Source organism: Streptomyces sp. NPDC033165 (assembly GCF_055577965.1).
The window spans coordinates 511234-568904 of sequence record NZ_JBVIPK010000003.1; the positions used below are offsets into that span (position 1 = coordinate 511234).

Genomic DNA, 57671 nt, shown 5'->3' on the forward strand with positions numbered 1-57671 from the left:
GCCCGTGCCCGTGCCCGTGAGGGCGACGGTGACCGTGCCGGTGACGTGGCGGCCGATGCCGTTGTCGCCGGTGACCGCGACAGTGGCTTCGGTTGACCGTACGGGGCACTCGGCATCCCCGGAAGCCCCGGAACCCTCGGCGTCCAGAGCGGTGATCCGGCCGGTCAACCGCAGGACGTCTCCCGGGTAGTTCGGTGCGCCGAGGCGGATCGCGACCTTGCGGAGGACGGCGGTGGGGCCGAAGTGGTCGGTGATGTAACGGCCGACGAGCCCGTTGGTGGTGAGGATGTTCATGAAGATGTCGGGCGAGCCCTTCTCCCGGGCCCGTTCGGCGTCGTGGTGGACGTCCTGGTAGTCGCGGGAGGCGATGGCCCCGGCGACGATCAGGGTCCGGGTCACCGGGATCTCCAGGGGCGGCAGCTGGTCACCGACGCAGTGGGCCGCACGGTCGCTTGTCACTTCGCCACTCCCTCGCCCTCGGTGGCCGCGAGCAACAGGCCCAGCTCATCCAGGACTTCGCCGCCGCAGCCGAGGTACGCGGCGAGCTGGCGGCCCCAGAGGAAGTGCCGGTGGACCGGGTGGTCGAGGTCGGCCCCGGTGCCGCCGTGCAGGTGCTGGCCCGCGTGCACGACGCGCCGGCCCGCCTCCGAGGCCCACCAGGCGGCGGTCAACGCCTGGGCTTCGTAGTCCAGTCGCTCGTCGTGCCGCCAGGCCGCCTCGTACGCCGTGACCCTGATCGCCTCGGTGTCCATGTGGGCGTCGGCGGCGCGGAGCAGGACGCCCTGATTGGTGGAGAGGGGCCGCCCGAACTGCTCGCGGGCAGTGGTGTGTTGCACGGCACGCGCGAGAGATCCCGCGCTGACGCCCGCCTGGAGCCCGGCGAAGGCGGTACGGGCGGTGGCGAGGACGGCCGCGTACGCCCCCGGCCCGCCCCCCAGGCGCTCCCCGCGTGCACCGTCGAGAACGAGCCGCCCCGCCGACCAGGGCGCGGTCGTCTCCACGGGTTCGGCGGTGACGCCCGGCACGCCCGCCTCGACGATCCACAGGGCCCGGTCCGCGTCCGCCACCAGCACGTGGGTGGCGTCGCGCAGCCAGGGGACCCAGGGGACGGCCCCGTACAGAGCACCGTCCGAGGTGTGTACGCCGCCCCGCGCCGGGAAGGCGCCCGCAGCCACCGCCGTACCGTCGCGGAGGCCCGGCAACAGGCGCTCGCGCTGCTCCGCCGTGCCGTGTCCGGCGACCGCGAGCAGCCCGTACACGCAGCTGGCGGCGAACGGCACCTGGGCGGTGGTCCGGCCCTGTTCCTCCAGGAGCAGGACGAGGCCGAGGAGCCCGATGTCCTCGACGGCGGCGGACAGTCCGGCCGCACACAACTCCTTCCACAGGGCCGCGTCCGTGCCCGTACCGGCCGCCGCCAGCCGCTCGTGCGTGGCCAGGTCGCCGAAGATCCGCGCGGCCAGAGCCCGCGCTGCGGACTGCTCCTCGCTCGGGGTGAAGTCCATGTCAACGGCCGCCTTCCCCCGGCCGGAAGACCGGCAGTTCCAGATCGGGGTCCGTACGGAGGAACTCAAGCTGCACGGGCATGCCGACGCGGACCTTGTCGTACGGCACACCGATCACGTTGCTGACCATCCGGACTCCTTCGGCCAGTTCGATCAGCGCGACGGCGTACGGACCGCCCTCGCCCGACGGATCGAACGCGGGGAAGGGCGGGTGGTGCATCACGACATGGCTGAAGACCGTGCCCGCACCGGACGCCTCGACGGTGTCCCACTCCGGGCCGCCGCAGGCGTTGCAGCCGGGCAGCCACGGGAGGCGCAGCGTCCCGCAGTCGGTGCAGCGCTGGATGAGGAGCCGGTGCTGGGCAACGCCGTCCCAGAACCCGGCGTTGTCGCGGTTGACGACAGGGCGGGGGCGGAGAGGCGGCTCCTTCCTCCGTTGCGCGGGGTGGTACTTCAGGATGCGGAAGCGGTGGGTCCCGGCCGGTTCGCCGTTGGCGCGGACGTCCATGCGGGTCGTGACGAAGTACCCGGTGCCGAGCTTGGTCGTCTTGCGGCGGGAGACGGACGCGATGACGGCGTCGAAGGCGATCCGGTCGCCGGGCCGCAGGGGTCGCAGATACTCCTGCTCGCAGTCGGTCGCGACGACAGAGGTGTACCCGGCGCCGTCGAGCAGCCCGAGCAGTTCGTCGTACGCCGCGGAGCGGGCGGAGCTGTTTCCCCGGGCGCCACCGTGCCCGGCCGGCCCGCCCAGGGTCCAGGCCTGGAGCATGGTCGGCGGGGCGACGGCACCGGGCCCCCGGTAGGCGGCGGAGGTGTCGCCCATCGCCTCGCACCAGTGCCGGATCATGGGTTCGTTGACGGGGTCCTTGCCGGTGCCGCCGGTCGCGGCGGGGCGGCCCACGTAGGCGGTGAGCCGGTCGTACAGGGGGTCCGGAGCATCGGCCGGTACCGTTCGGGCGTCCGGGCTCACCGCCTGCCCCGCGTCATCCCGAGCCGCATCGTCGCGACGATCTCGCGCTGGACCTCGCTGACGCCGCCCCCGAAGGTGTTGATCTGCGCGGCGCGGTTCATCCGCTCCAGTTCGCCCTCACCACCGCCCGCCCCGAAGCAGCCAGGCGCCCCCGCCCGCAGCAGAGCGGCGTCCCCCACCACCTCCTGGCACATCCGGTAGACCTCCACGGCGCTCTCGGTCCCCGCGAACTTCACGCCGCTCGCCTCCCCTGGGGCCAGCTCCCCCGCCCCGACCGCGCCGACCAGCCGCCAGTTCAGCAGCCGGGTCGCCGCGAGCCGGGCGTACGCCTCCGCGAGCCGGGCGCGTGCCCACGGCTCGTCGATCCGGCGGCGCCCCGTAGTGGGGTCGGGGGTACGGGCGTGGGCGAGGGCCTCCTCGTAGAAGTCCTCGGCCTGCATGCCGATGGCGGCCAGGGCGACGCGTTCGTGGTTGAGCTGGCTGGTGATGAGCCGCCAGCCGTCGTTCTCGGCGCCGACGAGGTTCGAGGCGGGAACGCGTACGCCGTCGTAGTACGTGGCGGTGGTCGTCAGCCCGCCCACGGTCTCGATGGGGGTCCAGGAGAAGCCGGGATGGTCGGTCGGCACGAGGATGACCGAGATGCCGCGGTGCTTGGGGGCCTCGGGGTCCGTACGGCAGGCGAGCCAGATCCAGTCGGCCTGCTGGGCGTTGCTGGTGAAGACCTTCTGACCGTCGACCACCCAGTCGTCGCCGTCCCGCACCGCACGGGTGCGCAGCGCCGCCAGGTCCGTACCGGCCTCCGGCTCGCTGTAACCGATCGCGAAGACGAGGTCGCCGCTGAGGATGCGGGGCAGGAAGTACGCCTTCTGCTCCTGGGTCCCGTACGCCATCAGGGTCGGGCCTACCGTGTTGAGCGTGACCATGGAGACGGGGGCACCGGCCCGGTAGGCCTCGTCGAAGAAGACGAACTGTTCGTCGGGCCCCCGGCCCTGCCCGCCGTACTCCTGGGGCCAGCCGAGCCCGAGGAGGCCGTCGGCGCCGATCCGCCGGAGCAGCCGCCGCTGTTCGCCGGGGTCGCCACGCCCGGCCGTAGCGCGGAAGACCGCGAAGTACGCGCGCAGTTCGGTACGCAGCTGCTGCTGGCGCTCCGACGGGGCGAGGTGCACTACAGGACCTCCGGGGGCGGATCAGAACGGCAGGGACCGGTTTCTGACTGTCCGTCAGATCGGCTTCGGCTGTCAAGAGCATCAGCAGACAACGGCAAGTGACAGCGAGCGGCGACAACGGCAACAGCCCGCGCGTGGCACCGAAGTGCCGCCGCACGGGCTGCTGTCCGGACGACCGGGACCCACCCCCCGGGAGGTCCCGGCGACCGCGTCACCGAAAGGCGATCAGCCGGGGTCGATCATCAGAACTCGATCACCCGGGGTCGATCACCCGGGGTCGATCACCAGAAGAAGGGCGTGAAGTTCACGGCGACACTGTGGTCCGACTGGTCGATGGCCGTGAAGGCCGAGCCGCTCACCTGGGCGGACGTGTTCTGGTTCGACGCGCCGGCGCCGACAGCCTGCTGCTGGGTCGTGGACGAGTTGCCGGAGTTGTTGCCGCCGACACCGCTGCCGCCGATCGTCGCCACGGCCGCGTTCGATCCGTCGTTCGCGAAAGAGCCGTTGTCCGCCAGGGCAACCCCGCCACAGAGTGCGACGGTCAGGGGCAGGGCGGCGACTGCGGCGAGGGCACGAGCGGTACGGATGCTTGCCATGTCATTTCCTCCAGGAAACGGAAGTACGGCTTCATATCCAGCCTGTGCGGCTGATACATCTGACGCGTCTGATACAGCCGATATGTCTGATACAGCTGATGCGCCTATTACGGCTGGTCCCGGGCCAGTTGGCCGACCGCCCCGGTGCTGGTCACGACGTCGCGAGACCAGAGTTGCCCAGCGCATCCCCGACGAACCCCCTCCGCCCGCCCGATTCCCTCTCACGTATGACGAAGAGCGGATAAACCTTCTTTGTGCCACGGAGGCCCAGGCCGGCGAGGCGCACCCGACGTCCCTTGCCCCCCGTGGAAGAAGCCGCCCTCCCCTCCTGGCCGCACCCCCTCCCCTCCCCACCCCCCTTCCCATACTCGAACGCATGTACGAAAATGGCCGCATGGCCACCATCGACCGGCAGACCCCCGCCCTGGCCCTGGCCCACGCTCTCTCCGCCGCCGAGCGCGGGCTCCCCGTCTTTCCCCTGTCCGCCACCAAACTCCCCGCCCTGCGCTCCCCGCACCACGGCGAACAGCCGCCGGTGCACTGCCGGGGGGAGTGCGGGCTGCCCGGCCACGGTGTGCACGACGCCACGACGGACCCCGCCGCCGTCCGCGCGCTCTTCGCCGCCGCGCCCCGGGCCACCGGGTACGGCATCGCCTGCGGACGCGCCCCGCACCGGCTCATCGGTATCGACCTGGACGTCGACACGACGTACGGCAACGACTCGGCCGGGGCCCTCCGGCAGCTCGCGCTCCAGCACCTGTTCACCATCCCGCCGACGGTCACCGTGCTCACCCCGAGCGGCGGCCGCCACCTCTGGCTGACCGGCCCCGCCGATGTGACGGTCGCCAACTCCGCGAGCCGCCTGGCCCCGGGCATCGACATCCGGGGCAGCGGCGGCTACCTGGTCGGCCCCGGCTCGGTCACCGCCCACGGCCGGTACCGCCTCGCCCCCGGCACCGCCCACCTCACCCCGGCCCCCTGCCCCCGCGCCCTCCTGCGCCTCCTCACCCCGCCCCCGCACACTCCCCGCACCCACGGCACGGGCGGCGGCCGGGGCCGCCGGGGCGAGGGCCTGATCCAGTTCGTACTGGCCGCACACGAGGGCCAGCGCAACACCCGCCTGTTCTGGGCGGCCTGCCGCGCCTACGAACACGGCTTCGGCGACGCCCTGGCCGACGCGCTCACCGCGGCCGCGGTACGCACCGGGCTCCCCGAACACGAGGCACGCGCCGCGATCGCGTCGGCGGCGCGGCTGACGTCGGGCAGGGGAAGCGAGCCCCTGTAGGAGCGGGCCCCGCGCAACCGGTCGTCGCGTAACGGCTGACCGCGCAAGGACTGAGGGCGTACCCGTTGATGGCATACGCCCGATGACATCCCCGCCTGAGACCATTCCCGCCCATTGCCGGTTCCCGGCAGCAAGCAGCACGACGGAATGCAGACATCGCCCCTGCCGCTGCCGCCCTGACCGCTACAGAATGCGGGGGTGACTCCGACACAGAGCAGTGAGCCCAGCCCGAGGCGCAGGCCGACGACGCGTTCCGCCCTGGCCGTGGGCACGTTGCTGGCACTGGTGTCGACCTGGCTGCTCCTGGTCACCACTCCCGGCGCCCGCGACAAGGAGCACGCTTTCACCACGGCGGTGGCCTGCCCCGCAACCGGCGACGCCCACAAGGGCGATTGCCTGCGCACGGTCAAGGCGGTGATCGACCGCACCGAGAAGGAGACGGGCCGCAAGACGTCTTCGTACTGGCTGTACGTCACCGAGCCCGACGGGTCGTCCACCCGCACCCGGATCGACGGCAGCCCGAGGCAGGAACCGGGCGCGCGACCGGGAGCGAGCGTCGAGGTCACGTACTGGCGGGACCAGATCCGGTACGTGGACTTCCCCACCGCCCGCCGCTACACGAACGCGGACCCGCGCGGCGACTACCGGATCCCCCTCACCTTCGGCCTGGGCCTGGGCCTCTACGGGGCGACGTTCCTGGCGGGCGCGGCCGCGATGGCCTGGGGCACGCGGCGCTCGCCCAAGGCGTACCCCTGGCAGGTGGGCCTCGCGTTCACCGGCGGCCTGCTCCTCACCGCGGTCGGCGCCGTGGCCCCCTGGCCGACCGACAGCATCGGTGCAGCCCTGCGACTCACCGCCCTGGGCGGCCTGGTGATCCTGCCGGGCTGTGCCCTGGCCGTACCGTTCCTGCGGCGTCGCGGCCGCCGCGACGACACCATCGCCCTGAAGCCGTACGTACTGACCGGGCAGGAGTGCGTGCCCGGCGTCATCATGGGCGAGGTCCCGTACGCGGGCACCGCCGGATTCCTGGCGGCCGCCCCCGGCTCCCTGGCCACCACTCCCGACCCGACGGGCGCCTTCCACCGCAAGGAAACCCCCCGCACCCTGACCCCACTCCGCCTCCGCCCTCCGTACAGCGCCGACCCCCCGGGCCGCCCCGACTTCGACGGCCGGGCGGTCGTCCTGGAGTGCGAGGACGGGGGCGTACCGGTGCTGATCGTGACGCGGAAGAAGGACATGCCGAAGGTACTGGCGGCGCTCCCACCGCTTCCGCCCCCGCCGGCAACCGATCCAACGCGGTGACGGGTCGAATCCCCGGGACCGCAAGACACGGTCGGCGGCGTCGGTGCGCCCCGCCCGGGAGATCCTCACGGCCTGGCACGAGCACCGCAAAGGCTTCTGAACCGCGTTCGCTTCCTGCTACGAGCCGCGCGCAACGAGAACGACCCCCGACCGATGCACCTGGTCAGGGGCCGTTCATCCGCGGTGGGTGTGGGATTTGAACCCACGGTGACATCGCTGCCACGACGGTTTTCGAGAGGGTGCTGCGGGAAGCCTGCTGTACGTGCCTGACCTACTCCTTCGGCCCCGTCACTACGCCCTGTGGTGCCAGGCGGTCCACACCGGGTCCACTGCGGCCGCTGCGGGCCCGATCGCACCGTCTCCAGCAGTCCTACAGATGAAGTGCAGAGATCCTACTGAGCAGGAGGTTGGTCTGCTGCTCCATGAGGCCGGCACGCTCGCGGCTTAGCTCATCGAACTGGCCATGAGCCGCTGCATTACGGAGTCCGCCTACTTGCTCAAGATCTTTTGCTTCCTGCTTCGTGATCAGCTCCTCCCTGCGCAGAAGCTGCGAGTACGTGCTGAGCGAAGGACGCTCGGGCAGCTCTAGCCCACGGGCCTCGATCAGCGACCGCAGTGCACTCTCCAAAGCGGCGCCACACAACACAATGGCCGCAGCAGGATGGGTCTGCTTGTCGCCCAGCAACCGCCGCACCTGGCCCATCATGTCCGTGCTGATCAAGCCCACTTCAGACCACGCACGGGCACCAACGATTTCACTGACACCCGCTTCGACCTGTCGAACCCAGGTAAGCAGGACGTCGCCGACGGCGCGAGCTCCCGACTCAGTCGACTGGTTGTCGCCCTTGCTCTGGTACACCTCAGCAGCTCGGGAAGTCCAGAAGCTGTCCTCTCCGGCGTACTGGCGAAGGAACTCCATGCCAGCGAACGCGTTCGCCATCAGGGCAGGAAGCTGCTGGTGGTCCGATATCTGCCACCAGCCCCGGCCGTCCCCGTTCCTACCGGGCTTCCACACCAGACTCCTTGCAGTGTCTGGGCCAGTGAGCGAGCGTACGAGAGAACCTGTTCCTGACTAGGCATATCAACACTCCGACTGCGCGATGGAACTCTCGATCATCGCTTCCGAAGGTTCTGTACGAACACAGTTTGGAGAGTTACAGGAGACTGTCGGTATGGCCAAGGAGTACCGAGTCGGGATCGTATGCACCGATAGGGGCCAGCACGCGCGAGTCCGTCTGACGATGGCCCGGCGCGAAGCTGATGGCAGCCATGGGATGACCCATGCCCTCAGATACTTCGCGTCACCCATGCGGGACGCCGAGCCTGGATCCATGATGGGTCGTAGTTCATACGTCTTCAGGTGCCCAGCATGCCCGCGCATCCCCCAAGTTGAAGCAGCAAGGTGGTGGCAGCTCGTAGATGAGATGAGAGCTGCAGGCTTCACCGAGCTGGACATCTCGTTGCTGCCATGAAGCTGCTGCCGTACAGCTAGGGCAGCCCCTGGGCGAGGACGGGGTCACTTTCCAGTCACGTACGTGACGTTCGCCGCAAGCCCGCTCATCCGGTGGGTAGCTTCAAGCTGCCCATGGAGAGCACATGCAGGGCTTTCTCATCGACATTCTCGCCAATCTGGCGGCAAGCACTGCCACAACTATCGGTGTACTTGCGGGCCGGAGCACACTCGCGCGGTGGCGTCGACGCCGTGGTCAGGAAGGCAACAACAGCTAGCCCTGGCTTCACAACTGGCTGACAACAGGTTGGCCCCCGCTCGCGGCCTTGAGCGAGGGCCAATCACTACCGTCCTCATCTCCTCAGGCCGACTACCTATTCGTCACTATGACGTGAATTTGATCGAACCTGGGAGCCGGTGGCTGTAGCTCTGCGATGCTGGAGGCCGATCGAGAGGGGCCGCAGCGATGCAGTGGAAGATCTACGGGGAACGTCCGATCTACGAGAACAACTGGGTGAACCTGTGGCTCACCGACGTCGAGACGCCCGACGGGAACCGCTGGGAGCACCACGTCGTCAAGCTCCGCCACCTGGCCGTGGCCGCCGTCGTCAACGAGCGGCGCGAGGTCCTGATGATGTGGCGGCACCGCTTCATCACGAACGCCTGGGCATGGGAGCTGCCCATGGGGTTGGTCGAGGAGGGCGAGAGCCCGGCGGAAGCAGCAGCCCGTGAGGTGCTGGAGGAGACCGGCTGGCGGCCCGGCCCGATCAAGTCGCTGATCTACGCCGAGCCGGCCAACGGCATCACCGACTCCCAACACCACATCTTCCGGGCCGACGGAGCAACGTACGAAGGCCCGCCGACCGAGAAGAACGAGTCGGACCGGATCGAATGGATCCCGCTGGCCGATGTGCGGGGCATGATCGACCGGCGCGAGATCGTCAGCAGCGGATCCCTCGTCGGGCTGCTCTACGTACTTATGGACGACGCGATCCGCTGATCTGCCGGGGCAGCGCTTCCCGGAGCCTGGACTCGAACGCCACCGCGGCCGGTTCCCGGCGGAAGGGCTCCAACTGCTCGTAGAACTCCCGGAGGTGGCCGGCGACTCGTTGCGAGCTGACGGCCGCTGCCGGGGCCAGGGCGTCCATGGCCGCGTGGCACGCCTCGCCGAGTTTGCCGCGTTGGAGCTGAGTGCGGGCGAGCCAGAAAGCGTGGAAGGCGCGGCCTCGGTGATTCGTCTGGTGTTCTCGGCGCAGAGCGTCCGCAACCAGGGGTTCGGCGAGGGCGGCTTCGCCCAGGCGGCCGTGCGCGATACCGGTGTCCACGATCAGCTTCGGCTCGTCGAAATAGGCGACCCAGGCCGGGTCGGGATCACCGGTGCTAATCCGTCCGAAGTGGGTGTGCGCTTCCGAGATCGCGGTGTGAGTCGCGCCGTGGTTGCCGAGGGTGGCGTGGGCGAAGGCTTCGCGCATCGCGAGCATGGCCAGCACACGCGGTGTCGTCCCCGCAGCCGTTCGGGCCTGGTCCTGAGCAGCCGTGACGAGCGCGAGGGCGTCGCCGGGCTTGTCCTGGTAGGTGGCCTGGAGGCTCATGCAGGCGAGGACGTTGGCCATGAACTGGCGGTCGTCAATGGCCTTGGCCAGGCCGAGGGATTCGGTGAAGTAGGCGCGTGCCTGGTTGTACTGGCGGGCGTCGAAGTAGGTCCACCCGGTGAGCCGGGCCAGCTCGGCCGCGATGCTGTGCAGGCCGTCCCGTAGGGGAGCCGGACGCTGCTCCTTGAGGAGATCGATGACGTAGCGGAGCTGACCGACGACCGCCGGCCGTAAGGTCTCGCCGCCGTGCTCGTCGTCCCGGCGCCAGTAGTCCGCGATCGACGAGTGCAACGCGTCCAGCGTCGAGGCACTGAGATCCCGCTCGGTCGCCAGGGCGAGGATGCTGTCGACGCCTGCCCCCGGTAGTCCGGCGGCCAGTGGTTCGACGGCTGAGGCCGGCACCTCGGCCGGTTCGCGCGGCGTGACCGTCAGGCTGGGCGGCGTCTCCCAGGAGCGTCGGGCAAGTCCGAGCATGTGTCCGGGGATGCGCAGTCCGTCCGAGATCCGTTCGATCACGTCCATGTGCAGCAGCTGCCGCCGTCCGGCGATCACCTCGCCCACGCGGCTCGGGGTCAGGTCGCAGCGGCGCGCGATCATCGACGGATAGATGCCTGCTCGTGCCTTGACCAGCTGAAAGATGCGGCCGAAGTCTCTGGCCTGGCATGCCTCGATCATCACTTGGTCCGTGAGCAGGCTGACCGGGAGTTCCTTCGAGCGAGATGACTCGGGCATCGGGCACGCTCCGGCATGAGGACTACAGATCGCTGCACTTGTTCAACCAAGGGTGATGTTACCCAAGTTGGGTAATCCGCTTGGCCTTTCTGGCCGGGCCCGTGAATCGCGATGCTCCTGGCCATGGCGAACGGACAGGACGACGTACGGATGACGTTGCGGGTCTCCCGCGACTCCGGCCAGACGTGGGGGCCTCTCACGGAGGTACGCCTGGGCGAGGACCCGGTGGTCCCGGAGAACCCGGGCCGCTACCCGCCCTGCGTCTGTCCCCGGTGCTCGCAACAGGCTCGGAACGCCGTTGCATCCTGCCGGATGGTGTCGTGATGCGGTGCGCGCACTGGTGCCGGGTGCCCCTCGACCTGGCACGGGAAGCACGGCAGAAGTCGGCCGCCAAGTACATCGACAGGGCGGTGCAGTGCCAGCTGTCCGCGCACGACGAGGGTGAGCACTTCGGTCTCCTCACCGACGCCTGCGCGTACGGGACCGCGCTGTGGCTCCGCTGGCACGGGACGGACGAGGCGGAACTCATCGTGCTGCCGGACTGCCCGGTGGCCGCCCCGGGGCCCGACGGCGAGGCCTGCTGCCTGTTCGCCGACCACACCGAGCAGCACACCTGGGAAGACGCCCTGGAGGAGATCTCGTGCACCAGCTGATCGCAAGCCCGTACAACGGAACGTTCCTGATCGCCCGCCCTGGCTCCAAGGGCGGCATGCGCATTCCCCGGACGCTCTACGAAGAGCTGGCCTCGACGGCCGAGAGCAGTAGCCCTGCGCCGGTCTGGCTCCTCGACCACGCCCGCACAGCCTGGGGCCTGGACCTGGCAGGCGCAGTGACGCGGGACGTCGTTCTCGTACGCTCCGAGACCGGCCTCGTTTACGGCCGGGCCACATACGAGATCAACAAGGGTTGCAACTTCAACTGCGAGCACTGCTACCTCGCGGAACGGAAGCTCGAGGGGCTGCCCTGGCCGGACAAGGTCCGGCTCCTGCACCTGCTGCGGGACGCCGGGGTGCTATGGCTCCAGTTCACAGGCGGCGAGCCGCTGATCGACCGGGACTTCGTGGACGCGTACGCGCTCGCCCACCGGTCCGGGATGCTGATCGAGATCCTGACCAACGGCTCCCGGCTCCACCGCCCCGAGATCATCGAGCTCCTGCGCGACCTTCCACCGCACAAGGTGACCGTCTCCCTCTACGGAGCGACCCCCGACAGCTTCGACGCGCTCACCCGCAAGCCGGGAGCGTTCAAGCTGGTCGAGAAGGGGCTAGTCGCGGCACACGGGGCCGGCATTGCCCTGGAACTGGCGCTGATCATCACCCGCCACAACGCCCATGAGCTGGACGCCATGCGCGCCCTTGCCGAGCGGTACGGGGCGAGCCGCCAGGAGTACGGAACGATCTCCCCCACGTACACCGGCACACCCGAACCCCTCGCCGCGCAGGCCCCTGGCTTCCTGGACAAGACGAGCGTCTTCAAGGGCTGCCCCGCCGGCCACACCTTCTTCCACATCGACCCGCACGGGCTGGCAACCATGTGCAAGGTCGGCCGCGAGAACCCCATCGACCTCATGTCCGAGGGCCTGGACGGACTCCTCCGTCTGCCCGGCATCGCCGATGCCCAGATGCTTCGCACCGGCGGCTGCGGCAGCTGCCAGCTCTCCGGCACCTGCCGGGTCTGCCGACCGCTCGCCAAGGCCTACCAGGAGGCGAAGGCACCACTGAACACCTACTGCCAACACGAAAGCGAGGAAGCGTCATGACCGCTGTCATGGTGGAGATCAGCCCCCGGCCGCCGGCCCCGCAGGAGCGCGAGGGAGTCATCCTCCTGGACGACCTGGAGGTGCTGACCGAGGGCGCCGTCCCGGGCTGCAACGACGACAACCCGTACCGGTAGACAACCCGGTCGCACAGAACCGCGGGGGCTTCCGGACGTTCTTCCGTCCGAAGTCCCCGCACCACTGCACGCCCACACCCGCACCCGCTTCCGTGGAAGAGTGAAGCCCCATGGCGACCATCCGCATCGGCCTCGACCGCCTGCCGCCCGCCGCCCGCGCCGCCGTCGAAGAGCACACCGGCCCCCTCCTCACGGTCGAGGAGACAGCCGAGGGCTTCAACAGCGAGATCGCCGCCCGCGTCGCCTCCGCCACAGGCACCTGGCACATCAAAGGGCTGCGCACCGACCACCCCCGCGCCTGGACCCAGCGCCGGGAGGCCACCGTCGCCCCCTTCCTCACCGGCCTGGCCCCCGCCCTCCGCTGGCGCGTCGAGACCGCCGGATGGGACCTCCTCGGCTTCCAAGCCCTCACCGGCCACCACGCCGACTACACCCCCGGCTCCCCCGACCTCCCCGAAGCCGCCGCCCTCCTGCGCCGACTCGGCGAGACCCCCTGTCCCGGCATCGACTTGCGCCATGCCGAACAGCGCCTGGAGCGCTACGCCGCCCACCCCGACGACCGCCGGTTCTTCGGCGGGACCCACCTGCTCCACACCGACCTGAACAACGCCAACGTCCTCGTCGACGACCGCGCCCCCGGGGGCGACCGGGCCCGTCTGGTCGACTGGGCCTGGGCGACCCGCGGGGCGGCCTGGCTCGACGCGGGCTACTGGGTCATCTGGCTCATCGCCGCCGGTCACACTCCCGCATCGGCCGAAGAGTGGGCAGCCGAGATCCCCTCCTGGCACACCGCCCCCACCGAGGGCATCACCGCCTTCGCCGCCGCCAACCACACCCTCTGGAACGAGATCAGCACCGCCGATCCCACCCCGTGGACCCAGCGACTCGCGATCGCCGCCACGGCCTGGCACGAGCACCGCAAAGGCTTCTGAACCGCGTTCGCTTCCTGCTACGAGCCGCGCGCAACGAGAACGACCCCCGACCGATGCACCTGGTCAGGGGCCGTTCATCCGCGGTGGGTGTGGGATTTGAACCCACGGTGACTCGCGCCACGACGGTTTTCAAGACCGTTCCCTTAGGCCGCTCGGGCAACCCACCCCGCGTCGGCGGTCCAGGGCTGTGCAAGCCGATGGGCCGTCAGGCCCGGGTGGGGCCGGTTCGACGCTTGGGACAGCCTAGCCGGTCAGCTGTCGCCCTCGCGCTGGCCCAGGGTGACTTCGGCCGTGGCCGTCTTGCCGTCGCGCTCGTAGGTCAGGGTCACCTTCTCGCCCGGCTCGCGGGTCCAGATCTCGCCGATCAGGGTCGGGCCGCTGTCGATCACGGTGTCGTTGAACTTGGTGATCACATCGCCCGCCTTGAGGCCCGCCTTGGCCGCCGGGCCGTTCGGGGTGACGGCGGGGGTGCCGCCCACGCCCTGGGAGGAGATGGCCGCGCCGCCGGTCTTCTCCTCCATCGTGACCGTCGCGCCGATCACCGGGTAGACCGGCTTTCCGGTCTTGATCAGCTGCTCGGCGACGTTCTTGGCCTGGTTGATCGGGATCGCGAAGCCGAGGCCGATGGAGCCCGCCTGGGACGGGCCGAGGCCGCCGCCGGTCGACTGGATCGCGGAGTTGATGCCGATGACCGCGCCCGTCGCGTCCAGCAGCGGGCCGCCGGAGTTGCCCGGGTTGATCGAGGCGTCGGTCTGCAGGGCGCTCATGTACGAGTTCTTGCCGCTGGAGCCGTCCCCGGACGCCACCGGGCGGTTCTTCGCGCTGATGATGCCCGTGGTCACCGTGTTCGAGAGGCCGAAGGGCGCCCCGATCGCGATCGTCGAGTCGCCCACCGCGACGCTCGCGGAGTTGCCGAGGGGCAGGGGGGCCAGGCCCGGCGGCGGGCTCTTCAGCTTCAGCACGGCCACGTCGTAACCCTGTGCCCGGCCGACCACCTCGGCCGCGTACTTCTTGCCGTTGGAGAACGTCGCCGACAGTTCACCGGCCTCCGCCGCGGAGGCCACTACGTGGTTGTTCGTGAGGATGTGGCCCTCTTTGTCGTACACGAAGCCGGTGCCCGTGCCGCCCTCGCCGCTGTTCCCCTGCGCGTCGATCGTGACCACGCTGGGCAGCGCCTTCGCCGCGACCCCGGCCACCGTGCCCGCGGGGCGCTTCAGGTCCCTCGGGGTGTCCGACGCCGAGATCGTGGTCGAGCCGCCCGAGGTCCGGTTGTCGGTGCGGTCGGCCGCCCAGTAGCCGAGAGCGCCGCCGATACCGCCCGCGACGAGCGCCGCCACCGCGACGGCCGCCACCAGCCCGCCGCCCCGGCGCTTGCCGCGCGCCGGTTCGGAGCCGGGCGGGACCGGAGCGCCCCAGACCGGGCCGTGGCCGCTCCCGTTGCCGATGCCGCCTGACGCGTGACCGGCGTCCCCGCCGGCGTACGACGGGACGGTCGGCGGGGGCGGCGGCCAGGCGGCCGCGCCCGCGGGGGGCTCGGGCGCCGCGCCGTACGGGGAGTGCTGCGGCGGGTGAGGTGCCTGGGGGGCGTGGGGCGTTGTGGGGTGGGAGGGCGGGGCGCCCTGGCTCGGGGCTCCTTGGTGCGAGGCTCCCTGGCTCGGGGCGCCCTGGTGCGTGGGGTCGTGGCGAGGTGCTTCCGCGTGCGCGGGGGTGGCCGGTGCGGTGGCGTCGCCCGGCGTGCCCTGGGTGGTGTGTGCGGTGTCCTGGGGCGGAGCCGGCGGTGACGAGGGCGACGACGGGGGTGTCGCTCCGTCAGGGGCCGGCACGGGAGTGGCGGCCGGCACGGGAGGTGCGGACGGCGCGGCCGGTACCGCGTTGTCCTCGTTGCCCTCGTTCTCGGTGCTCACAGCTCTTTGCTCCTCGGTTCCACTCGGCATCCAGTCGGTCTTCGGCAGGAAATCCGCTGTGCACGTGTCTGCGGTCAGCTTTTCCCACAGCGCGTCGGGTCACTGTAAGCAGGACCTGTGCATCCGCACACCAATCTTTACATCAGACAAAACAGACCTCCAGGGTGACATGTGCTCACCCACCCCCGTGGCGGTGACACCATGGCGCGGGTGACCCAAGCACGACAGCGCAGCACGCACACCTCGATCCAGGTCGTCGCCCATCGCGGCGCCTCCGACGACGCCCCCGAACACACCCTGGCCGCCTACCGCAAGGCGATCGAGGACGGCGCCGACGCCCTGGAGTGCGACGTCCGGCTGACCGCCGACGGGCATCTCGTCTGCGTCCACGACCGGCGGGTGAACCGTACGTCGAACGGGCGCGGCGCCGTCTCGGCGCTGGAGCTGGCCGACCTCGCCGCCCTCGACTTCGGCTCCTGGAAGGACCGCGAGGAGTCGCCCGACTGGGATCCGGTGCCGGGCGAGCTCACCTCCGTGCTCACCCTGGAACGGCTCCTGGAGCTGTTCACCGAGGTACGGGCGACCGGGCGGCCGCTCCAGCTGGCCATCGAGACGAAGCACCCCACCCGGTGGGCCGGACAGGTGGAGGAGCGGCTCCTCCACCTGCTCAAGCGCTTCGGGCTCGCCGATCCGCCCGCCGTCGCCGACGAGCCCTCGCCCATCCGCATCATGAGCTTCTCCGCCCGCTCCCTGCACCGTGTCCAGGCGGCGGCGCCCACGCTGCCCACGGTCTATCTGATGCAGTTCGTCTCGCCCCGGCTGCGGGACGGGCGGCTGCCCGCCGGGGCCCGGATCGCAGGACCCGGCATGCGGATCGTGCGCAGCCACCCCGGCTACATCGAACGGCTCCACCGCGCCGGGCAGCGGGTGCACGTGTGGACCGTGAACGAGCCGGCCGACGTCGAGCTCTGCGCCGAACTCGGCGTCGAGGCGATCATCACCAACCGCCCCAAGCAGGTTCTGTCCCAACTGGGCCGCATTTAACACATAAGCGCCACCCGACACCTCTCGTCACGGGGAGTACACCGGCGCACTCGCTGCGCATTCGGTCGTGACGAGTGCGTCACCAGCAGCGCTTTGGCCGGTTTCCGGTCCAGCCCAGTGGGGCATCCAACCCGTGGCATGGGGCGAAGGAGGTCTCGGGGGTGGCGTTGGTGGTGGCACAAGAGGTGCCCGCGTCGTCGAGCATGGCCGTTCCTCATGGCCCTGCCGGCGTGCGGCAGGCACGACACCGGATGCGTGAGCAGTTGCGCGGCAACGGGGTGTCGGACGCGGTCGTCGACGACGCCGTTCTGATCCTTTCCGAACTTCTCAGCAACGCCTGCCGGCACGGCAGGCCCCTCGGGCGGCACGCCGACGTCGGCGACGGCGACATCCGCGCCGCCTGGCGGGTGGACACGCACGGCGGCCTGACCGTGGAGGTCACGGACGGCGGCGGCCCGACCCGTCCCGTTCCGGCGACGCCATCGGTGACGGCCCGCGGCGGCCGGGGGCTCAACATCATCAGCGCCCTGGCCCAGGAGTGGGGCGTACGCGACGACGCCTCCGGCGAGGTCACCGTCTGGGCCCTGGTCTCCTCGAAGAAGCCGCCCGGCGCCGGTGGACCGCCCGGAATCGGTGGCCCTCCCGCAACCGGAGTCGGTGGCTCTCCCGGCATCGGCGGGCCGGTCGGCATCGGCGGGCTGCCCGGCGTCAGCGGGCCTGCCGGGTTTCCCGGGCTGGACCTCTCCGAGGCCTTCGACGACGTCGGCTGATCCGGACGCCACGGGCCGCCCCGGGTGCCCGCCCGCGACCGACACGTGCCGCCCCGTAGACGCTCGCCCCGGCCGACACGGGCCGCCCCGGACACTCCGCCGCCGACCGGCGCGGGCCGAACCCGAGACACCCGCCACCGACCGACACAACCCGCCCCGGAGAACCCGCCACCAACCGGCACGACCCACCCCGGAACCACCCCAGACACCCGCCCCGGTCTCAGGCCGCCCCAGGAGCGCCCGCCCCGAGCGACCGCCCGTCAGCGCGCCCCGTACGCCGCGCGGTGCCGCCGCATCCTCCCGGGCCGCTAGGCTCGCGCCGATACCGCTCTGTAGCACCGTCGTACCGTCGCACTCGGGAGAACGCCCAGCATGGCCAAGAAGCGCCCTCAGTCCAAGGCCGGGAAGCAGCAGCTCAAGGACGGTGAGATCCCGGTCGTCGGAGCCCGTGAGCCCTGCCCGTGCGGTTCGGGCCGTCGCTACAAGGCGTGTCACGGACGCGCCGCCGCCCAGGCCGTGACCGAGCTCGTGCACCGCCCGTTCGAGGGGCTCGCGGGCGAGTGCGACTGGGTCGCGCTGCGGGAGCTGGTGCCTGCCGCCACGGTCGAACTGACCCTGAAGGACGGGCTGCCCGAGGGCGTTCCGTCGGTGACGCTCGCGACGGTCCTGCCGATGGCGTGGCCCGCCCTGCGCCGCGACGACGGTTCCGTCCTGCTCGCCCTGCAGAACGACACCTCGTCCGGCGACCTCAGCCGCGACCTCGCGGACACCCTCCAGCGGGCCCTGGAGGCCGAGCCCGGCTCGCCCGTGACCGCCCGCCGGGTCCCGGCCGACGGCCCCCGCCTCCAGGATCTCCTCGCCCCCGACGCCGCGTTCGAGCCGGACGTGCACACGGGGTTCGAGTTCTGGGTGCCCGACGCGGAGAACGCGACACCCGAGGTGTCCGCCTCCCTGGAGCGCGCCAACGCCGCCGCGATCCCGACGACGCTGCTGTCCGGCGTCGATGCCGCGTACTGGTGCGAGACCCCGGAGAAGAACCACCTGCGCTGGGTCATGCCGCACCCCGAGGAGCAGCTCCTCGACGCGCTCGCCCGGCTGCATGCCGCAGGCACCTCCTCGCTCGGCGAAGGCACCCGGCTCGTCGGGTCGTTCCGGGCGCACGGGCTGGTCGTCCCCGTCTGGGACCTGCCGAGCTCGATGGGCGCCGAGGCCTGTGAGAAGCCCGCCGTCGCGTTCGCCGAGCGGCTGGCCTCCGCGCTCGCCTCCGACGCCCCGCTCACCGCCGAGGAGCGGCGCGCCCGGGGCGGGCTCACCAACCGCCAGGTGACGCTCAGCTGACACGGGCAAGGAGCCGCCGCAGACGGTGATCCGCGTCACAACTCACCGTACTCGTAAGTAAATCCCTGTCCCTACAGGCGAGATCGAATTTGCGAACGGCAGATCTCTTGTTACGGTTCTAGAAGCCCGGTCGCTGGTGCATCCCCCGTCGCCAGCGACCGGGCGTCCTCGTCTCCGGCCGCGGCCCCCTGCGCCCGGCCTCGGTACGCCACCGCCGACGGCGCTCAGCCCGTCGCGGCGCCCGGGTCGGCGGACGCCCGGTCCGACCCGGCGCGGAGCAGCAGCGGCGCCTCCTCCACCGGCCCAGCGCCCACGAACTCCGCGACCGCCCAGTACGCCGAAGGCTTCCCGGCCGACACCCCGTGCGGCGTCTCGCAGCTGCCCGGCTCGTCGTGCGCCGTCGGCGCGCAGTGGAGCTCCACGGTCCGGCCGCCCGGGCCCATCAGCGTGAGCACGGACCGGAGTTCCTCACCGGTCGTGTTGCGGTAGTACGTACGCGCCCAGGTCTCGCCGTCCCGGGCCATGACGCAGGTCTGCGCCTCGACGCCCTCCGGCGCGACCACCTCGGGGCCGCACCGGGCGACGTCAGGGCCACCACCGGGGACCGCCGGGCGATCAAATTCAGACAGGGGTCCGGCTTCTGCGTCCATTTTCGATGGCGATTTCCGCAACACCGAAGAGGAAGGGGTGCCCACATCTCCGGATAGTTCATCAGAAAGCTTTCCCTGATAACTTTCTGGCGAAGTGCCAGAAGATTTCGCATCGCCCGCACGGCCCTCCACGACAACCGGAGTACCCACGGGATCCGCGGATGCAATCAGGGGAACCAGACACGCGGATACGACGACAGCCGTGAGGCCGATCATGCGGAGATTCATGGTGGCCCCACCTGGCGACTGCGCGAATTGTGACGACGGGGCGACGATATCGGCGGAATGCGCGCCGCCGGGCCGCCCCGCACCCGCACACCGCGGATCCGGCCCCGACTCACACCCGTACGAGTGAGCCGAGGGACCGTGTCAGTACGCCGGTCAGTTCGCGCGCGATCAGTACGCCCGTCGGCGCAGGCGGTCGGTGGGGGGGGGGGGGGGGGGGGGGGGGGGGGGGGGGGGGGGGGAGGTGAGGGGGGGGGGGGGGGGGGAGGGGGGGGGGGGGGGGGGGGGGGGGGGGACCCCCCCCCCCCCCCCCCCCCGGCACACTCGGTCAGTACACCCGCCTGCGCACGCCGTCAGTACGCCAGTCTGCTTCCGCCGCCCGGGGCGCCCGTGCTGGCCTCGACCAGGGCGTCCAGGACCGCCTCGACATCCGGGAGCCAGGGAGCCGCGGCCGCGGGGGCCCCGCCCCTGGCCCGCCGCCGGGCCGACCCCGGGGCGGAGGAATCGGAGGCGGAGGCTCCGATCGGCGCGGGTGGCCGCTCCCAGCGGACCTGGCCCGTGCTGATCGCGGACGGCGGCAGCACGAGATAGCCGCCCTCGCCGTGGAACCGGAGCGAACTGGGTACCCAGTCCTTCGCGTACAGCAGTTCGCCGAGCCGCTCCAGGGTGTACGGGGCCACCAGCAGCGACCACCGGGTGGGCGTCGCCACGACGGGGCCGAGCCGCATGCCGAGGGCGTCCAGGGCGCTCAGCGCGCGGGCTCCGGCCACGGCGGGCAGGCTCACCGCGCAGGGCGCACGGCCGCCCGTCGCCAGCAGCACCGGGGCCGTGGGGCGGTTGGCCCACCACCAGCGCACCATGCGTTCGTCCGTGGTGGCCGCCAGCAGCCCGGGATCGAAGGGGTGTGCGCCCGGTACGGCGCAGTCGGGTTCGGGGCAGGCGCAGCCGCGCTCGCCGTGCGGGGCGGCCGGCGCCGTCCCGGCTCCGGGGAGCACAGGCCACCGCCAAACGGTGGCGCAGGTCAGGGCCGCGTCGAGCCGGGCGGCCCCCTCCTTGCGCCGGAGCCGGAGCCTGCGTCGCCTTCCGAGGATCTCGCGCATGAGCGCTCGTTCCTTTCCGTTGAACGCCGAGTCCACATGACACCACGCGGGTGTGACACCACGTGCGTATCTCTTCGCTGTGCGTACGTACTCATCAGTTCTGCGGTACGGGGCGCTACGGGCGTGCCGCCAGTACCGAGCGTGAGCCGAGCCGAGCCGAGTGGAACCGATCCGAATAGAACCGATCTGGGGTGGAGCAGAGCCGAATCGAGCAGAGTCGAGCGGGGTCGAACCGGGCGGGTCGAGCCGGGCCGGCCACCGAGGGACGAGGGTGCGTGCGCCTCGCCTGCCGTCCCCGCCGCTCGGGGCGGAGGCGTCACCGTCACGGGTTAGGACGCCCGAACCCGCCGCCGGGTTCCTGGGCGATGGCCCGGGCGATCACAACTGCCCCCGCGCATCAACGATTACGTACCCAGCATGCCCGGAATGACGCTCCCCCGGCGACCTGACGCGGGATGTGCCCCTGTTGAGCAGCCCCAGTCGATCGCAAATAGCGTCCATGGGGTGCAATTTTTGGCCAAGTTAACCGACACTGGGAGGGCAGGAATCCCCCGAACCCCGCGGGGACAATGCTGGACATCGGGTTACTTGTGCGTGTACATGTGGATGCATTGATAGTGGCGCAGAATCACATGGGGGTTTGCGATGCTATTCGACGAATCGCACCGGTCGGAAAGCTGGCTGCCATGAGCGCCCCACACCTGCCGAAAGTGGCTGGAATCGATCCAGAGGTTCCGGTTTCAACGCAGACTCCCGCTCCCCTGACGGAGGTCCCGGCAGCGCCCGGAGCCTTCATCCAGGACCGGCTGGCAGGCTGGGTCTCCGACCTCACGACCCTGCACGAACTCACCGAGCGGCTGGCCGCGACGAGCACCCTCGACGACGCCCTGCACGAGCTGCTGCGCGCGGGAGCCGCCCTCGTCGGCGCCCGCCGCGGCCTGCTCGTTCTGGAACCGGCGAACGGTGAAGGCCCCTCCGCCACCATCGGCCTCGGGCTCGCCCACGCCGACCTCGGGTTCATCGAGACCGTGCCGCGCGGCTCCACCGCCCTGGGCCGCATCCTCGACGGCGCCCCCGGCACCGCGGACGGGGTCACCAGCCCGGACCTGCCCGGCGACCGGAGCCTGGACCCCCGCCACCGCGAGGTCGCCGGACGCCTCGGCTACGCCGCGAGCTACGCCCTCCCCCTCTCCTCCGAGGCTGCCGGACGCCTCGGCGCGGCCGCCTGGCTCTACGACGAGCCCGCCGAGCCCACACAGAAGCAGCGCCACCTCGTCGGCCTCTACGCCCGCTACGCCACCGAGCACCTGGCCCGCCTGACCGAGCTGGAGCGCGCCCGCGCGGACGTCGCCGCCGTCGCCGAGGAACTGCTGCCCAGCCGGCTCCCCCGGATCCCCGGCGTCCAGCTGGCCGCCCGGCGCCGGACCGGGCCCCGGGGCGGCGGCGACTGGTACGACGCGCTGCCGCTGCCGGACCACACGCTCGGCCTCGCCGTGGGCTCCGTGGGCGGGTCCGGGCCGAGCGCGATGGCCGCGATGGGCCGGCTGCGCGCCAGCCTGCGGGCGTACGCCGTGATGGAGGGCGAGGACCCCGTCGCCGTACTCTCCGATCTGGAACTGCTGCTGCGGCTCACCGAGCCCGCGCGGACCGCGACCGCCCTGTTCGCCTACTGCGAGCCCGCCGCCCGCAAGGTCGTGCTGGCCGGGGCCGGGCACACCCCGCCGCTGGTCCTCGGCGACCGGCGCTGCGAGTACGTCGAGACCACGCTCTCCGCCCCGCTCGGGATGCTCGCCTGCTGGGAGGCGCCGAGCGTGGAGTTCAGCCCCGCCCCCGGAGAAACGGTGCTCCTCTATACCGACGGGCTGCTGCGCCGCACCGGCGACCCGATGGACCGCGCCTTCGCCCGGCTGCACTCCGCCGCCGCCTCCGTACCGAAGGCCGAACGGCACGATCCGGCGGCCGTCGCCGACCACGTCCTGCGCACGGTGCTCCCCGACGGCCTGGACAGGAGCGACTCCACCGAGGACGTCGTGGTCCTCGCCGCGCACTTCGAGTGAGCCTCCCGCGGGCTTCGCGGTAACAGGTCCTTGGGCCCTGGGCCCCCTTCCGTACGCCCGTACGATGGGTGATGGTCCAGCGTCGTATCAAGGAGAGTCACATCGTGTCTGAGGAGCTCATCCCGGAAACCCCGGAGCAGGAGACCGAAGAGAACGAGGCAGCAGAGCCGATCAAGCAGCGGAAGAACGGCCTGTACCCGGGCGTCTCCGACGAGCTTGCCGAGAACATGAAGTCGGGCTGGGCCGACACGGAGCTGCACGACCTCCAGCCGATCGCCCAGGCCGAGCACACCGCCGCCCGGCGCGCCGCGCTCTCCGCCCGGTTCCCCGGCGAGCGCCTGGTCATCCCCGCGGGCAACCTGAAGACCCGCTCCAACGACACCGAGTACGCCTTCCGCGCCTCCACCGAGTACGCCTACCTCACCGGCGACCAGACCCAGGACGGCGTCCTCGTCCTGGAGCCGACCGGCGAGAGCGGCCACGAGGCCACCATCTACCTGCTGCCCCGCTCCAACCGGGAGAACGGCGAGTTCTGGCTCGACGGCCAGGGCGAGCTGTGGGTCGGCCGCCGTCACTCCCTCGCCGAGGCCGAGCAGCTGCTGGGCATCCCCGCGAAGGACGTCCGCGAGGTGGCGGCCGCGCTGGCCGGGGCCACCGGCCCGGTCCGCAACGTGCGCGGCCACGACGCGGGCATCGAGGCGGCCCTCACCGACAAGGTGACCGCCGAGCGCGACGAGGAGCTGCGCGTCTACCTCTCCGAGGCCCGCCTGGTGAAGGACGCCTTCGAGATCTCCGAGCTGCAGAAGGCCTGCGACGCCACCGCGCGCGGTTTCGAGGACGTCGTCAGGAGCCTGGACAAGGCCGAGGCGACCAGCGAGCGCTTCATCGAGGGCACGTTCTTCCTGCGCGCCCGCATCGAGGGCAACGACATCGGCTACGGCTCGATCTGCGCCGCGGGCCCGCACGCGACCACCCTGCACTGGGTCCGCAACGACGGCGCCGTCCGCGCGGGCGAGCTGCTGCTCCTGGACGCCGGGGTCGAGACCAACGACCTCTACACCGCCGACGTGACGCGCACCCTGCCGATCAACGGCACGTTCTCGCCGCTCCAGCGCAAGATCTACGACGCGGTCTACGAGGCCCAGGAGGCGGGCATCGCCGCCGTGAAGCCCGGCGCGGCCTTCCGTGACTTCCACGACGCCTCGCAGCGCGTGCTCGCCGAGAAGCTCGTCGAGTGGGGCCTGCTCGGCGACCTGACCGTGGACAAGGTCCTGGAGCTGGGCCTCCAGCGCCGCTGGACCCTGCACGGCACCGGTCACATGCTGGGCATGGACGTCCACGACTGCGCCGTCGCGCGCACCGAGGCGTACGTCGACGGCATCCTGGAGCCGGGCGTCTGCCTGACCGTGGAGCCGGGGCTCTACTTCCAGGCCGACGACCTGACCGTGCCCGAGGAGTACCGGGGCATCGGCGTCCGGATCGAGGACGACATCCTCGTCACCGAGGACGGCAACCGGAACCTCTCCGACACGCTGCCCCGCCGGGCCGACGAGGTCGAGGCCTGGATGGCGCGGCTGAAGGGCTGACCCACCGCCGTACCTCTCGGGAGGGCGCGCCGCTCACTACACCGTGAGCAGCGCGCCCTCCTGCCATTTCAGGACCTTGTCGAAGCTCACCACCGCGCCGCGTCCCGGCCGGTTGGCGAACTGGACGTGGTCGGAGAGCTCCTCGATCAGGTCGAGGCCACGCCCGCTCTCGGCGGCGCAGGAGCTGTGCGTGGCGGGGCGAAGCGCCCGCCGGGCGGGGAAGCCCGGCCCCGAATCGCTGACCTCGATACGGCACTTCTCGCCGTCCAGATAGGCCGTGACCCGGTACTGCCCGGAGTCCGGCGGGGTCCTTCCGCACCCGGAATCCCCCGGCTCCCCGAGGGCCGTACGCTCGCCGCCGTGCTCGACGGCGTTCGCACAGGCCTCGCTGAGCGCCAGCGACAGGTCGAAGGAGACGTCCGGATCGACCCCCGCGGTTTCCATGGTGCCGAGCAGAAAACGACGGGCGAGCGGAACGCTCGCAGCTTCGCGCCGCAGATGGAGAGACCACCAGATGCTCATGTTCCAGCCTCCTGGCTGCGGCTCGACGTACCGATACGTGTATCCGCCCTCGGCGCTTCGTAAGCACGGATCGGGCCGGAGAGCGCTCGTTCGGCGGATGCGGATATTCGGACGGCCGGTGTATGGACCGCCCGGGCCGGTGGTCGGGCGGTCCCGTACCCGTTCCCGTAGGCGTCCTTGGTACGTACATCCCCCACGAACAGGCGCAACAAGCACGCTTGGGGACGGAGGCTGATCTTCCGGACCTGCCGTGCCGCTCCCGGGGGCGCAGTGCGATGATGTCCCGGCCATGTCCACGCCTCTCGCACGCGCCGGAGCCGGTCTGCGGCTCATGAGGGCCGCGGTGTTCACCGCGGTCTGCGTCGTGCTGTCCGCGGCCGGGCATGTCCTCGCCGCCGGCTCGGCCGTCCCCGTGTGGACGCTGCTCGCCGGATTCCTCGGCGTCCTCGCCGTCGCCGTGGCCCTCGCCGGACGGGAGCGTTCCCTTCCGTCGATCACGGGTGCGCTGGCCAGCGGCCAGATCGCCCTGCACGCCGTCTTCGCGTACGGCAGCCACGGCAGCGCTCCGGCCGCCTCGGCCCCAGGCGGCGACCACTCGCTGATCCGGTTCGCCGCAGGGCTCGTGTGCGGGGCCGGGGCCGGGCAGCTGGACTCCGCCGATGCCCGTCGCATCGTCTCCACGGCGGGCATCGACCCCGCCACGCTCACGCAGGGCCACGGCCACCTCGCGTCCGCCGGAGGAGCCGAAGCGGCCGGGGACGGCGCTTCCGGCATCGCGGCGGTGTGCGCCACGGTGTCCGCGCTGCTGCCGAGCCTGCCGATGTTCCTGGCCCACCTTCTCGTCGCGCTCGCCACCGGCTGGCTGCTGCGGCGCGGCGAGATCGCGCTCTTCCGGCTGGCCCGGCTCTCCGCTCACAGCGCCCAGGCCCTGGCGGCCGGGGCCCGGCTGCGGTCGCTGCGGAATGCGCTCGCCCTCGTCCGCGCACTGCGGGCCGGCTCGCGCGAGCAGCTCACGGCCGGGCCGCGTGCCGTACGTACGGCCGACGAGGCCGCCCCGCCCGCGGCCGGGAATCCTCTCCAGCACCTGGTGGTCAGGCGCGGGCCTCCGGCCCCGTACGCCCTCGCAGCCTGACGCGACACCCCTCCCGTATCTCCCGTAACCGGACGGCGGTCCTGTTCCGTGCGTGGCCGGACGACGATGCGGTACGTGATCCGGACGACGGTTCGGCACGGAACCGGAGGGCGAGGTGTCGTGATGCCGCCGCGCACCCGCGCGCCGGACCACCATGTTCCGCTTCTCTGTCTCCCTGTGGAGTGATTCCTGCCATGAAGCTTTCCCGTATCGCCCTCGCCGGCGGCGTCGCCGCGTCCACCGCCCTGCTGATCGCCGGCCCGGCCGCCGCCCACGTCAGCGTCCAGCCGCAGGGCGAGGCCGCCAAGGGCGGTTACGCGACGCTCAACTTCAAGGTCCCCAACGAGCGCGACCAGGCCTCGACGGTGAAGCTGGAGATCAACTTCCCGGCCGACCACCCGCTCTCCTCCGTGACCCCCGAGGCCGTCCCCGGCTGGGACATCAAGATCGACAAGAGCAAGCTCGACAAGCCGCTGGAAGTGCACGGCAAGAAGATCACCGAGGCCGTCTCCAAGGTGACCTGGACCGCGGACGGCAGTGAGATCGAGCCCGGCTACTTCCAGCAGTTCCCGGTCTCCGTCGGACAGCTCCCCGAGGACGCCGACCAGCTCGTCTTCAAGGCGATCCAGACGTACGACAACAAGGAAGTCGTCCGCTGGATCGAGGAGCCCAAGGCAGGCGGCGAAGAGCCCGACAGCCCGGCCCCCGTCCTGAAGCTCTCCGCCGCCTCCGACGACCACCACGGCGGTGGCGCGGCGCATGACGCCGGGGACGAGGCCAAGGACGGCGACGACCACAAGGCCGCCGGCACCGACGCCTCGGCGAAGGACAGCGGCGACAAGAGCCACGCCGCGTCCTCCGCCAGCGACACCACGGCCCGCACCCTGGGCATCATCGGCATCGTCATCGGCATCGCGGGCGTCGCGTTCGGCGTGCTCGCCGGTCGCCGCCGTACAGCCTGACCTGCCGGTTCCACCACCCGCACCACACTCAGGACACCCCTTTCATGCGTAGCAGCAAAAAAGCAGTGACGGCCGTGGCGTTCGCCGCCGCGGCCGCACTGGCCCTCTCCGCCTGCGGCTCCGGTGACGACGGGACGGACTCCTCGTCCATCGCCGACGTCAGCGCCGCACCGAAGACCAAGGCCGCCACCGTCCTCGACCAGCCCTTCACCAAGCCGAACCTCGTCCTCACGGACACGAACGGCAAGGAGTACGACCTCCGCGAGGCGACGAAGGGCAAGCCGACGCTCATCTACTTCGGCTACACCCACTGCCCCGACGTCTGCCCGCTCACCATGAGCAACATCTCCCTCGCCAAGCGGGAGCTGCCCAAGGCCGACCAGGACAAGCTCCGGGTCGTCTTCGTCACCACCGACCCCGAGCGCGACACCCCCGCCTCGCTCGGAAAGTGGCTCAGGGCCCAGGACCCCACCTTCACCGGCCTCACCGGCGACTTCCCGACCATCCAGGCCGGGGCGCGGCAGATCGGCATCGGCATCGACGCGCCGAAGAAGGAGAAGGACGGGACCGTCGTCTCGATGCACGGCGCCCAGGTCATCGCCTTCTCCCCGAAGACGGACAAGGGGTACGCCCTCTACGGCGAGGACACCACCGCCGAGGAGTACGCGAAGGACCTCCCCAAGCTGGTCAAGGGGGAGACCCCGTGAACCGCCGCCGCACGGCCCTCGCCGGCGCCCTCGCCCTCACCGCAGGGCTGGCACTGGCGGGGTGCTCCTCGGAGAGCGAGCCCGAGCTGAAGGTCGTCGGCGCGTATCTGCCGCAGCCCGTCAGCGACATGGCCGCCGGTTTCCTGGTCGTACAGAACAGCGGGGACACCGACGACCGGCTCACCTCGGTGACCAGCCCGCTCTCCGACGACGTCTCGATCCACGAGACGAAGGACCAGAAGATGCGGGAGGTCTCGTCCTTCGAGATCCCCGCGAACGGCGAGCTCGTTCTCGAACGCGGTGGCAGCCACATCATGTTCATGAATCTCAAGCAGAAGCCCGAGCAGGGCGAGAAGGTCTCCGTCGAGCTGCACTTCGAGAAGGCCGACTCCATCACGGTCGACCTGCCGGTGAAGGAAACCACCCACAACCCGAAGAAGCAGTGAGGGACTGAACCCGTGCTGACTGCCACCGCCCCACGCCTCGGACGGCCCCCGATACGACGGCCCGTCGCCGCCGCCGCTCTCCTCGCCGCCCTGGCAAGCCTGGTGTTCGGGCTGCTGCTGGCCGGCGCGGGCCCGGCATCCGCGCACGCCGCCCTCACCGGGAGCGACCCGCAGGACGGGGCGGTGGTGGCCACCGCGCCCAAGGAGGTCACCCTCACCTTCTCCGAGGCGATCGCCGTCGGCGACGGGTCGATCCGGGTCCTGGACCCCCGCAGCAAGCGCGCCGACACCGGCGCCGAGCCGAAGGACCTGTCCGACGGCTCCACCGTCCGCTACGGCGTCGAGCTGCACCCCGGGCTGCCGGACGGCACCTACACGGTGGCCTGGCAGGCGATCTCCGCCGACAGCCACCCGATCTCCGGCGCGTTCACGTTCTCCATCGGCGCCCCCTCCGACACCACGGTGGCCCTGCCCTCCCAGGAGGTCGGCGGCGGACCGGTCGGTGTCGTCTACGGCGTCGCACGGTACGCCGCGTACGCGGGGTTCGTCCTGCTCGTGGGCGGCGGCGCCTTCGTCCTCGGCTGCTGGCAGGGCGGTGCGTCCGCCCTGCCGATGCAGCGGCTCGTGGTGCGTGGCTGGGTCACGCTGACCGCGGCGACCCTGGTCATGCTGCTGCTGCGGAACCCGTACACCGGCAGCGGCAGGTTCGCCGACGCCTTCGACCTCGACGGGCTCCAGTCCGTCCTGGACACCAAGCCCGGCGCCGCCCTGGTCTCCCGGCTGCTGCTGCTGGGAGCGGCCGCCCTGTTCATCGCCGTGCTGTTCGGTACGTACGCCCGGCGCGAGGACGAGCGCGAGAAGAAGGACCTCACCTTCGGTCTGGCCGTCGGCGGCGGGGTGGTCGCCTCGGGCATCGCCGCCACCTGGGCCATGTCCGAGCACGCCTCGACCGGCATCCAGCCGGGCATCGCCATGCCGGTCGACGTGGCGCACCTGTTGGCCGTCGCCGCCTGGCTCGGCGGACTGGCCTCGCTCCTGGTGGCGCTGTACCGGACGCCGGAGATCGGGAGCGCGGCGGTACGGCGGTTCTCCACGGTCGCGTTCGGCAGCGTCGTGGTCCTGGCGGCGACCGGCATCTACCAGTCCTGGCGGCAGGTCGGCTCCTGGTCGGCCCTGACCGGGACCCGGTACGGACAGCTGCTCATCCTCAAGATCGTGCTGATCGCGGTCCTGCTCGCCGTCGCCTGGTTCTCCCGGAGGTGGACGGGGCGGCTGACGGATACGGCGGTGCCTTCCTCCGAGGTCCCGGAAGCCGAGGTCCCGGACGACGACACGGACGATCCTTCGGACAGCTCCTCGGGCGAGGCGGCCGAGCCCGAGGACGCCCGGGCCGACGTCGATCCCGAGCGCGCGGCCCAACTGGCCCGGCAGCGGGCCGCCCTGACCGCCACCAAGAAGAAGCGGATACGGGACGCCGACGCGGAGCGCTCCGGGCTGCGCCGCTCGGTCCTGGCCGAGACCGCCGTCGCCGTGGTCCTGCTGGCCGTCACCACCCTGCTGACGTCCACCGAACCGGGCCGTACGGAGGAGGCCGCGGGCGGCACTGCCGCGGCGGCCGCTCCCGCCGCCGGAACCCCCGTCAACCTGAGCATGCCGTTCGACACCGGCGGACAGAACGGCAAGGGGACCGTCCGCATCGACATCGACCCCGGCCGCACGGGCTCCAACGAGCTCCATGTGTGGATCGACGGCAGCGACGGCAAGCCGATGGACGTCCCCGAGCTGAAGGTGGCCCTCACCCTGGAGGCCCAGGAGATCGGCCCGCTGCCGGTCGCCCCCGACCGGCTGGCCGAGGGGCACTGGTCGGCGAGCGGCGTACAGATCCCGATGGCGGGGGACTGGAAGATCGAGGTGACGGTACGGACGTCGGACATCGACCAGGTCACCATCGACAAGAACGCGAAGATCGGCTGAGCACGTGAGCAAGACCAGTAAGCAGGCCCGGGGCCGCGTCGGTACGAACGCCTCCCCGGGGGCCGGCGGCACCTCCGGCCCGGGCCCCGGCACCACGGACTCAAGCCCCGGGGTCTCACGACGGCGGCTGCTGGGCACCGCGGGCGCGGCGGGCGCGACCGGGCTGGTGCTGGGCGCCGGGGGCGGCGCCGCAGGGTACGCCGCGACCCGCCCCGACGCACCGGCCGCGCTGACGTCCATCGGCGCGACCGAGGCGATGTTTCACGGGAAACATCAACCGGGGATCACCGCTCCGCTTCAGGCCCGGGGCCATCTCGTCGCGTTCGACCTGGTGGCGGGCGCGGGCCGCAAGGAGGCGGCGGCGCTGATGCGGCGCTGGTCGGCGACGGCGAAGGAGCTGATGGCGGGCCGCCCGGCGGCGGGCGGGTCCGACGGCCCCGGGCACGATACCGGGATCGCCCTGGACGCGGGCCCCTCGTCCCTCACCGTCACCTTCGGCTTCGGCCGTACGTTCTTCGCTCGCACCGGGCTGACCGCCGCACTGCCCGCCGCGCTCGACCCGCTGCCCGCCTTCTCCTCCGACCACCTGGACGCCAAGCGCTCCGAGGGCGACCTGTGGGTGCAGATCGGCGCGGACGACGCGCTGGTCGCCTTCCACGCGCTGCGGGCGATCCAGAAGGGCGCCGCGGGCACGGCACGCGTGCGGTGGCAGATGAACGGCTTCAACCGCACCCCGGGAACCACCGCCCGGCCGATGACCGCCCGCAACCTGATGGGCCAGATCGACGGGACCGGCAACCCGAAGCCCGCCGACGAGGACTTCGACCGGCGCGTCTTCGTGCCCGACTCCCCCGGCACCCCGCAGGAATGGCTGGCTGGCGGCTCGTACGCGGTCGTCCGCCGGATCAGGATGCTCCTGGACGACTGGGAGAAGCTTCCGGTGGACCACCAGGAGCGGGTCATCGGCCGGCGCAAGGCGGACGGGGCGCCGCTCAGCGGGGGGACCGAGACCACGGAGATGGACTTCGACAAGGCGGGCCCGGACGGCAGGCTCGTGATCCCTGACAACGCCCACGCCCGGATCTCCTCCCCCGAGGAGAACGGCGGGGCCGCGATGCTGCGGCGCCCGTTCTCGTACCACGACGGCATCGCGGAGGACGGCACTCCGGACGCCGGGCTGCTGTTCGTCTGCTGGCAGGCGGACCCGTTCCGGGGCTTCGTGCCGGTGCAGCGCAAGCTCGACCGGGGCGATGCGCTGTCGCGCTTCATCCGCCACGAGTCGAGCGGAGTGTTCGCGGTACCGGGCGGAGCGGCGGAGGGGGAGTACGTGGGGCAGCGGCTGCTGGAGTCGTAGGGGCACGGCGGCCGCCGGAGCCGTGGGCCAGGGGCCGCGCTGCTGGAGTCAGAGGAAGGGGCGCACCGCTGGAGTCGCGGAGAAGGGCCCCCGGACCGCGCCCCCGACCGCATCCTGAGACAGCGCGGCGGCCGCCGCAGGGCGCATTAGGGTGACCGTATGTCAGCCACGCGCTACGCCTATCTCGGCCCCGAAGGCACCTTCACCGAGGTCGCCCTCCGTACGCTCCCGGAAGCCGCCACCCGGGAGCTCGCCCCGATGGTCTCCGTACCGGCCGCCCTGGACGCCGTACGCAACGGGGAGGCCGCGGCAGCGCTCGTACCGATCGAGAACTCCGTCGAGGGCGGCATCACCGCGACGCTCGACGAGCTGACCAGCGGGGAACCGCTGATGATCTACCGCGAGGTGCTGCTCTCCATCACCTTCGCGCTGCTGGTGCGGCCCGGGACCAAGCTGTCGGACGTCAAGACGGTCACCGCGCACCCGGCCGCCCAGCCACAGGTGCGCAACTGGATGGCGGCCCACCTCCCGGGGGCCGTGTGGGAGTCGGCGGCGTCCAACGCGGACGGTGCCCGGCTGGTCCAGGAGGGGCGCTACGACGCCGCGTTCGCCGGGGAGTTCGCCGCCGCCACCTACGGCCTCGAACCACTGGTGACGGAGATCCACGACGCGGAGAACGCCCAGACCCGCTTCGTCCTGGTGGGCCGGCCCGCCCGGCCCTCCGCCCCGACCGGCGCCGACAAGACCTCCGTCGCGATCTGGCTCGGCGACGACCACCCCGGCGCCCTGCTGGAGCTGCTCCAGGAGTTCGCGGTGCGCGGGGTCAACCTGATGCTGATCCAGTCCCGCCCGACCGGCGAGGGCATCGGCAACTACTGCTTCGCCGTGGACGCGGAGGGGCACATCGCGGACCGGCGGGTCGGGGAGGCCCTGATGGGGCTGAAGCGGATCTGCCCGAAGGTGCGGTTCCTCGGCTCGTACCCGCGGGCCGGTGTGTCCGCGGACGAGGTCAGGCCGCTGCGGGCGGGCACCTCGGACACGGCGTTCACGGAAGCCGCGGACTGGTTGGCGCGCAGCCAGGACGGCCGGATCTGACGCAGGACCTCTCCGCAGCAGTGCGATCTACGGATAGTCACGCACTCCGCAGAGTTATCCACAGGGCGGCGTCTCGACCTGGGGATAAGTCGACACCCACATGCGACATCATCGACAAATCAACCCACCACCCCCGGAGCCGTCCACAGAAGTGCGAGGCGGCACGAGTCTTCGCGTGTCACATCAATTCCCTTGATCAACTCTCCAGGGCGAGGAATTCCCACCCGAATGAGCGTCCGAGGAGGGTTTGGGCGGGGAATCCCTGGAACTTCACCCACCCCCCGGAACAATCCCTTCCGGTATCCACAGAACTTCTTCACAGCCTGTGGATAACCATTCCGGCGTCGAGCCCCTGTGGACAACGGCCACCGACCCACCCCTCAACTGCCGCTCTCTTCAAGGCTGGTGCGTCAAGGCGGAGTGCACCTTCTGCCCTGTTCAGGGGAGTTAACGGCCGTTATTGACGCCCACCGGGCAGCGATCACCCGCCATCACCCACGAGCATCCGCGATGCATCCACGAGCGTCCGCGATTGCCCGCGATTTGCCCCCAGAAATATCAATTCCGGCAATTCGGTCATAGTGACACGCGTGGCGATATCGGTTCGAGTGCGAGAACCGCGCACCGGTAGCCTGGAGGGGTGATTGACCTTCGCCTGCTCCGTGAGGACCCCGACCGTGTTCGCGCCTCCCAGCGCGCCCGTGGAGAGGACGTCGACCTCGTCGACGCCCTGCTCTCCGCCGACGAGCTGCGCAGGTCGTCCGGCGTCCGCTTCGACGAACTCCGCGCCGAGCAGAAGTCGCTCGGCAAGCTGATCCCCAAGGCCACCCCCGAGGAGCGCGCCGAGCTCCTCAAGCGGGCCGAACAGCTCAAGGCCGATGTCAAGGCGGCAGACGCCGCCCAGGACGAGGCCGACGCGGACGCCAAGCGCCTGCTGCTCCAGCTCGGCAACATCGTCCACGAGGACGTCCCGGTCGGCGGCGAGGAGGACTTCGTCGTCCTGGAGACGCACGGCACCATCCGGGACTTCGGCGCCGAGGGCTTCGATCCCAAGGACCACCTGGAGCTCGGCGAGGCGCTCGGCGCGATCGACATGGAGCGCGGGGCCAAGGTCTCCGGTTCGCGCTTCTACTACCTGACGGGCGTCGGCGCCCTCCTGGAGCTCGCCCTCGTCAACGCGGCGATCGCCCAGGCCACCGAGGCCGGCTTCGTCCCGATGCTGACCCCGGCGCTGGTCCGCCCGCGCGCCATGGAGGGCACCGGCTTCCTCGGCCAGGCCTCGGAGAACGTGTACCACCTGGAGAAGGACGACTACTACCTGGTCGGCACCTCCGAGGTCCCTCTCGCCGCGTACCACATGGACGAGATCATCGAGGCCGACAAGCTTCCCCTGCGGTACGCCGGTTTCTCCCCCTGCTTCCGCCGCGAGGCCGGCACGTACGGCAAGGACACCCGCGGCATCTTCCGCGTCCACCAGTTCGACAAGGTCGAGATGTTCTCGTACGTCGACCCGGCGGACGCCGAGGCCGAGCACCGCAGGCTCCTGGAGTGGGAGAAGCAGTGGCTCACCGGCCTGGAGCTGCCCTTCCAGGTCATCGACGTCGCCACCGGCGACCTCGGCGCTTCGGCCTCGCGGAAGTTCGACTGCGAGGCGTGGATCCCCACCCAGGGCAAGTACCGCGAGCTGACCTCCGCGTCGAACTGCGACGGCTTCCAGGCCCGCCGCCTGTCCGTCCGGATGCGCGAGGGCAAGAAGGTCCAGCCGCTGGCCACGCTGAACGGCACGCTCTGCGCCGTACCGCGCACGATCGTGGCGATCCTGGAGAACCACCAGCTCGCCGACGGTTCGGTCCGGGTCCCCGAGGTGCTCCGCCCCTACCTGGGCGGGCGCGAGGTCCTGGAACCGGTCGTCAAGTGACCTTCCCCTACAAGCTCGTCGCGACCGACCTCGACGGCACGCTACTGCGTGACGACGGCACGGTCTCCGAGCGCACCCGCGAGGCTCTGGCCACGGCCACCGCGGCCGGTGCCGCGCACATCATCGTCACCGGACGCGCGGTCCCCTGGACCCGGCACATCCTGGACGACCTCGGTTACGAGGGCCTCGCCGTCTGCGGTCAGGGCGCGCAGGTCTACCACGCGGGCGAGCACCGGCTGCTGACCTCGCTGACCCTGGACCGGCAGCTCGCCGGTCTCGCACTGTCCAAGATCGAGGCGGAGGTCGGCCCGCTGCACCTGGCGGCCAGCCGCGACGGGCTGGACGGCGAGGTGCTGGTCGGCCCCGGCTACCAGGTGCAGGAGGGGCCGCTGCCGTACGTCTTCGTGAACGACTCCGCCGAGCTGTGGACCGCCCCGCTGAACAAGGTCTACATACAGCACCCGGAACTGAGCGACGACGCGCTGGCCTTCGCCGCGCGGGCGGCCGTCGGCAGCCTGGTCGACGTGGTCATGGCCGGTGCCGGTGTGGTCGAGATCCTGCCGCTGGGCCTGAGCAAGGCGACCGGCCTCTCGCTGGCCGCCCGCCGGCTCGGCGTGAGGGCCGCGGACACCGTCGCGTTCGGCGACATGCCGAACGACATCCCGATGTTCGGCTGGGCACACCACGGCGTGGCCATGGCCAACGCCCACGACGACCTCAAGGCCGTCGCCCACGAGATCACGGCGTCCAACGAGGACGACGGCATCGCGGTGGTCCTGGAGGAGCTCCTCCGGTCGGCACCGGTGCGGTAGACGCCCCGCCACCGGACATCCCGACGACGGCCCGGCACCCGTTTCCCCGCGGTGCCGGGCCGCCGCTCTCTCAGCGCCGCCCGCTACGGCGGCGCAGATCCTTCAGCTGCCGCCCGAAGCAGTCCAGCCGCGCGTCCAGGCGCACGACGTCCTGCTGCACATCCGTCAGCCGCAGGCTCATCGCCCCGATCACCTGATGGGTCACCTCCACCTTCCGCTCCAGGCTCTCCAGCCGCTCGGACATCCGGCCCAGCACCGGCCCGAGCTCCTGGAGCGCGCTGCCGACCCCGCTGAGACAGCTCTCGATGCGCGTGACGCGCTGGTCGAGGGAGGCGTACTGGCTGCGCAGCGGTCCCTCGGTGTCGAGGAGGTAAGTCCGCACGCATCGGGCAATGTCGCTGTCGCGAAGAAGCATGGCGACGTTGAGGACGGTTCGGCGGGTGTAGATCCGCAGCTGCGTGGCCGCCTGTGGATAACTTTCCACCCCGTCGCCGGTCCATAGCGACATCATGTCGCTATGGAAGGACTGCAGGTCAGGGCCGCGCAGCACGCGCATGCCATTCTCGGCGAGCTCCTCCTGATGCCGGTCGGTCAGCCTCCTGACGGCACCTGTGGATACTTCGAAGTAACGAGCCACATCCTCCGTGCGAACGTGAATTCCGTCCGGGAGCATGACAAGGCTCTTCACCTTGTCGAGGACATCGACGCGCCCCAGTTGCTCGACGCGCAGCGTGCGCGATTCGAGCAGGGCGACTTCCGTGGGCATGGGCATGCCTTTCGTACGAGGGAATGACGAGGACGGCCCATACCCCGGGCTTCAGGGGTGGAGGACGCTCACGGTTGCCACTCACTCGATGACCGGTCCGGTGGGCTGAGCCTCACCCGGTGCCGGCATTCCCCTATTTCACGATCGCTACGACGCCACGGATTCCAGTTGCCCCCACGCGTCCTGCCCAACGACCCGATAAACGTACGGTTACGCGCACGCCTGTCCGTCAATCCGCCTGTCCGGTCATACGGCGACCTCCGCCCTTCGGGAAGGACGGAGGTCGCCGAGGCGTACGGCGGCTCAGGCCGGGATCACTCCTCCCCGGCCAGCTTCAGCGCCCGCAGCTTCTGGCCCGCGTACCAGGTGGCGGCGACCGTGACGGCGGCCAGCAGGACCGTGGCGAGCGGCAGGCCGACGTCCGAGGTGATCGCCCCGTCCCCCGCGACCTTCTGAGCGACCGCCAGGGACCACTGCTGGACGCTGAGCGTCCGCGCACCGGGCACCAGGCTGCCGAAGAGGGCCTCCCAGACCAGGGCGTACACCAGGCCGAGGACCACCGCGTGCCGGCTGACCGTGCCGAGCAGCAGGAACAAGGCGCTGTAGGCGATCGAGGCGACCAGCGCCGCGATGGTGAAGGCGACGGCGATCTGCTGGCCGTTGCCGTTGAGGATCAGTCCCGCGATGAGCGTCGGCAGGGCGGAGAACACCATGGTCACCGCGATGGCCACGATCAGCTTGGTGAAGATGATCGTGGGCCGCTTCACCGGCTTGGCGAGCAGATAGACGATCGAGCCGTCGTCGATCTCCGGGCCGATCGCTCCGGTGCCCGCGATCACGCCGATCAGCGGCACCATCGTGGCGATGGCGAACCCGCCGAGGACGTTGGAGGCGACCTGGTCATCGGCCCCGGCGAACATCCGCACGGCCGCGGCGATCACCAGCAGCAGTGCGGGCAGGACGAACAGGATGGCGGCCCGGCGCCGGCCGAGCAGGGCCCGGTAGGTGAGCCGGGCGACTGTGGGGTCGTACATGACGGTGCACAGCTCCTTTCAGGCCACTACTCAGGCCGCTACGAGATAGGAAAAGACCGATTCGAGGGACTCGTCGGACGGAGAGACGGTGAGGAGCCGGATGCCCTGCTCACGGGCCACCTTCGGCAGCAGTTCGGTGAACCGCCCGAAGTCGACGGCCTGGATGCGCAGGGCCCTCTCGGTCAGGTCGACCTCGATGCCCGCGGTGGACGGGTCGGCGATGAGCGCGGCCGCGAGGGCCCGGTCGTCGCTGGAGCGGACCAGATAGCGGTGCGGCCGGTCCGTCATCAGCCGGCGGATCTTCCGGAAGTCGCCGGACGCGGCATGGCGGCCCGCCACGATCACCTCGATGTGCGAGGCCAGCTGCTCGACCTCTTCGAGGATGTGGGAGGAGAACAGGACCGTGCGGCCCTCGGCTCCCATCCGTCGCAGCAGTTCCATCAGCTGCATCCGCTGGCGCGGGTCCATCCCGTTGAACGGTTCGTCCAGGAGCAGCACCGAGGGCTCGTGGACCAGCGCGGACGCCATCTTCACGCGCTGGCGCATGCCCTTGCTGTACGTGGAGATCTTGCGGTCCTGCGCGTACTCCATCTGGACCGTGGCGAGCGCCCTTTGTGCCTCGGCCGCTCCCAGACCCTGGAGTTCGGCGTTGGCGACGACGAACTCCCTGCCGGTGAGGAAGTCGTACATCCCTTCCCGCTCCGGGACGATGCCGATCTCCTTGTAGACGCTCTCGTTGCGCCAGATCGTCCGGCCGTCGAGCGTGACCTTCCCCGTCGAGGGGGCGAGGAATCCGCCCATCATGTTGATGAGGGTGGACTTTCCGGCGCCGTTGGGGCCGAGGAGTCCGGTGACGCCGGGGCCCACGGTCATGGAGACGTCGTTGACGGCGACCACATTGCCGAACCAGCGCGAGGTGTGGTCGATCTCGATGGTGGTCACAGCCCGGCCCTCCGGTAGCGGCGCATCAGGACGGCGTACGAGCCGGCGACGAGCGCGAGAACAACGATCAGGTAGACCACACCGGTACCGGCCCCCGGGCCTTCCCCTCCGGGGAAGGCGGAGGTCGCGCCGAGGAACGCGGCCTGGACGCCGTCGATCAACGTGATCGGCGAGAACAGGCCGAGCCACTGCACGGCCCCCTCCGACCCGGTCTCCCAGGCGATGGCCTGGACCGTGGAGACGGCACCGTAGGTGATGGTCAGCAGGGCGATCACCGCGGCGACACCGAAGCCGCGGCGGGGCGTCAGGGCGGCCATCACGAGGCCGAGCCCGGCGAACAGCACGGACAGCAGCGCCACCGACACCAGTCCCTGGCCGAACCACTTCGTCTGGTCCACGAAGTCGAACTTCGCGAGCAGTGAGCCCACATAGAGGATGAGCAGCGGGGCCCCGGTGAGGATGAACAGTGCCGACGCGGTGGCGGCGAACTTCGCGAGAACGTAGTCGGAGCGTTCGATCGGCCGGGAGAAGTACAGCGGGACGGTCTTGAAACGAAGGTCCCTGGAGACCGCCTGCGGTGCCTGTGCGGCGATGAAGAGGCCGATGACGGCCTGGAGGTAGATCGCGTACGAGGTGTACTTGACCACCAGCTTGCTGGCGTCCGGCGTGGCCATCGAGACGGCCACGAGGATCGCCGCGACCAAGGCCATCACGCCGAACAGCAGCATGGGCAACACCTTGGACTTGGCGGAACGGCCCAGTCCGTAGGAGCCCCGCAGGGTCTGCGAGAACAGCGAGCGGCGGGCGTAGGCCCGTCCGAGCCGCGGTCCGTCGTAGGAGCGGTAGCCGATGTTGTGGATCCGGGAGGCGTCGCGCCCGGTCGCGGTGCCGGTCTCAGTGCTCATGGCGGCCGCTTCCCTTCTGCTGTGCGGCCCCGGCCGTTACGGCCGCGGCCGGGTCGGCGGGGCTGTGCGCCCCGCCCTGTTCGGTACGCCCGCCCTGTTCGGTACGGAAGACCTCGGCGATCTGGTGGCGGCGCTGTTCCATACGGACGAGGCCGAGGCCGAGCCCGGCGACGCTGTCGCGGACCAGGTCGTACGTCTCCTCGCCGACGGCCTCGATCAGCAGGATGTGGCCCGCGCCCGGCAGCCCCTCCGCGTCGAGCCCGTCGTGGCCGACGAGCGTGACCCCGGCCTCGGTGAGGACCCGGCGCAGGGCGTCGGTGCCGTCGGGATGGGCGTCGCTGTCGGTGACCTCGACCGCGAGGGTCGCGGTGGTCTGGGTGAAGTCGCTGGTGGAGCTGGAGCGCAGGAGCGTTCCGCCGTCGATGACGACGACGTGGTCACAGGTGCGTTCCAGCTCGCCCAGGAGGTGCGAGGTCACCAGCACGGAGATACCGAAGTCAGTGTGGATGCGGCGGATCAGGCCGAGCATCTCGTCGCGGCCGACCGGGTCGAGGCCGTTGGTCGGCTCGTCGAGCAGGACCAGCTGGGGGTCGTGGACCAGGGCCTGGGCCAGTTTCACCCGCTGCTTCATACCGGTCGAGTAGCCGCCGATGGGGCGGTAGCGCTCTTCGTAGAGGCCGACGTGGCGCAGGGTGTCGGCGGTGCGCTCCCGGGCGGCCGTCGGCGGCAGCCCGGACATGCGAGCCATGTGCACGACAAACTCGGTCGCCGAGACGTCGGGCGGCAGGCAGTCGTGCTCGGGCATGTATCCCACCCGTTCCCGGATGGCGGCGCCGCTGGTCGCGACGTCGAGCCCGAGCACTGCGGCCCGGCCTTCGGTGGCGGGGGAAAGACCCAGCAGGATCTTGATCAGTGTGGACTTGCCGGCACCGTTGGAGCCCACCAGACCGGTCACACCCGGTCCGATGTCCAACGTGAGCCGGTCAAGCGCGGTCACCCGGGGGAACCGCATGCTCAGGGCTTCGGTCGCGATCACAGTCACGACGACGACGTTAGTGGCGCGGACCACAGAGGTCGTCAGCCCTCGCGGCTGGATGGGCGTCAGACTCCAGACGTACGGCCCCGTAGGGGGACCCCGTGAAGGAGGAGGCCGGAGCCCGGACCGACAGCGCGGGCGGGGCTGCCCACAGGTCGGCCACCGCCGCTTTCCACAGGTCTGTCACCACCGGTTTCCACAGGCCGGCAACCGCTGTTGTCCACAGGCCGTGCACGCCTCTTGACGCAGCCGCTGGACATTGTCACATTCATCAGTGTCACGTTACGGGCACGTACCGCACACGGCAGGGAACGGACGGTGGCATGACCGGCAGGACCTCGGCAGTGCAGAACGAAATCGCCCCGGAGCTGCGGGGGTTCAGGGAAGTGCAGCGCCTCGCCTATGCCTGCGCGGAGGCGGTCGCCGGACAGCTCAGATCCGGCGTGACCGAGCGCGAGGCGGCCCGGATGCAGCGGGTGTGGCTGCGCGAGCGCGGGGTGCGGGACTGGTTCCACCTCCCGTTCGCCTGGTTCGGCGACCGTACGGCCTTCGCGGGGTTCAAGGTGCCGCTCCAGTTCTTCCCGACCGACCGGAAGCTGGAGCCCGGGATGCCGTTCATCCTCGACATGGCCCCGGTCTACAAAGGATTCACCGCCGACATCGGATATTCGGGGTGCCTCGGCCTCAACCCGCTGCACGACAAGCTGCTGGCCGATCTTGAGGTGCACCGCGAGCTGATCCTGCGGGAGGTGCGTGAGCGCCGTTCGCTGCGCGAGATCTACGAGGACGTCGAACGCCTGATGACCACCCAGGGGTACGCCAACAGGCACCGGGCCTACCCCTTCGGCGTCATCGCCCACAAGGTGGACCGGGTCCGCGAACGCCGTTGGTCCCCGCAGGTGTTCGGCTTCGGCACCCAGTCCCTCAAGGGGCTGGTGAGCGACGCCCTGCACGGTCACCGGGAGGGCTGGTCCCCCCTGTGGAGCCCCTACCGCTTCTCCGACCACCCGCCGCAGCCGGGACTGTGGGCGGTCGAACCCCACCTCGGATTCCGGGGTACGGGCGCGAAGTTCGAGGAGATCCTGGTCGTCACCGACTCCAAGGACCCCGAGCAGAGCGCATTCTGGCTGGACGACGATCTGCCGCACGTGCGGCGCTGGGCCGAGGAGAGGGTGGCGGCGTGAATCTGTCTCAAGCACGTGAGCGGCGTGTGCACACGGGCGGCATCGAACTGTGCGTCGCCGAGCTGGGCGAGGGGACCCGTCCGACCGTGGTGCTGGTCCACGGGTATCCGGACAGCAAGGAGGTCTGGTCGGAGGTTGCCGCACAGCTGGCCGAGCAGTGGCACGTCGTTCTGTACGACGTACGGGGGCACGGCAGGTCCACGGCCCCCGCGCCGCTGCGCGGAGGCTTCACCCTGGAGAAGCTGACCGACGACTTCCTGGCCGTGATCGACGCGGTCAGCCCGGACCGGCCGGTGCACGTGGTCGGGCACGACTGGGGCTCCGTGCAGGCCTGGGAGTTCGTCACGGTCGGGCGGACCGAGGGCAGGATCGCCTCCTTCACCTCGATGTCCGGGCCGTCCCTGGACCACTTCGGCCACTGGATCAAGCAGCGGATGACCCGGCCCACGCCCCGCCGGGTCGGTCAGCTGCTCGGCCAGGGCGCGAAGTCCTGGTATGTGTACCTGCTGCACACCCCGGTCCTGCCCGAGCTGGCCTGGCGCGGGCCGCTCGGCAAGCGGTGGCCCCGGATCCTGGAGCGGATGGAGAAGGTGCCCGCCGGCGACTACCCCACCGCCTCCCTGCCGAACGACGCCGCGCACGGGGCCTGGCTCTACCGCGACAACGTCCGCGCCCGGCTGAGCAGGCCGCGCGCCGACGCCTACGCCCACGCTCCGGTCCAGCTGATCACCCCGACCGACGACTCCTTCCTCTCGGAGCGGCTCTACGACCAACTGGAGTCCTGGGTCCCCACGTTGGTACGCCGCTCGCTTCCGGCCAAGCACTGGGTGCCGCGCACCCGGCCCGACCGGCTGGCCTCGTGGATCGGCGAGTTCGTCGCCGCGAACGAGTCCGCCGGGCAGGAGGGGGCGCCCGGCCCCCAGGTGACCGCGAAGGGCCCCTGTGCGGAACGGTTCGGCGGGCAGCTGGTCCTGGTGACGGGAGCGGCCTCCGGGATCGGCCGGGCCACGGCGTTCGCGTTCGCCGAGGCGGGCGCCCGCGTGGTGGCCGTGGACCGCGATGCGGAGGGGGCGGCGCGGACGGCGGAGATGGCCCGACTGGTCGGGGCCCCGGCGGCCTGGGGCGAAGCGGCCGACGTCAGCGACGAGGCGGCGATGGAGAAGCTCGCCGACCGGGTCGCCGCCGAGTACGGCATCGTCGACGTCCTGGTCAACAACGCCGGGATCGGGCTCTCCGGCTCCTTCCTGGAGACCACGGGCGAGGAGTGGAAGAAGGTCCTCGACGTCAATCTCTGGGGCGTCATCCACGGCTGCCGGTTCTTCGGCAAGCAGATGGCCGAGCGCGGTCAGGGCGGCCACATCGTCAACACGGCGTCGGCCGCGGCCTTCCTGCCCTCCCGCGCCCTGCCCGCCTACAGCACGTCGAAGGCGGCCGTGCTGATGCTGAGCGAGTGCCTGCGGGCCGAACTGGCGGAGAAGTCGATCGGGGTGAGCGCGATATGCCCCGGCGTCGTCAACACCAACATCACCACCACCACGCGCTTCGCGGGCGTCGACGCGGCGGAGGAGGAGCGGCTACGGAAGCGGACGAGCCGGCTCTACGGTCGGCGCAACTACCCGCCGGAGAAGGTCGCCGACGCGATCCTGCGGGCGGTCGTGCGCAACCAGGCCGTGGTTCCGGTGACTCCGGAGGCGCGCGGCGCCCGGCTGCTGTCCCGGCTGAGCCCGGGGGCGCTGCGCTCCCTCGCCCGGCTGAAGCCTCCGCTGTGACCGGGGCGGCGGGCGGGGCCACCGCCGAGTACCGGATCGAGGACCTGGCCCATGCCAGCGGGGCCACGGTCCGCACGATCCGCGCCTACCAGGACCGGGGCCTGCTCCCGACGCCCGAGCGCCGCGGCCGGGCCAATGTGTACCGGGAGACCCATCTGGCCCGGCTGCGGCAGATCGCGGACCTGCTCGACCGCGGCTACACCCTGGCCAGCATCAAGGAGTTGCTGGAGGCGTGGGACGCGGGCCGGGGGCTGGGCGGGGTGCTCGGCCTGGTCGCCGAGGTGCACGGCCCGTGGACGGACGAGGAGGCCGACCGGATCACCCGCGAGGAGCTGGACGCGAAGTTCGGCGGCTCGCAGGACGACGGGGCGATCGCGGAGGCGGTGGAGCTCGGGGTGCTGGAGCGCGTCTCCGGCCGGGACGACGAGTTCCTGGTCCCGAGCCCCCAGGAGCTCGCGGTAGCGGTCGAGTTGCATGCGGCGGGCGTTCCACTGCGCGCAATCTCCGGCCATCTCAGGGAGCTTCGCGGCCAGGTGGAGCACATAGCCTCCCGTTTCCTGGAGTTCACCACCGAGCATGTCTTCGCCCGCTATCTGGGCCATCGGCCGCCCACGGACTCCGACGCCGCCGAGGCGGCATCCCTCGTACGCCGTCTGCGGCCGCTCGCCCAGCAGACGGTGGACGCCGAACTCGCACGCGCGATGCGGACGTTCGCCACCCGGCATCTGCATCATCACCTCGGGGCGGAGGAACCGGTGGTGGACGAAGGTGCGCCCCGCCCGGTGCTGCTGCCGGCCCGGACAATCCAGGTTGTTCAGAAGCTGGTTGGCCCGGAGGACGTCGCAGCCTTCGTCACGGCGGCCACCGAACGGGAGGTGCAGGCACGCACCTTGGACATCCTCGCCTCATCTCATGCTAAGCGGAATAAAGTTGACGAAAACGCCTAAATCATCTGCCAGTTGTCCACAGATTCGCCAAATTGCCTGTGGATAACCTGAGTTGGCTGTGGATCAAACCTGGCCTCGAAAGGAAGGCGGAAAAGAGCGGAAAAGAGACGGGAGGAGGGGGCGAAATCCGGATGCGGCGGCGGGCGCGCCCCGGGCACGCTGACGGGATGGACGAACGACGCACCGTCAAGGTGTCCAAGTACCTCTCGAAGCATCTGCGCCACCAGCCGGACCGCATCGGTATCACCCTCGACGGCAATGGCTGGGTGGCCGTCGACGAACTGCTGCACGCTGCGGCGGCGCACGGCTTCGCCATCACCCGCGCCGAGCTCGACCACGCCGTCGCCGTCAATGACAAACGCCGCTTCACCGTCGAGGGCGAACGCATTCGCGCCAACCAGGGCCACACCGTCGCCGTCGACCTGGACCTGCCGCCCGCCGAGCCGCCCTCGTACCTCTACCACGGCACGGTCGCCCGGGTGCTGGACGCGATCCGGGCCGAGGGCCTGCGCCCCATGACCCGCCACCACGTCCACCTGTCGCCCGACCGCGAGACGGCCACCCGGGTCGGCGCCCGCCGGGGCCGCCCGCTCGTCCTCACCGTGGACGCGGGCGCCATGCACCGTGCCGGGCACATCTTCCGGGTCAGCGCCAACGGGGTCTGGCTCGCCGAGTCCGTACCCCCGCGGTTCCTGCGCCTGCCCGGCTGAGGGGGCAGGTCTTAAGGACTCAGGCCAGTCGCGCGGACGCCCCGGTCACGATGCGTTCGAACACGGACGGGTCGGTGGCGAAGTCCGCGTCCGGGATCGGTGCGTGCAGGACGTTCCCGGTGAAACCTAGCTCCGCGTGGAGCGCCGCGAAACCGACGAACGCGCCCACGGACTCCGGCGGGGCGTTCCGGTCGGGCGTGAGGCCGGTGAGCGCGATCCGTTCCGGATCGGACGCTTCCCGTGCACGCCACTGCGAACTTGTCGAGCTTCGGTCCGCGCGGCCCGGTCGCGGCCACCACGAAGGGGAGCAGCGGGACGGACTCGGCGAAGCGGTCGGCCCGTGCGCTGGGTGTACGGGACTCCGGCCCCAGGGCGGTGACGTCGCAGCCGTCGCCCCCCGGCGCCGATACCGAGCGTGATCCGGCCACCCGAGGTGTCGTCCAGCGAGATGAGTTGCTTGGCCGGCGTCACTGCGTGGCGGAAACCGGGCGACGCGAGCTTGAGGACGGAGGCGGCGGATTCGCGGGCTGTCGTCCGCGTCACTCCGCGGTCTGCCGCCAGACGGAGATGGGTGCGGTGACGGGCTCGGGGTGGACCGGTGCCGTGGGCCACCCGCCCGCCGTGTCAGCCGGGATGTCGGCGTATCGCCGTAAGCTCTGAGGCATGAGCCTGCGTCTGAGCACCGTGATCCTTCCCGTACGCCGCTGGCACGAGGGCGGCCGCGAGCAGTGGCTGCGGGCCGAGGAACTCGGCTTCCACACGGCGTACACGTACGACCATCTGGCCTGGCGCACCTTCCGCGACGGTCCGTGGTTCGGCGCGGTGCCCACACTGACCGCCGCGGCGGCAGCCACCGAACGGCTGCGTCTGGGAACGCTCGTAACGTCGCCGAACTTCCGCCACCCCGTGACGCTCGCCAAGGAACTCATCTCGCTGGACGACATCTCCGGTGGCCGGATGACGCTCGGTATCGGCGCTGGTGGCAACGGTTTTGACGCCACGACGCTGCTGAAGGGCGACGAGGAGCCTTGGACGCCGCGCGAGCGCGCCGACCGGTTCGGGGAGTTCGTGCCGCTGCTCGACCGGCTGCTGACCGAGGACTCGGTGACGTACGAGGGGACTTTCTACTCGGCGACCGAGGCGCGCAACATCCCGGGATGCGTGCAGCGGCCGAGGTTGCCCTTCGCCGTCGCGGCCACCGGCCCGCGCGGCCTGAAGCTCGCGGCCCGGCACGGGCAGGCGTGGGTGACCACCGGCGACCCGAAGCTCTTCGAGACGGGCACACCCGAGGAGTCGCGGCAAGCGATTCGGGGGCAGGTCGAGAAGCTCGGCACGGCATGTGCGGAGATCGGCCGCGATGTGGCCGAGCTGGACAAGATCCTGCTGACCGGGTTCACTCCGGACCGCAACCGTCCGCTGGAATCCGTCGACGCCTTCGTGGATTTCGCGGGTAAGCACGCGGAGCTCGGCTTCACCGAGATCGTCATCCATGCCCCGATCCCGGACTCGGACTTCGCCACCGACCAGGCCGACTTCGAGAAGATCGCGACCGAGGCGCTCGCGCAGCTGCGCTGATCGTCCCAACAGCGCGGTGCGGGGCCGGTCGGGTCAGGTCAGCGCAGGACTGTGTTTGCCCTGGTCGGCATGGGACGGGTGAACAAGGCCTGCCCGAGGTCACGAGGATGCCCAGCCGCAGCAGCAGCCGCAGCCGCAGCCGCCGCGTGGATGTCGCGTAGCTGTCGCGGCGGCGGTGAGCCTGACGTCCGCCGGCAGCCGTTGGCATATTCCTGCGGAATGTTCCGCAGATCAGGGGCGCGCGCACTCAAATGTGCGCCCCTGCGCACGCCCGTGCACTTCCGTGGGCGAGAATGACCCGGTGACCTCAGTGACCGATGCGCCCCTTCCCGCCGTGACCCGGCTGATCGCCACCGACCTCGACGGCACCCTGCTGCGCGACGACAAGACGCTCTCCGCGCGCACGGTCGCGGCCCTCGCCGCAGCCGAGGAGGCCGGGATCGAGGTCTTCTTCGTCACCGGTCGGCCGGCCCGCTGGATGGATGTCGTCCGGGACCACGTCCACAGCCATGGCACAGCGATCTGCGCCAACGGCGCCGTGGTCACCGATCTGCGGACGGACGGCGATCTCCTCTCCGTACGGCCGCTGGAGCGCGACGCCGCCCTCCATGTCGTCCACGCCCTGCGCGCGGCGGCCCCCGGCACCTCCTTCGCCGTCGAACTGACCACCGGCATCAACTACGAACCGGCCTACCCGCCCTTCCACCTGGACCCGGGCGCCGCCGTGGCCGTCGCCGAGAAGCTGCTCCACGAGGACACCCCGGGCTCCGGCGCGCCCGTGATCAAGCTGCTCGCCCACCACACCGAGCTGGCCCCCGACGCGTTCCTCTCCCTGGCCCGTACGGCCGCCGGGGACCGGGCCTCCTTCACCCGGTCCAGCCCCTCCGCACTCCTTGAGGTCAGCGGCTTCGGGGTCTCCAAGGCCACCACGCTCGCCGCCTGTTGTACCGAGCGGGGCATCTCGCCCGCCGAGGTGGTCGCCTTCGGGGACATGCCCAACGACATCGAGATGCTCAGCTGGGCCGGTACCTCCTACGCGATGGGCAACGCCCACCCGGACGCGCTGGCCGCCGCCTCGGGCCGGACCACGACCAACGAGGAGGACGGCGTGGCGGTCGTCATCGAGCGGATCCTCGCCGCCCGCGTGCAAGGCCGCTGACGTCCCGGAGGTTCGCTGAATCCTTTCGGCAGGCCGAGCACCCGCCCGCCCGGACAGCGGCTCACAGCGGCTCACAGCGGTGCCTCCCACACCACCGTCGTACCGCCGCCTCCCTCCCCGATCCCCGGGGCGATCCGGCTCGCCCCGCCCAGGGAGTCGGCGCGGCGGGCCAGGTTCCGCAGTCCGCTGCGGCGGCCGCCCTCCGGGATGCCCACCCCGTCGTCGGCGACCGAGAGGCGTACCGCGCTCCGCCCGTCCGGCAGGGTCACCGTCGCGTCGACGACCACGTCGATCAGCGAGGCCTGTGCGTGCCGGAACGCGTTGGAGAGGGCCTCGCGCAGCGCCGCCACGAGGTTCTTTCCGGTCAGCTCGCCGACGACGGAGTCCACCGGGCCCAGGAAGCGGTGCGAGGGTTTGAAGCCGAGCGGGACGGCCGCCATGTTGATCTCCCGCAGCACCCGGGTGCGCAGCCCCGCGGGGGCCTCGGCCGGTTCCTGCTGGAGCGCGAAGATGGCCGTACGGATCTCCTGAATGGTCACGTCCAGTTCGTCGACCGCCCGGCCGACGCCGGTCCGCACCTCGGGCACCACCGATCCGCGCTGGGCGCTCTCCAGCATCATCCCGGTGGCGAACAGCCGTTGGATGACCAGGTCGTGGAGGTCACGGGCGATCCGGTCGCGGTCCTCGTACACCGCGAGCCGCTCCCGGTCCCGCTGGGCCTCGGCCATCATCAGCGCGAGCGCGGCCTGGGAGGCGAACTGGGTGGCGAGCGTCCGCTCGGTGTCCGTGAACGGCCGCGCGCCCCGGGCCCGGGGGGTCGCCAGCGCTCCGAGCACCCGGCCGCCGCTGTGCAGCGGCAGCAGCATGCTGGGGCCGAACCGGCCGGCCAGCCTGGTGATCATCCGGCTGTCGGTGGCCGAGTCGTCGATGAACACCGCCTCACCGGCGAGCAGCTTCGCCACCACCGGGCTCCGGGGCGGGATGATCACTCCGAGCGAGGACGAGGGGTTGTCGGAGGAGACGGCGACGATCTCCAGACCGCCTTCCTCGGCGGGCAGCAGCACGATCCCGGCGGCGGAGTCGGCGAGCCTGCGGGCCTGTTCGGCGACGACGGACAGCGCGTCGTCGGCGTCCCCGCCCGACAGGAGCGCCGTGGTCACCGCGACCGACCCGTCGATCCAGCGCTCCCGCTGCCGCGCCGCCTCGTACAGCCGGGCGTTGCCGATGGCGATCCCTGCCTCCGTCGCGAGCACCCGGACCATGTGCAGGTCGTAGTCGCTGAACTCGGCACCGCCCTCCTTCTCCGTCAGGTAGAGGTTGCCGAAGATCTCCCCCTGAACCCGGATCGGGACCCCGAGGAACGTCCGCATCCGGGGGTGGCTCGCCGGGAACCCCGCGGACCGCGGATCGCTGGTCAGATCCGCCAGCCGTACGGGAGCGGGGTCGTGGATCAGCGCGCCGAGCAGGCCGCGGTGGCCGTCGGGCCGACGGCCGATCGCGTCGGCGACCTCCTGCGGAACGCCGTACGTGACGAAGTCCGAGAGCCCTTCGCCCGCCTCGTCGACGACGCCGATCGCGGCGTACCGGGCGTGCGCGAGCTCGGCGGCGGTCTCGCAGATCCGGTCCAGGGTGGAGTGGAGTTCCAGTCCCGTGCCGACGGAGCGCATCGCCTCCAGGAGCTGCGGCACCCGCGCGGTGAGCTCGGTGGACAGGCCCTGGAGGCTGCGGGTGGCCCGGGTGGCGGCGTCGAGTGAGTCCTTCGGGTCAGGCTCTGCCATGACCCGAGCCTAGTTAGTACGGATTGGTAGAGAAAGTCGGGAATGACCGTATCGGTGGTACCAGCGGCGGTCCGGGGAGGCGGAAGTCAGCGGCCCGCCCCCGTCATCCCCGCTGTCCCCCGTTCACGCTCCAGCAAGTCCCGCAGCGGGCCGTCCTCGGCGGCGAGTTCGGCGTACGGTCCCCGCTGCACCACCCGGCCCGCGTCCAGCACCAGCACCTCGTCGACCGCGTCGAGGCCGGTCAGCCGGTGGGTGATCAGCACCGTCGCACATCCCCGGGTCGCGGCCAGCAGGTCGGCGGTCAGGGCGTCGGCGGTCGGCAGGTCGAGGTGCTCGGCCGGTTCGTCCAGGACGAGCACGGGGAAGCCCGCGAGCAGCGCGCGTGCCAGGGCGAGGCGCTGACGCTGGCCGCCGGAGAGCCGCGCTCCGTGTTCGCCCACCGGGGTGTCGAGCCCCTCGGGCAGGGCCAGCACCCAGTCCAGCAGCCGGGCCCGGGAGAGCGCTTCGCGCAGTTCGGCGTCCCGCGCCCCGGGGCGGGCGAGGCGCAGGTTCTCCCGGATCGTGCTGTCGAAGACATGCGCGTCCTGGGCGCACAGCCCCACCGAGCGCCGGACCGTGTCCGGCTCCAGTGCGGCCGCCGCCACGCCGCCGAGCCGGTAGGTCCCCGACGAGGCGTCCAGGAACCGCAGGAGGACCTGGGCGAGCGTCGTCTTGCCCGAGCCGGAGGGGCCCACGACCGCGATGCGCCGTCCGGGCGTCAGCGTCAGGTCGAGCGAGACCAGCGCGTCCTGCCCGGACCCCGGGTAGCGGGCGGTCAGCCCCCGTACCTCCAGCGGGAAGGGAGACGCGGGCTCCTCGGCCGGCGCCGTGGTCTCCTGTACGGGCGCGGGGGCGTCCAGCACCTCGAACACCCGCTCCGCGCTCCGGGCGACGCGCTGGCGGTACTGCACGGCGAGCGGCAGTCCGGCGACGGCCTCGAAGGCGGCGAGCGGGGTCAGCACCACGACGGCGAGCGCGACCCCGGACAACCGTCCGTCCCCCACGGCGGGGACGGCGACGATCCCGGCGGCCACCACGGTGAGCCCGCAGACCAGGGCGGAGAGCCCGCCGCCCAGTGCCGTGGCGGCGGCCGCCCGGGAGGCGATCCGGGTCAGGAACGTGTCGGCTTCGCGCAGCCGCTCCTGCCGGGCGGGCAGAGCTCCCGCGACGGTCAGTTCGGCGGTGCCGCCGAGGAGATCGGTGACCCGGGTGGCCAGGGCGGCGCGGGCGGGCGCGAGCTGACGCTCCGTACGGCGGGCACAGGCCCCGCTGACCAGCGGCACGCCGACCCCGGCGACCAGGAGGCCCACCGCCAGGATCACACCCGCCGCCGGGAGCAGCCAGCCGGTGAACCCGGCGGCCGCCGTCCCCACCACGAGGGCGGTCCCGACGGGCAGCAGCCAGCGCAGCCAGTAGTCCTGGAGCGCGTCCACATCGGCGACGAGCCGGGAGAGCAGATCGCCCCGGCGGGTGGTGCGCAGACCGGCGGGGGCGATGCGTTCGAGGCCCCGGTAGACGGCGACGCGCAGCTCGGCGAGGAGCTTCAGGACGGCGTCGTGCGAGACGAGCCGCTCGGCGTAGCGGAACACCGCCCGGCCGATGCCGAAGGCACGGGTCGCAGTGACCGCCATCATCAGATACAGGACCGGGGGCTGTTCGGAGGCGCGGGAGATCAGCCAGCCGGAGACCGCCATGAGCCCCACGGCCGAACCGACCGCCAAGCTGCCCAGCAGCAGGGCCAGGGCCAGCTGTCCGCGCCGTGCCCCGGCGGACTCACGGACCCGGGCGAGCACCCGCCCGGTCCGGCTGCCGGCCGTACGGAAGGGGTCGGGAGTCTCCGCGCGGCGGGCGTCCAGCAGCTCGCCCCCGGCCAGGGGCTGCGGTATGGCGGGGCCCGGTGCGTCGACGCCCGCGAGCGCCGTCGCGTACGGCTCCGTACCGCCCTCCGCACGGCCCTCCGTGCGCGGCTCCAGCGTCACCACCCGGTCGGCCACCGCCAGCAGCGCCGGACGGTGTACGACGAGCAGCACGGTCCGCCCGGCCGCCAGTCTCCGTACGGCGTCGACGATGCCCGCCTCGCTCTCGCCGTCCAGGCTCGCGGTCGGCTCGTCCAGCAGCAGGAGCGGCCGGTCGGCGAGGAACGCACGGGCCAGGGCGAGGCGCTGGCGCTGCCCGGCGGAGAGCCCGGCCCCGTCCTCGCCCAGCTCGGTCCGCATCCCGTCGGGCAGCGCGGCGACGAAGTCGTACGCCCCGGCGTCCCGCAGCGCCGCGAGGACCGCCTCGTCGTCGGCGCCGGGCCGGGCGAGGCGGACGTTCTCGGCGATCGTGCCCGCGAAGAGGTGGGGCCGCTGGGGCACCCAGGCGATCCGGCTCCGCCAGCGCTCCGGGTCCAGGTCCGCGAGATCCCGGCCCCCGACACGTACGCGACCCTCGTCGGGCCGGGCGAAGCCCAGGACCACGTTCAACAGGGTGGACTTGCCGACGCCGCTGGGGCCGACCAGGGCGACGGTCTCCCCCGGCTCGACGGTGAGCGACGCGGCGCCCAACGAGGGCGCGGCGCGACCCTCGTGGCGCACGGTCACCTCCGCCAGCTCCAGCCGCAGCGTGGCCGGGACATCCCCGGTACCCGATGCCCTGGGCTCGGTCTCCAGAACCGTGAAGATCTCCTCGGCGGCCGAGAGCCCCTCGGCCGCCGCGTGGTACTGCGCCCCGACCTGGCGGATCGGCAGGTACGCCTCCGGGGCCAGGATCAGGACCACCAGGCCGGTGTAGAGGTCGAGTTCGCCGTGGACGAGCCGCATACCGATGGTGACGGCGACAAGGGCCACCGACAGGGTCGCCAGCAGCTCCAGGGCGAAGGAGGAGAGGAAGGCGATACGCAGGGTGCGCAGGGTGGCCCGGCGGTAGTCGGAGGTGATCGCACGGATCGACTCGGCCTGCGCCTTGGCCCGTCCGAAGACCTTCAGGGTCGGCAGCCCGGCGACGACATCCAGGAAATGCCCGGAAAGCCGGGACAGCAGCTGCCACTGACGGTCCATCCGGGCCTGGGTGGCCCAGCCGATGAGAACCATGAAGAGGGGGATGAGCGGCAGGGTGACGACGATGATCGCCGCCGACACCCAGTCCTCGGTGACGATCCGGGCCAGCACCGCCACCGGGACGACGACCGCGAGCCCGAGCTGCGGCAGATAACGCGCGAAGTAGTCGTCGAGCGCGTCGACCCCCCGGGTCGCCAGGGCGACGAGCGAACCGGTGCGCTGCCCGCTCAGCCAGTCCGGCCCCAGCCGCGCGGCCCGCTCCAGCAGCCGGCCGCGCAGTTCGGACTTGACGGCCGCACTCGCCCGGTGGGCCGCCAGTTCGGTGAGCCAGGCGACGAAGGCCCGTCCGAGAGCGACGGCGGCGAGCAGGAGCAGGGGGGTCCGGAGGTCGGTGACCGTGAGCCCGCCCTCGAACCCGCCGACCACGATCTCGGCGATGAGCATCGCCTGAGCGATCACCAGCAGGGCACCGACCAGACCGAGACCCACCACGGCCGCCAGGAAGAGGCGGGTGGCCCGTGCGTAGCGGAGCAGACGCGGATCGATCGGTTTCACGTGAAACATCCCCCAGTGGGATCGGTGGGATCTGTGGCCCCGTCGGCCCTGCGGGAGCAGCGGGGCCGACAGGGCCCACGGCCATCAGTGCGCGTCGGCGATGTGCTGGGTGCCGATGCGCTTGCGGAAGACCCAGTACGTCCAGCTCTGGTAGAGCAGCACCACGGGCGTGGCGATGCCCGCGCACCAGGTCATGATCTTGAGCGTGTACGGGCTGGACGAGGCGTTGGTGACGGTGAGGTTCCAGGCGTCGTTCAGCGAGGACGGCATGACGTTCGGGAAGAGCGTCAGGAACAACATCGCCACCGCGGCCGCGATCGTCACTCCCGAGAGCGCGAACGACCAGCCCTCACGCCCCTTGGCGATGGCCCCGATCGCGCCCAGGAGCGCCACCACCGCCACGACCAGGGCCCCCAGGCTCCAGCCGTCCCCGTTGTCGGCCTGGGTCCAGAGCAGGAAGCCCAGCGCGAGCACCGCGGTGACCGGGCCCAGCTTCAGGGCCAGGGCGCGGGCCCGGGCCCGGATGTCACCGGCCGTCTTGAGACCGGCGAACACCGCCCCGTGGAACGTGAACAGGGTGAGCGTGACGAGTCCGCCGAGGATCGCGTACGGGTTGAGGAGGTCCCAGAAGTTGCCGACGTACTCCATGTCCGCGTCGATCTTCACGCCGCGCACGATGTTGCCGAACGCCACGCCCCACAGCACGGCGGGGATCAGGGAGGTCCAGAAGATCGCGGTCTCCCAGTTCGTCTGCCACCGTTCCTCGGGCCGCTTGGCGCGGTACTCGAAGGCCACGCCGCGCACGATCAGGCAGAACAGGATGATCAGCAGCGGCAGGTAGAAGCCGGAGAAGAGGGTGGCGTACCACTCGGGGAAGGCGGCGAAGGTCGCGCCGCCCGCGGTGAGCAGCCAGACCTCGTTGCCGTCCCAGACGGGCCCGATCGTGTTGATCAGGACCCGCTTCTCCTTGCGGTCGCGGGCCAGCAGCTTGGTGAGGACCCCGATACCGAAGTCGAATCCCTCCAAGAAGAAGTAGCCGGTCCAGAGGACGGCGATGAGCACGAACCAGACGTCGTGGAGTTCCATCTCTCAGCTCCTGTGCTCAGTACGAGAAGGCCATCGGCCTGTCGGCGTCTTCATCGTCGTGACCGCCGATCCTGGTGGGCGGGTTGAGGTCGCTCTCGGTGAGTTCCGGCGGCCCGGCCTTGACGTACTTCACGAGCAGCTTCACCTCGATCACGGCGAGCACCGCGTAGAGCAGGGTGAAGACGGTCATCGAGGTGATCACCTCGCCCTGCGAGACACCGGGGGAGACGCCCGCGCGGGTCTGGAGCACCCCGTAGACCACCCACGGCTGGCGGCCCATCTCGGTGAAGATCCAGCCCCAGGAGTTGGCGATCAGCGGGAAGAGCATGGTCCAGAGCGCGACGAGCCAGTAGAGCTTGGTGAACCGCGGGCTCAGCGCCTTGTTCCGGAACAGGACCAGATGCGGCACCTCGTCCTCACCGGTCCGCATCGCCGGTGGCAACAGGAACTTCTTCCGGGTCAGCCAGAGCCCCAGGAGGCCGAGGCCGAAGGAGGCCATACCGAAGCCGATCATCCAGCGGAAGCTCCAGAACGCGACCGGGATATTGGGCCGGTAGTCGCCGGGCCCGTACTTCTCCTGCGACTCCCTGTTGACGTCGTTGATACCGGGGACGTACGAGTCGACGTCACTGTTGGCGAGGAAGGACAGTATCCCGGGGAGCGAGATCTCCACCGTGTTGTGGCCCTTGCTGACATCCCCGTACGCGAAGAGCGAGAACGGTGCCCGCTCCTGGCCGTCCCACAGCGCCTCCGCCGCGGCCATCTTCATCGGCTGCTGCCGGAACATGACCTTGGCCAGCATGTCGCCGCTGACAGCGGTGAGCAGCCCGGAGATCACGATCGTGACCAGGCCCAGGCGCAGCGAGGTCCGCATCACCGGGATGTGCTTCTTGCGGGCCAGGTGGAACGCGGCGATGCCGACCATGAAGGCCCCGCCGACGAGGAAGGCCGCCGTGATGGTGTGGAAGAACTGGGTCACCGCGGTGTCCTGGGTGAGCACCCGCCAGAAGTCCGTGAGCTCGGCGCGGCCGCGCTCCTCGTTGATCCGGTAACCGACCGGGTGCTGCATCCAGGAGTTGGCCGCCAGGATGAAGTAGGCGGACAGGACCGTGCCGATCGAGACCATCCACATGCAGGCCAGGTGGATCTTCTTCGGCAGCTTGTCCCAGCCGAAGATCCACAGCCCGATGAAGGTGGACTCGAAGAAGAAGGCGATCAGCGCCTCGAAGGCGAGCGGGGCACCGAAGATGTCGCCGACGAAGCGCGAGTAGTCGGACCAGTTCATGCCGAACTGGAACTCCTGCACGATGCCCGTGACGACGCCCATGGCGATGTTGATCAGGAACAGCTTGCCCCAGAACTTGGTCGCCCTGAGGTACTTCTCGTTCGCCGTCCGCACCCAGGCGGTCTGCAGGCCGGCGGTGAGCGCGGCGAGCGAGATCGTCAACGGGACGAAGAGGAAGTGGTAGACGGTGGTGATGCCGAACTGCCATCGCGCCAGGGTTTCCGGCGCCAGAGCGAGGTCCACGTCGTCAGTCTCCTTACATCGCCGTGTTCATACCGGCACTATGCCCCGTTGATCCCACTGATTCCGGGAGAAAGCAGGGCACGCTTGTGAACGCGTTCACATTCACAAGCAATTATGGCGCACACACTTTCGGAGCCTGCGCCGGGGGTACCCCTTTTCGGCCAGCAGGCCTGCGGGAGCCCACGCGGACCCATGCGAAAGGCCCCGGACCTCGTCGATCGAGGTCCGGGGCCCACCCGGCCGTACAGCCGCCGCAGCGCGCTGGAAGAGCGCTACAGCTCCGCGCGGAACTCCGCCGCGGCCTTCAGGAACAGGTCATTGCCCTCGGCCTCGCCGATCGTGACCCGTACGCCCTCGCCCGCGAACGGCCGCACCACCACACCGGCCCGCTCGCAGACGGCGGCGAAGTCGAGGGTGCGGTCCCCCAGCCGCAGCCAGACGAAGTTGGCGTGCGACTCCGGCACCGCCCAGCCCTGACCCGCCAGCGCCTCGCTCACCCGGGCACGCTCCGCGACCAGCGAACCGACCCGGCCCAGCAGCTCGTCCTCGGCCCGGAGCGAGGCCACCGCCGCGTCCTGGGCGACCTGGCTGACGCCGAAGGGGACGGCGGTCTTGCGCAGCGCGGCGGCCACCGGCTCGTGGGCCACCGCGAACCCGACCCGCAGCCCGGCCAGGCCGTACGCCTTGGAGAAGGTCCGCAGCACCGCCACATTGGGCCGGTCCCGGTAGATCTCCAGACCGTCCGGCACATCGGCGTCGCGGATGAACTCCTTGTACGCCTCGTCCAGCACGACCAGCACATCGCCCGGCACCCGGTCCAGGAACCGCTCCAGCTCGGCCCGGCGCACCACGGTGCCGGTGGGGTTGTTCGGGTTGCAGACGAAGATCAGCCGGGTCCGGTCGGTGATCGCCTCCGCCATCGCGTCGAGATCGTGCACATCGCCGTCGGTCAGCGGGACCTTGACCGAGGTCGCGCCGCTGACCTGGGTGATGATCGGGTACGCCTCGAAGGACCGCCAGGCGTAGATGACCTCGTCACCCGGGCCGGAGGTCGCCTGAAGCAGCTGCTGCGCCACGCCCACCGACCCGGTCCCGGTGGCGATGTGCGAGACCGGCACACCGAAACGGTCGGCCAGCTCGTTCATCAGCCCGGTGCAGGCCATGTCCGGGTAGCGGTTGAAGTTGTGCGCGGCGGCGAGCGCCGACTCCAGGACGCCCGGCAGCGGCGGGTAGGGATTCTCGTTGGAGGACAGCTTGTACGCGACCGGTCCGCCGGCCGCCGCCGGCTTGCCGGGCACATAGGCCGGAACGCCATCCAGTTCGGCACGCAGCTTGGGGCTCGTCTCGCTCACCGCAGGTCCTCCTCGACCGTCCGTTCACAGCAATACTGCTCACCCTATGAGGATTGAGCCCCGCTGCGAATGGCCCGAGCGGCAAATCGACCGCAGTGCCCGGGAATGCTCCCTGCCGCGGAACCGCTCCGGCCGCTTCCCCGGGGGAGCGTTTCCCTTTTCGGCGCGCGCCGGTGGCTCACTCCGTGGCGCGCGTCCCCCGAAGTGGTGAGTTGAGACCTCTTCGAGACATCGCACATTTAGCAGGCTGCCACCCGTCAGCACCTGACACACTCATGCAATACCGGCCAACACCCTAGGTTTTCAAGGAAATTGAGCATGGGTGACCATGCAGAAACGTGCCTGTCAACGTGTGCATATGCGACCGGACCGACCGCCCTCCCGAGCCCTACTATCGGCTCGCCATGACAGCAGCAGGGAAGCATCAGGTGAGCCGGACGGAGACCCCCCGGCGCAGCGGCCGGCCGGGACGGGCAGGAATCCGTGACGTGGCCGCCGCGGCCGGAGTTTCGATCACGACCGTCTCCGACGCGCTCAACGGCAAGGGCAGGCTCCCGGACGCCACCCGCCGCCATGTCCGCGAGGTCGCCGAGCGCCTGGGCTACCGCCCGTCCGCCGCGGCCCGAACCCTCCGTACGGGCAAGTCGGGGCTGATCGGCCTGACCGTGACCACGTACGGGAATGAACCTTTCACCTTCACCGAATTCGCGTACTTCGCGGAGATGGCCAGAGCCGCGACCTCCGCGGCCCTCGCCCGCGGCTACGCCCTCGTCATCCTCCCCGCCACCTCCCGGCACGACGTCTGGTCGAACGTCGCGCTCGACGGGACCGTCGTCATCGACCCCTCCGACCAGGACCCGGTCGTCACCGAACTCGTCCGCCAGGGCCTGCCCGTCGTCTCGGACGGCCGCCCGGCCGGGACCCTCCCCGTCACCGCCTGGGTGGACAACGACCACCGGGCCGCCGTGCTCGACCTCCTCGACCATCTCGCCGCCGCCGGGGCCCGCCGTATCGGCCTGCTGACCGGCACCACCACCGACACGTACACCCGGCTCTCCACCAGCGCCTACCTCCACTGGTGCGAGCGGGTCGGCCAGGACCCCGTCTACGAGTCCTACCCGGCCCACGACCCGTGCGCGGGCGCGGTCGCCGCCGACCGGCTGCTCGCCCGCCCGGACCGCCCCGACGCCGTCTACGGCCTCTTCGACCCCAACGGGACCGACCTCCTCGCGGCGGCCCGCCGCTACGGGCT

General features: G+C 71.0%; 49 protein-coding genes, 1 tRNA gene and 1 pseudogene (2 of these 51 only partly in view). 28 read left to right on the plus strand and 23 right to left on the minus strand.

What is annotated here, in order from left to right; translation table 11 throughout:
• The 5 genes from ACZ5WC_RS10190 to ACZ5WC_RS10210 all read right to left on the minus strand — a co-directional run.
• On the minus strand, positions 1 to 459 hold the 5' portion of the coding sequence (locus ACZ5WC_RS10190) for a MaoC family dehydratase (protein ID WP_468540363.1). The gene continues 81 nt to the left of window position 1, outside the view; 459 of the gene's 540 nt are visible here — the first part of the coding sequence; it begins with the start codon at positions 457 to 459; the stop codon falls past the left edge of the window.
• Positions 456 to 1502: an acyl-CoA dehydrogenase family protein gene (locus ACZ5WC_RS10195; protein WP_468540364.1), complete on the minus strand. Its 1047-nt coding sequence runs from the start codon at positions 1500 to 1502 to the stop codon at positions 456 to 458. Before ACZ5WC_RS10195 ends, ACZ5WC_RS10190 begins: the two co-directional genes overlap by 4 nt.
• A gap of 1 nt (position 1503) precedes the next feature.
• Positions 1504 to 2472, minus strand: a complete 969-nt coding sequence (locus ACZ5WC_RS10200) for a bifunctional MaoC family dehydratase N-terminal/OB-fold nucleic acid binding domain-containing protein (protein WP_468540365.1) — start codon at positions 2470 to 2472, stop codon at positions 1504 to 1506.
• The gene (locus ACZ5WC_RS10205) at positions 2469 to 3638 is read right to left on the minus strand and encodes an acyl-CoA dehydrogenase family protein (protein WP_468540366.1); all 1170 of its coding nucleotides are present in this window, start codon (positions 3636 to 3638) and stop codon (positions 2469 to 2471) included. Before ACZ5WC_RS10205 ends, ACZ5WC_RS10200 begins: the two co-directional genes overlap by 4 nt.
• Positions 3639 to 3919: 281 nt before the next feature.
• A complete protein-coding gene (locus ACZ5WC_RS10210) occupies positions 3920 to 4234 on the minus strand; it encodes a hypothetical protein (protein ID WP_096631978.1) in 315 nt (104 codons plus the stop codon).
• A gap of 394 nt (positions 4235 to 4628) precedes the next feature.
• Here ACZ5WC_RS10210 and ACZ5WC_RS10215 point away from each other — a divergent pair, with 394 nt between their 5' ends.
• Positions 4629 to 5519, plus strand: coding sequence for a bifunctional DNA primase/polymerase (locus tag ACZ5WC_RS10215; protein ID WP_468540367.1), 891 nt, complete (start codon positions 4629 to 4631; stop codon positions 5517 to 5519).
• Between the two features lie 198 nt (positions 5520 to 5717).
• Positions 5718 to 6821 (plus strand): hypothetical protein, encoded by a 1104-nt coding sequence (locus tag ACZ5WC_RS10220; RefSeq protein WP_468540368.1) that lies wholly within the window; start codon positions 5718 to 5720, stop codon positions 6819 to 6821.
• Between the two features lie 370 nt (positions 6822 to 7191).
• Here the strand turns inward: ACZ5WC_RS10220 and ACZ5WC_RS10225 are convergent, their stop codons facing one another.
• Entirely contained in the window at positions 7192 to 7761 is a 570-nt protein-coding gene (locus ACZ5WC_RS10225) for a DUF4145 domain-containing protein (protein ID WP_468540369.1), read from the minus strand.
• 976 nt (positions 7762 to 8737) lie between these two features.
• Between ACZ5WC_RS10225 and ACZ5WC_RS10230 the strand changes: the two genes are divergently transcribed.
• Positions 8738 to 9271, plus strand: coding sequence for an NUDIX hydrolase (locus tag ACZ5WC_RS10230; RefSeq protein WP_468540370.1), 534 nt, complete (start codon positions 8738 to 8740; stop codon positions 9269 to 9271).
• Here the strand turns inward: ACZ5WC_RS10230 and ACZ5WC_RS10235 are convergent.
• Positions 9249 to 10595, minus strand: coding sequence for a hypothetical protein (locus ACZ5WC_RS10235; RefSeq protein ID WP_468540371.1), 1347 nt, complete (start codon positions 10593 to 10595; stop codon positions 9249 to 9251). The two genes, ACZ5WC_RS10230 and ACZ5WC_RS10235, sit on opposite strands and share 23 nt — an antisense overlap.
• A gap of 323 nt (positions 10596 to 10918) precedes the next feature.
• Here ACZ5WC_RS10235 and ACZ5WC_RS10240 point away from each other — a divergent pair, with 323 nt between their 5' ends.
• From ACZ5WC_RS10240 to ACZ5WC_RS10255, 4 genes are all read left to right on the plus strand, one after another.
• Positions 10919 to 11248, plus strand: coding sequence for a hypothetical protein (locus ACZ5WC_RS10240; RefSeq protein ID WP_468540372.1), 330 nt, complete (start codon positions 10919 to 10921; stop codon positions 11246 to 11248).
• Positions 11236 to 12354 (plus strand): radical SAM protein, encoded by a 1119-nt coding sequence (locus tag ACZ5WC_RS10245; protein WP_468540373.1) that lies wholly within the window; start codon positions 11236 to 11238, stop codon positions 12352 to 12354. The genes ACZ5WC_RS10240 and ACZ5WC_RS10245 overlap by 13 nt, the downstream gene beginning before the upstream one ends.
• Complete coding sequence (locus tag ACZ5WC_RS10250; RefSeq protein WP_468540374.1) at positions 12351 to 12488, plus strand: hypothetical protein; 138 nt, start codon at positions 12351 to 12353, stop codon at positions 12486 to 12488. Before ACZ5WC_RS10245 ends, ACZ5WC_RS10250 begins: the two co-directional genes overlap by 4 nt.
• Before the next feature lie 110 nt (positions 12489 to 12598).
• The gene (locus ACZ5WC_RS10255) at positions 12599 to 13420 is read left to right on the plus strand and encodes an aminoglycoside phosphotransferase (protein WP_468540375.1); all 822 of its coding nucleotides are present in this window, start codon (positions 12599 to 12601) and stop codon (positions 13418 to 13420) included.
• An 81-nt stretch (positions 13421 to 13501) separates the two neighbouring features.
• Here ACZ5WC_RS10255 and ACZ5WC_RS10260 read toward each other — a convergent pair.
• Both ACZ5WC_RS10260 and ACZ5WC_RS10265 read right to left on the minus strand, forming a co-directional pair.
• Positions 13502 to 13586 (minus strand) — tRNA-Ser (locus ACZ5WC_RS10260).
• Positions 13587 to 13671: 85 nt separating this feature from the next.
• Positions 13672 to 15324 carry a S1C family serine protease gene (locus ACZ5WC_RS10265; RefSeq protein WP_468540376.1) on the minus strand — a complete coding sequence of 551 codons (1653 nt, stop codon included), beginning with the start codon at positions 15322 to 15324 and terminating at the stop codon, positions 13672 to 13674.
• A 201-nt stretch (positions 15325 to 15525) separates the two neighbouring features.
• Here ACZ5WC_RS10265 and ACZ5WC_RS10270 point away from each other — a divergent pair, with 201 nt between their 5' ends.
• From ACZ5WC_RS10270 to ACZ5WC_RS10280, 3 genes are all read left to right on the plus strand, one after another.
• A complete protein-coding gene (locus ACZ5WC_RS10270) occupies positions 15526 to 16368 on the plus strand; it encodes a glycerophosphodiester phosphodiesterase (RefSeq protein WP_468540377.1) in 843 nt (280 codons plus the stop codon).
• Between the two features lie 74 nt (positions 16369 to 16442).
• Complete coding sequence (locus tag ACZ5WC_RS10275; RefSeq protein WP_468540378.1) at positions 16443 to 17138, plus strand: ATP-binding protein; 696 nt, start codon at positions 16443 to 16445, stop codon at positions 17136 to 17138.
• A 372-nt stretch (positions 17139 to 17510) separates the two neighbouring features.
• Positions 17511 to 18476 carry a DUF5926 family protein gene (locus ACZ5WC_RS10280; RefSeq protein WP_468540379.1) on the plus strand — a complete coding sequence of 322 codons (966 nt, stop codon included), beginning with the start codon at positions 17511 to 17513 and terminating at the stop codon, positions 18474 to 18476.
• A 224-nt stretch (positions 18477 to 18700) separates the two neighbouring features.
• On the opposite strand, the gene ACZ5WC_RS10285 is transcribed toward ACZ5WC_RS10280, so the two are convergent.
• Together ACZ5WC_RS10285 and ACZ5WC_RS10290 are read right to left on the minus strand one after the other, a co-directional pair.
• On the minus strand, positions 18701 to 19039 hold the full coding sequence (locus tag ACZ5WC_RS10285) for a hypothetical protein (RefSeq protein ID WP_468540380.1): 339 nt from the start codon (positions 19037 to 19039) through the stop codon (positions 18701 to 18703).
• 665 nt (positions 19040 to 19704) lie between these two features.
• Positions 19705 to 20451 carry a bifunctional DNA primase/polymerase gene (locus ACZ5WC_RS10290; protein ID WP_468540381.1) on the minus strand — a complete coding sequence of 249 codons (747 nt, stop codon included), beginning with the start codon at positions 20449 to 20451 and terminating at the stop codon, positions 19705 to 19707.
• 569 nt (positions 20452 to 21020) lie between these two features.
• On the opposite strand from ACZ5WC_RS10290, the gene ACZ5WC_RS10295 reads away from it, so the two are divergent.
• Together ACZ5WC_RS10295 and ACZ5WC_RS10300 are read left to right on the plus strand one after the other, a co-directional pair.
• Entirely contained in the window at positions 21021 to 22508 is a 1488-nt protein-coding gene (locus ACZ5WC_RS10295) for a PP2C family protein-serine/threonine phosphatase (protein ID WP_468540382.1), read from the plus strand.
• A 104-nt stretch (positions 22509 to 22612) separates the two neighbouring features.
• On the plus strand, positions 22613 to 24094 hold the full coding sequence (locus ACZ5WC_RS10300) for an aminopeptidase P family protein (RefSeq protein ID WP_468540383.1): 1482 nt from the start codon (positions 22613 to 22615) through the stop codon (positions 24092 to 24094).
• Between the two features lie 36 nt (positions 24095 to 24130).
• On the opposite strand, the gene ACZ5WC_RS10305 is transcribed toward ACZ5WC_RS10300, so the two are convergent.
• A complete protein-coding gene (locus tag ACZ5WC_RS10305) occupies positions 24131 to 24616 on the minus strand; it encodes an ATP-binding protein (protein ID WP_468540384.1) in 486 nt (161 codons plus the stop codon).
• 289 nt (positions 24617 to 24905) lie between these two features.
• Between ACZ5WC_RS10305 and ACZ5WC_RS10310 the strand changes: the two genes are divergently transcribed.
• The 9 genes from ACZ5WC_RS10310 (at position 24906) to ACZ5WC_RS10350 (ending at position 35016) form a co-directional block, all read left to right on the plus strand.
• Complete coding sequence (locus ACZ5WC_RS10310; protein WP_468540385.1) at positions 24906 to 25748, plus strand: hypothetical protein; 843 nt, start codon at positions 24906 to 24908, stop codon at positions 25746 to 25748.
• Between the two features lie 194 nt (positions 25749 to 25942).
• Entirely contained in the window at positions 25943 to 26710 is a 768-nt protein-coding gene (locus ACZ5WC_RS10315; RefSeq protein WP_468540386.1) for a YcnI family copper-binding membrane protein, read from the plus strand.
• Between the two features lie 44 nt (positions 26711 to 26754).
• Positions 26755 to 27417, plus strand: coding sequence for an SCO family protein (locus ACZ5WC_RS10320; protein ID WP_468540387.1), 663 nt, complete (start codon positions 26755 to 26757; stop codon positions 27415 to 27417).
• Positions 27414 to 27863, plus strand: a complete 450-nt coding sequence (locus tag ACZ5WC_RS10325) for a copper chaperone PCu(A)C (RefSeq protein WP_468540388.1) — start codon at positions 27414 to 27416, stop codon at positions 27861 to 27863. The genes ACZ5WC_RS10320 and ACZ5WC_RS10325 overlap by 4 nt, the downstream gene beginning before the upstream one ends.
• A 15-nt stretch (positions 27864 to 27878) precedes the next feature.
• Positions 27879 to 29837, plus strand: a complete 1959-nt coding sequence (locus ACZ5WC_RS10330; protein ID WP_468540551.1) for a copper resistance CopC/CopD family protein — start codon at positions 27879 to 27881, stop codon at positions 29835 to 29837.
• A 4-nt stretch (positions 29838 to 29841) separates the two neighbouring features.
• Positions 29842 to 31191: an iron uptake transporter deferrochelatase/peroxidase subunit gene (gene efeB / locus ACZ5WC_RS10335; protein ID WP_468540389.1), complete on the plus strand. Its 1350-nt coding sequence runs from the start codon at positions 29842 to 29844 to the stop codon at positions 31189 to 31191.
• 159 nt (positions 31192 to 31350) lie between these two features.
• Positions 31351 to 32286 carry a prephenate dehydratase gene (pheA, locus tag ACZ5WC_RS10340; RefSeq protein ID WP_096629786.1) on the plus strand — a complete coding sequence of 312 codons (936 nt, stop codon included), beginning with the start codon at positions 31351 to 31353 and terminating at the stop codon, positions 32284 to 32286.
• A gap of 640 nt (positions 32287 to 32926) precedes the next feature.
• The gene (gene serS, locus ACZ5WC_RS10345) at positions 32927 to 34204 is read left to right on the plus strand and encodes a serine--tRNA ligase (RefSeq protein WP_468540390.1); all 1278 of its coding nucleotides are present in this window, start codon (positions 32927 to 32929) and stop codon (positions 34202 to 34204) included.
• Entirely contained in the window at positions 34201 to 35016 is an 816-nt protein-coding gene (locus ACZ5WC_RS10350) for an HAD family hydrolase (RefSeq protein ID WP_468540391.1), read from the plus strand. The genes serS and ACZ5WC_RS10350 overlap by 4 nt, the downstream gene beginning before the upstream one ends.
• A gap of 70 nt (positions 35017 to 35086) precedes the next feature.
• Here the strand turns inward: ACZ5WC_RS10350 and ACZ5WC_RS10355 are convergent, their stop codons facing one another.
• The 5 genes from ACZ5WC_RS10355 to ACZ5WC_RS10375 all read right to left on the minus strand — a co-directional run bounded on the left by ACZ5WC_RS10355 (position 35087) and on the right by ACZ5WC_RS10375 (position 39675).
• The gene (locus ACZ5WC_RS10355) at positions 35087 to 35782 is read right to left on the minus strand and encodes a hypothetical protein (protein WP_468540392.1); all 696 of its coding nucleotides are present in this window, start codon (positions 35780 to 35782) and stop codon (positions 35087 to 35089) included.
• Positions 35783 to 36096: 314 nt separating this feature from the next.
• Entirely contained in the window at positions 36097 to 36816 is a 720-nt protein-coding gene (locus tag ACZ5WC_RS10360; RefSeq protein ID WP_096629792.1) for an ABC transporter permease, read from the minus strand.
• Between the two features lie 30 nt (positions 36817 to 36846).
• Positions 36847 to 37758 carry an ABC transporter ATP-binding protein gene (locus tag ACZ5WC_RS10365; protein ID WP_096629793.1) on the minus strand — a complete coding sequence of 304 codons (912 nt, stop codon included), beginning with the start codon at positions 37756 to 37758 and terminating at the stop codon, positions 36847 to 36849.
• Positions 37755 to 38663, minus strand: a complete 909-nt coding sequence (locus ACZ5WC_RS10370; RefSeq protein WP_468540393.1) for an ABC transporter permease — start codon at positions 38661 to 38663, stop codon at positions 37755 to 37757. Before ACZ5WC_RS10370 ends, ACZ5WC_RS10365 begins: the two co-directional genes overlap by 4 nt.
• A complete protein-coding gene (locus ACZ5WC_RS10375; RefSeq protein ID WP_468540552.1) occupies positions 38653 to 39675 on the minus strand; it encodes an ABC transporter ATP-binding protein in 1023 nt (340 codons plus the stop codon). Before ACZ5WC_RS10375 ends, ACZ5WC_RS10370 begins: the two co-directional genes overlap by 11 nt.
• A 347-nt stretch (positions 39676 to 40022) precedes the next feature.
• Here ACZ5WC_RS10375 and ACZ5WC_RS10380 point away from each other — a divergent pair, with 347 nt between their 5' ends.
• From ACZ5WC_RS10380 to ACZ5WC_RS10395, 4 genes are all read left to right on the plus strand, one after another.
• A complete protein-coding gene (locus tag ACZ5WC_RS10380) occupies positions 40023 to 40883 on the plus strand; it encodes a M24 family metallopeptidase (protein WP_468540394.1) in 861 nt (286 codons plus the stop codon).
• Positions 40880 to 42652 (plus strand): SDR family oxidoreductase, encoded by a 1773-nt coding sequence (locus ACZ5WC_RS10385; RefSeq protein WP_468540395.1) that lies wholly within the window; start codon positions 40880 to 40882, stop codon positions 42650 to 42652. Before ACZ5WC_RS10380 ends, ACZ5WC_RS10385 begins: the two co-directional genes overlap by 4 nt.
• Entirely contained in the window at positions 42649 to 43599 is a 951-nt protein-coding gene (locus tag ACZ5WC_RS10390; protein WP_468540396.1) for a MerR family transcriptional regulator, read from the plus strand. Before ACZ5WC_RS10385 ends, ACZ5WC_RS10390 begins: the two co-directional genes overlap by 4 nt.
• Before the next feature lie 167 nt (positions 43600 to 43766).
• Entirely contained in the window at positions 43767 to 44309 is a 543-nt protein-coding gene (locus ACZ5WC_RS10395) for an RNA 2'-phosphotransferase (protein WP_468540397.1), read from the plus strand.
• 19 nt (positions 44310 to 44328) lie between these two features.
• Here ACZ5WC_RS10395 and ACZ5WC_RS10400 read toward each other — a convergent pair.
• A pseudogene (locus tag ACZ5WC_RS10400) lies at positions 44329 to 44840 on the minus strand (LLM class flavin-dependent oxidoreductase); the annotation flags it as partial.
• A 132-nt stretch (positions 44841 to 44972) separates the two neighbouring features.
• Here ACZ5WC_RS10400 and ACZ5WC_RS10405 point away from each other — a divergent pair.
• Positions 44973 to 45884: an LLM class flavin-dependent oxidoreductase gene (locus ACZ5WC_RS10405; RefSeq protein WP_468540398.1), complete on the plus strand. Its 912-nt coding sequence runs from the start codon at positions 44973 to 44975 to the stop codon at positions 45882 to 45884.
• A gap of 301 nt (positions 45885 to 46185) precedes the next feature.
• On the plus strand, positions 46186 to 47043 hold the full coding sequence (locus ACZ5WC_RS10410) for a Cof-type HAD-IIB family hydrolase (RefSeq protein ID WP_468540399.1): 858 nt from the start codon (positions 46186 to 46188) through the stop codon (positions 47041 to 47043).
• Positions 47044 to 47114: 71 nt separating this feature from the next.
• Here ACZ5WC_RS10410 and ACZ5WC_RS10415 read toward each other — a convergent pair whose 3' ends face one another.
• The 5 genes from ACZ5WC_RS10415 to hisC all read right to left on the minus strand — a co-directional run bounded on the left by ACZ5WC_RS10415 (position 47115) and on the right by hisC (position 56419).
• Positions 47115 to 48821: a GAF domain-containing sensor histidine kinase gene (locus tag ACZ5WC_RS10415; RefSeq protein WP_468540400.1), complete on the minus strand. Its 1707-nt coding sequence runs from the start codon at positions 48819 to 48821 to the stop codon at positions 47115 to 47117.
• Positions 48822 to 48907: 86 nt separating this feature from the next.
• Entirely contained in the window at positions 48908 to 52453 is a 3546-nt protein-coding gene (gene cydD, locus ACZ5WC_RS10420) for a thiol reductant ABC exporter subunit CydD (protein WP_468540401.1), read from the minus strand.
• An 84-nt stretch (positions 52454 to 52537) separates the two neighbouring features.
• The gene (cydB, locus tag ACZ5WC_RS10425; RefSeq protein ID WP_468540402.1) at positions 52538 to 53539 is read right to left on the minus strand and encodes a cytochrome d ubiquinol oxidase subunit II; all 1002 of its coding nucleotides are present in this window, start codon (positions 53537 to 53539) and stop codon (positions 52538 to 52540) included.
• Between the two features lie 16 nt (positions 53540 to 53555).
• Positions 53556 to 55067, minus strand: coding sequence for a cytochrome ubiquinol oxidase subunit I (locus ACZ5WC_RS10430; protein ID WP_468540403.1), 1512 nt, complete (start codon positions 55065 to 55067; stop codon positions 53556 to 53558).
• A gap of 272 nt (positions 55068 to 55339) precedes the next feature.
• Positions 55340 to 56419: a histidinol-phosphate transaminase gene (hisC, locus tag ACZ5WC_RS10435; protein ID WP_096629810.1), complete on the minus strand. Its 1080-nt coding sequence runs from the start codon at positions 56417 to 56419 to the stop codon at positions 55340 to 55342.
• A 404-nt stretch (positions 56420 to 56823) separates the two neighbouring features.
• Here hisC and ACZ5WC_RS10440 point away from each other — a divergent pair, with 404 nt between their 5' ends.
• On the plus strand, positions 56824 to 57671 hold the 5' portion of the coding sequence (locus ACZ5WC_RS10440; protein ID WP_096629812.1) for a LacI family DNA-binding transcriptional regulator. 265 nt of this gene lie beyond the right edge of the window; 848 of the gene's 1113 nt are visible here — the first part of the coding sequence; its start codon is at positions 56824 to 56826; its stop codon lies off the right edge, out of view.

Excerpts from the sequence above, each read along its gene's own strand:
- ACZ5WC_RS10255 (WP_468540375.1), top strand. The coding sequence starts at position 12,599 with ATGGCGACCATCCGCATCGGCCTCGACCGCCTGCCGCCCGCCGCCCGC.
- ACZ5WC_RS10215 (WP_468540367.1), top strand. The coding sequence starts at position 4,629 with ATGGCCACCATCGACCGGCAGACCCCCGCCCTGGCCCTGGCCCACGCT.
- ACZ5WC_RS10405 (WP_468540398.1), top strand. The coding sequence starts at position 44,973 with ATGAGCCTGCGTCTGAGCACCGTGATCCTTCCCGTACGCCGCTGGCAC.
- ACZ5WC_RS10225 (WP_468540369.1), bottom strand. The coding sequence starts at position 7,761 with ATGGCGAACGCGTTCGCTGGCATGGAGTTCCTTCGCCAGTACGCCGGA.
- ACZ5WC_RS10380 (WP_468540394.1), top strand. The coding sequence starts at position 40,023 with ATGACCGGCAGGACCTCGGCAGTGCAGAACGAAATCGCCCCGGAGCTG.
- ACZ5WC_RS10240 (WP_468540372.1), top strand. The coding sequence starts at position 10,919 with ATGCGGTGCGCGCACTGGTGCCGGGTGCCCCTCGACCTGGCACGGGAA.
- ACZ5WC_RS10360 (WP_096629792.1), bottom strand. The coding sequence starts at position 36,816 with ATGTACGACCCCACAGTCGCCCGGCTCACCTACCGGGCCCTGCTCGGC.
- ACZ5WC_RS10370 (WP_468540393.1), bottom strand. The coding sequence starts at position 38,663 with ATGAGCACTGAGACCGGCACCGCGACCGGGCGCGACGCCTCCCGGATC.
- ACZ5WC_RS10235 (WP_468540371.1), bottom strand. The coding sequence starts at position 10,595 with ATGCCCGAGTCATCTCGCTCGAAGGAACTCCCGGTCAGCCTGCTCACG.
- ACZ5WC_RS10305 (WP_468540384.1), bottom strand. The coding sequence starts at position 24,616 with ATGAGCATCTGGTGGTCTCTCCATCTGCGGCGCGAAGCTGCGAGCGTT.
- ACZ5WC_RS10415 (WP_468540400.1), bottom strand. The coding sequence starts at position 48,821 with ATGGCAGAGCCTGACCCGAAGGACTCACTCGACGCCGCCACCCGGGCC.
- ACZ5WC_RS10320 (WP_468540387.1), top strand. The coding sequence starts at position 26,755 with ATGCGTAGCAGCAAAAAAGCAGTGACGGCCGTGGCGTTCGCCGCCGCG.
- ACZ5WC_RS10280 (WP_468540379.1), top strand. The coding sequence starts at position 17,511 with ATGGCCAAGAAGCGCCCTCAGTCCAAGGCCGGGAAGCAGCAGCTCAAG.
- ACZ5WC_RS10270 (WP_468540377.1), top strand. The coding sequence starts at position 15,526 with ATGGCGCGGGTGACCCAAGCACGACAGCGCAGCACGCACACCTCGATC.
- ACZ5WC_RS10250 (WP_468540374.1), top strand. The coding sequence starts at position 12,351 with ATGACCGCTGTCATGGTGGAGATCAGCCCCCGGCCGCCGGCCCCGCAG.
- ACZ5WC_RS10290 (WP_468540381.1), bottom strand. The coding sequence starts at position 20,451 with ATGCGCGAGATCCTCGGAAGGCGACGCAGGCTCCGGCTCCGGCGCAAG.
- ACZ5WC_RS10310 (WP_468540385.1), top strand. The coding sequence starts at position 24,906 with ATGTCCACGCCTCTCGCACGCGCCGGAGCCGGTCTGCGGCTCATGAGG.
- cydB (WP_468540402.1), bottom strand. The coding sequence starts at position 53,539 with ATGGAACTCCACGACGTCTGGTTCGTGCTCATCGCCGTCCTCTGGACC.
- ACZ5WC_RS10230 (WP_468540370.1), top strand. The coding sequence starts at position 8,738 with ATGCAGTGGAAGATCTACGGGGAACGTCCGATCTACGAGAACAACTGG.
- ACZ5WC_RS10295 (WP_468540382.1), top strand. The coding sequence starts at position 21,021 with ATGCTGGACATCGGGTTACTTGTGCGTGTACATGTGGATGCATTGATA.
- ACZ5WC_RS10195 (WP_468540364.1), bottom strand. The coding sequence starts at position 1,502 with ATGGACTTCACCCCGAGCGAGGAGCAGTCCGCAGCGCGGGCTCTGGCC.
- ACZ5WC_RS10395 (WP_468540397.1), top strand. The coding sequence starts at position 43,767 with ATGGACGAACGACGCACCGTCAAGGTGTCCAAGTACCTCTCGAAGCAT.
- pheA (WP_096629786.1), top strand. The coding sequence starts at position 31,351 with ATGTCAGCCACGCGCTACGCCTATCTCGGCCCCGAAGGCACCTTCACC.
- ACZ5WC_RS10210 (WP_096631978.1), bottom strand. The coding sequence starts at position 4,234 with ATGGCAAGCATCCGTACCGCTCGTGCCCTCGCCGCAGTCGCCGCCCTG.
- ACZ5WC_RS10355 (WP_468540392.1), bottom strand. The coding sequence starts at position 35,782 with ATGCCCACGGAAGTCGCCCTGCTCGAATCGCGCACGCTGCGCGTCGAG.
- ACZ5WC_RS10315 (WP_468540386.1), top strand. The coding sequence starts at position 25,943 with ATGAAGCTTTCCCGTATCGCCCTCGCCGGCGGCGTCGCCGCGTCCACC.
- ACZ5WC_RS10375 (WP_468540552.1), bottom strand. The coding sequence starts at position 39,675 with ATGCGGTTCCCCCGGGTGACCGCGCTTGACCGGCTCACGTTGGACATC.